General features: G+C 32.7%; 49 protein-coding genes, 2 tRNA genes and 1 other RNA gene (1 of these 52 running past the window's edge). 43 read left to right on the top strand and 9 right to left on the bottom strand.

The features are described 5' to 3' along the window. From N5B56_RS00475 to N5B56_RS00455, 5 genes are all read left to right on the top strand, one after another. Nucleotides 1–1,477: the 3' portion of a glycoside hydrolase family 16 protein gene (locus N5B56_RS00475; protein ID WP_260978056.1), read on the top strand. 1,187 nt of this gene lie to the left of the window's left edge; only the last 1,477 of its 2,664 coding nucleotides appear in the window; the start codon falls outside the window, past its left edge; its stop codon occupies nt 1,475–1,477. A gap of 388 nt (nt 1,478–1,865) precedes the next feature. Then, nucleotides 1,866–2,072 carry a tyrosine-type recombinase/integrase gene (locus N5B56_RS13430; RefSeq protein WP_346432177.1) on the top strand — a complete coding sequence of 69 codons (207 nt, stop codon included), beginning with the start codon at nt 1,866–1,868 and terminating at the stop codon, nt 2,070–2,072. A 263-nt stretch (nt 2,073–2,335) separates the two neighbouring features. Further along, nucleotides 2,336–2,791: a low molecular weight protein-tyrosine-phosphatase gene (locus N5B56_RS00465; RefSeq protein ID WP_260978055.1), complete on the top strand. Its 456-nt coding sequence runs from the start codon at nt 2,336–2,338 to the stop codon at nt 2,789–2,791. Between the two features lie 143 nt (nt 2,792–2,934). Beyond that, nucleotides 2,935–3,783, top strand: a complete 849-nt coding sequence (gene thyA, locus N5B56_RS00460; protein ID WP_260978054.1) for a thymidylate synthase — start codon at nt 2,935–2,937, stop codon at nt 3,781–3,783. A gap of 26 nt (nt 3,784–3,809) precedes the next feature. After that, a complete protein-coding gene (locus N5B56_RS00455) occupies nt 3,810–4,304 on the top strand; it encodes a dihydrofolate reductase (RefSeq protein WP_178516145.1) in 495 nt (164 codons plus the stop codon). A 132-nt stretch (nt 4,305–4,436) separates the two neighbouring features. Here N5B56_RS00455 and N5B56_RS00450 read toward each other — a convergent pair whose 3' ends face one another. Next, on the bottom strand, nt 4,437–5,069 hold the full coding sequence (locus N5B56_RS00450) for an endonuclease III domain-containing protein (protein ID WP_260978053.1): 633 nt from the start codon (nt 5,067–5,069) through the stop codon (nt 4,437–4,439). Nucleotides 5,070–5,347: 278 nt separating this feature from the next. Here N5B56_RS00450 and N5B56_RS00445 point away from each other — a divergent pair, with 278 nt between their 5' ends. The 6 genes from N5B56_RS00445 to argS all read left to right on the top strand — a co-directional run bounded on the left by N5B56_RS00445 (nt 5,348) and on the right by argS (nt 15,188). Beyond that, nucleotides 5,348–6,604: a peptidoglycan-binding protein gene (locus N5B56_RS00445; RefSeq protein ID WP_022087850.1), complete on the top strand. Its 1,257-nt coding sequence runs from the start codon at nt 5,348–5,350 to the stop codon at nt 6,602–6,604. Nucleotides 6,605–6,940: 336 nt separating this feature from the next. After that, nucleotides 6,941–8,020 carry a carbamoyl phosphate synthase small subunit gene (locus N5B56_RS00440; RefSeq protein WP_022087849.1) on the top strand — a complete coding sequence of 360 codons (1,080 nt, stop codon included), beginning with the start codon at nt 6,941–6,943 and terminating at the stop codon, nt 8,018–8,020. Beyond that, a complete protein-coding gene (gene carB / locus N5B56_RS00435) occupies nt 8,013–11,213 on the top strand; it encodes a carbamoyl-phosphate synthase large subunit (protein WP_260978052.1) in 3,201 nt (1,066 codons plus the stop codon). The genes N5B56_RS00440 and carB overlap by 8 nt, the downstream gene beginning before the upstream one ends. Before the next feature lie 47 nt (nt 11,214–11,260). Then, nucleotides 11,261–12,103: a serine/threonine protein kinase gene (locus N5B56_RS00430; protein ID WP_260978051.1), complete on the top strand. Its 843-nt coding sequence runs from the start codon at nt 11,261–11,263 to the stop codon at nt 12,101–12,103. A gap of 89 nt (nt 12,104–12,192) precedes the next feature. After that, nucleotides 12,193–13,422 carry a UTP--glucose-1-phosphate uridylyltransferase gene (locus tag N5B56_RS00425; RefSeq protein ID WP_022087846.1) on the top strand — a complete coding sequence of 410 codons (1,230 nt, stop codon included), beginning with the start codon at nt 12,193–12,195 and terminating at the stop codon, nt 13,420–13,422. Continuing rightward, nucleotides 13,422–15,188: an arginine--tRNA ligase gene (argS, locus tag N5B56_RS00420; protein WP_260978050.1), complete on the top strand. Its 1,767-nt coding sequence runs from the start codon at nt 13,422–13,424 to the stop codon at nt 15,186–15,188. The genes N5B56_RS00425 and argS overlap by 1 nt, the downstream gene beginning before the upstream one ends. A gap of 87 nt (nt 15,189–15,275) precedes the next feature. Here argS and N5B56_RS00415 read toward each other — a convergent pair whose 3' ends face one another. Then, on the bottom strand, nt 15,276–15,629 hold the full coding sequence (locus tag N5B56_RS00415) for a hypothetical protein (RefSeq protein WP_022087844.1): 354 nt from the start codon (nt 15,627–15,629) through the stop codon (nt 15,276–15,278). A gap of 258 nt (nt 15,630–15,887) precedes the next feature. On the opposite strand from N5B56_RS00415, the gene N5B56_RS00410 reads away from it, so the two are divergent. From N5B56_RS00410 to N5B56_RS00400, 3 genes are read left to right on the top strand one after another with little or no spacing between them, the layout of a single operon-like run. Continuing rightward, the gene (locus N5B56_RS00410; RefSeq protein WP_022087843.1) at nt 15,888–16,544 is read left to right on the top strand and encodes an HAD-IA family hydrolase; all 657 of its coding nucleotides are present in this window, start codon (nt 15,888–15,890) and stop codon (nt 16,542–16,544) included. Between the two features lie 15 nt (nt 16,545–16,559). After that, complete coding sequence (locus N5B56_RS00405) at nt 16,560–17,453, top strand: CPBP family intramembrane glutamic endopeptidase (protein WP_022087842.1); 894 nt, start codon at nt 16,560–16,562, stop codon at nt 17,451–17,453. Next, complete coding sequence (locus N5B56_RS00400; RefSeq protein ID WP_022087841.1) at nt 17,453–18,466, top strand: glycosyltransferase family 2 protein; 1,014 nt, start codon at nt 17,453–17,455, stop codon at nt 18,464–18,466. Before N5B56_RS00405 ends, N5B56_RS00400 begins: the two co-directional genes overlap by 1 nt. Nucleotides 18,467–18,576: 110 nt before the next feature. Here the strand turns inward: N5B56_RS00400 and N5B56_RS00395 are convergent, their stop codons facing one another. Further along, nucleotides 18,577–19,299 carry a phosphatase PAP2 family protein gene (locus tag N5B56_RS00395; RefSeq protein WP_260978049.1) on the bottom strand — a complete coding sequence of 241 codons (723 nt, stop codon included), beginning with the start codon at nt 19,297–19,299 and terminating at the stop codon, nt 18,577–18,579. Nucleotides 19,300–19,559: 260 nt separating this feature from the next. On the opposite strand from N5B56_RS00395, the gene N5B56_RS00390 reads away from it, so the two are divergent. The 8 genes from N5B56_RS00390 to rnpB all read left to right on the top strand — a co-directional run bounded on the left by N5B56_RS00390 (nt 19,560) and on the right by rnpB (nt 28,445). Continuing rightward, the gene (locus N5B56_RS00390) at nt 19,560–21,701 is read left to right on the top strand and encodes a Tex family protein (RefSeq protein ID WP_260978048.1); all 2,142 of its coding nucleotides are present in this window, start codon (nt 19,560–19,562) and stop codon (nt 21,699–21,701) included. Between the two features lie 398 nt (nt 21,702–22,099). Continuing rightward, nucleotides 22,100–22,184, top strand: a tRNA-Leu gene (locus N5B56_RS00385). A 256-nt stretch (nt 22,185–22,440) separates the two neighbouring features. Further along, entirely contained in the window at nt 22,441–23,454 is a 1,014-nt protein-coding gene (locus N5B56_RS00380; protein ID WP_260978047.1) for a glycoside hydrolase family protein, read from the top strand. Nucleotides 23,455–23,632: 178 nt separating this feature from the next. Next, nucleotides 23,633–23,716 (top strand) — tRNA-Leu (locus N5B56_RS00375). Between the two features lie 246 nt (nt 23,717–23,962). Further along, nucleotides 23,963–25,723, top strand: coding sequence for a DNA primase (dnaG, locus tag N5B56_RS00370; RefSeq protein WP_260978046.1), 1,761 nt, complete (start codon nt 23,963–23,965; stop codon nt 25,721–25,723). Nucleotides 25,724–25,739: 16 nt separating this feature from the next. Then, the gene (locus N5B56_RS00365; RefSeq protein ID WP_260978045.1) at nt 25,740–26,426 is read left to right on the top strand and encodes a tRNA (adenine(22)-N(1))-methyltransferase; all 687 of its coding nucleotides are present in this window, start codon (nt 25,740–25,742) and stop codon (nt 26,424–26,426) included. After that, nucleotides 26,419–28,074, top strand: coding sequence for a nucleoside kinase (locus N5B56_RS00360; RefSeq protein WP_022088123.1), 1,656 nt, complete (start codon nt 26,419–26,421; stop codon nt 28,072–28,074). Before N5B56_RS00365 ends, N5B56_RS00360 begins: the two co-directional genes overlap by 8 nt. Nucleotides 28,075–28,096: 22 nt before the next feature. After that, nucleotides 28,097–28,445: RNase P RNA component class A (gene rnpB / locus N5B56_RS00355), an RNA gene on the top strand. Between the two features lie 45 nt (nt 28,446–28,490). Here the strand turns inward: rnpB and N5B56_RS00350 are convergent. Continuing rightward, nucleotides 28,491–28,931, bottom strand: a complete 441-nt coding sequence (locus N5B56_RS00350) for an aspartate carbamoyltransferase regulatory subunit (protein WP_022088122.1) — start codon at nt 28,929–28,931, stop codon at nt 28,491–28,493. After that, on the bottom strand, nt 28,928–29,842 hold the full coding sequence (pyrB, locus tag N5B56_RS00345; protein ID WP_117909218.1) for an aspartate carbamoyltransferase: 915 nt from the start codon (nt 29,840–29,842) through the stop codon (nt 28,928–28,930). The genes N5B56_RS00350 and pyrB overlap by 4 nt, the downstream gene beginning before the upstream one ends. Before the next feature lie 279 nt (nt 29,843–30,121). On the opposite strand from pyrB, the gene N5B56_RS00340 reads away from it, so the two are divergent. Beyond that, a complete protein-coding gene (locus N5B56_RS00340) occupies nt 30,122–30,952 on the top strand; it encodes a purine-nucleoside phosphorylase (RefSeq protein ID WP_117909220.1) in 831 nt (276 codons plus the stop codon). A 37-nt stretch (nt 30,953–30,989) separates the two neighbouring features. On the opposite strand, the gene N5B56_RS00335 is transcribed toward N5B56_RS00340, so the two are convergent. Continuing rightward, nucleotides 30,990–32,276 (bottom strand): HlyC/CorC family transporter, encoded by a 1,287-nt coding sequence (locus tag N5B56_RS00335; RefSeq protein WP_243003014.1) that lies wholly within the window; start codon nt 32,274–32,276, stop codon nt 30,990–30,992. A gap of 189 nt (nt 32,277–32,465) precedes the next feature. Between N5B56_RS00335 and N5B56_RS00330 the strand changes: the two genes are divergently transcribed. From N5B56_RS00330 to aspS, 11 genes are all read left to right on the top strand, one after another. Beyond that, the gene (locus N5B56_RS00330) at nt 32,466–32,822 is read left to right on the top strand and encodes a TIGR04086 family membrane protein (protein WP_117909222.1); all 357 of its coding nucleotides are present in this window, start codon (nt 32,466–32,468) and stop codon (nt 32,820–32,822) included. A gap of 121 nt (nt 32,823–32,943) precedes the next feature. Then, on the top strand, nt 32,944–33,084 hold the full coding sequence (gene scfA, locus N5B56_RS00325; RefSeq protein ID WP_022088117.1) for a six-cysteine ranthipeptide SCIFF: 141 nt from the start codon (nt 32,944–32,946) through the stop codon (nt 33,082–33,084). A 115-nt stretch (nt 33,085–33,199) separates the two neighbouring features. Then, a complete protein-coding gene (gene scfB / locus N5B56_RS00320) occupies nt 33,200–34,558 on the top strand; it encodes a thioether cross-link-forming SCIFF peptide maturase (RefSeq protein ID WP_117909224.1) in 1,359 nt (452 codons plus the stop codon). A 17-nt stretch (nt 34,559–34,575) separates the two neighbouring features. Then, nucleotides 34,576–36,861: a protein translocase subunit SecD gene (gene secD, locus N5B56_RS00315; RefSeq protein ID WP_243003015.1), complete on the top strand. Its 2,286-nt coding sequence runs from the start codon at nt 34,576–34,578 to the stop codon at nt 36,859–36,861. 369 nt (nt 36,862–37,230) lie between these two features. Then, a complete protein-coding gene (gene recJ / locus N5B56_RS00310) occupies nt 37,231–38,985 on the top strand; it encodes a single-stranded-DNA-specific exonuclease RecJ (protein ID WP_260978044.1) in 1,755 nt (584 codons plus the stop codon). A gap of 126 nt (nt 38,986–39,111) precedes the next feature. Then, nucleotides 39,112–39,636 (top strand): adenine phosphoribosyltransferase, encoded by a 525-nt coding sequence (locus tag N5B56_RS00305; protein WP_022088158.1) that lies wholly within the window; start codon nt 39,112–39,114, stop codon nt 39,634–39,636. A gap of 93 nt (nt 39,637–39,729) precedes the next feature. Then, entirely contained in the window at nt 39,730–42,012 is a 2,283-nt protein-coding gene (locus N5B56_RS00300; protein ID WP_199522671.1) for a RelA/SpoT family protein, read from the top strand. A gap of 24 nt (nt 42,013–42,036) precedes the next feature. Next, nucleotides 42,037–42,660 (top strand): MBL fold metallo-hydrolase, encoded by a 624-nt coding sequence (locus N5B56_RS00295; protein ID WP_022088156.1) that lies wholly within the window; start codon nt 42,037–42,039, stop codon nt 42,658–42,660. Further along, nucleotides 42,657–44,096, top strand: coding sequence for a coproporphyrinogen dehydrogenase HemZ (hemZ, locus tag N5B56_RS00290; RefSeq protein WP_117909231.1), 1,440 nt, complete (start codon nt 42,657–42,659; stop codon nt 44,094–44,096). The genes N5B56_RS00295 and hemZ overlap by 4 nt, the downstream gene beginning before the upstream one ends. Nucleotides 44,097–44,171: 75 nt before the next feature. Next, complete coding sequence (hisS, locus tag N5B56_RS00285) at nt 44,172–45,431, top strand: histidine--tRNA ligase (RefSeq protein ID WP_022088154.1); 1,260 nt, start codon at nt 44,172–44,174, stop codon at nt 45,429–45,431. Nucleotides 45,432–45,451: 20 nt separating this feature from the next. Next, nucleotides 45,452–47,242, top strand: a complete 1,791-nt coding sequence (aspS, locus tag N5B56_RS00280) for an aspartate--tRNA ligase (protein WP_022088153.1) — start codon at nt 45,452–45,454, stop codon at nt 47,240–47,242. Between the two features lie 72 nt (nt 47,243–47,314). Here the strand turns inward: aspS and N5B56_RS00275 are convergent, their stop codons facing one another. Beyond that, entirely contained in the window at nt 47,315–47,593 is a 279-nt protein-coding gene (locus tag N5B56_RS00275) for a DUF1294 domain-containing protein (RefSeq protein ID WP_117909233.1), read from the bottom strand. 27 nt (nt 47,594–47,620) lie between these two features. Next, entirely contained in the window at nt 47,621–48,385 is a 765-nt protein-coding gene (locus N5B56_RS00270) for a hypothetical protein (RefSeq protein WP_260978043.1), read from the bottom strand. Between the two features lie 292 nt (nt 48,386–48,677). Between N5B56_RS00270 and N5B56_RS00265 the strand changes: the two genes are divergently transcribed. The 5 genes from N5B56_RS00265 (at nt 48,678) to N5B56_RS00245 (ending at nt 53,405) form a co-directional block, all read left to right on the top strand. Beyond that, the gene (locus tag N5B56_RS00265; protein WP_117909237.1) at nt 48,678–49,655 is read left to right on the top strand and encodes a hypothetical protein; all 978 of its coding nucleotides are present in this window, start codon (nt 48,678–48,680) and stop codon (nt 49,653–49,655) included. A gap of 251 nt (nt 49,656–49,906) precedes the next feature. Beyond that, on the top strand, nt 49,907–51,148 hold the full coding sequence (locus N5B56_RS00260; protein WP_022088148.1) for a serine hydroxymethyltransferase: 1,242 nt from the start codon (nt 49,907–49,909) through the stop codon (nt 51,146–51,148). Between the two features lie 113 nt (nt 51,149–51,261). Then, the gene (locus tag N5B56_RS00255) at nt 51,262–52,680 is read left to right on the top strand and encodes a VanZ family protein (RefSeq protein WP_022088147.1); all 1,419 of its coding nucleotides are present in this window, start codon (nt 51,262–51,264) and stop codon (nt 52,678–52,680) included. 37 nt (nt 52,681–52,717) lie between these two features. After that, nucleotides 52,718–52,987, top strand: coding sequence for a hypothetical protein (locus N5B56_RS00250; protein WP_260978042.1), 270 nt, complete (start codon nt 52,718–52,720; stop codon nt 52,985–52,987). 25 nt (nt 52,988–53,012) lie between these two features. Continuing rightward, entirely contained in the window at nt 53,013–53,405 is a 393-nt protein-coding gene (locus tag N5B56_RS00245) for a putative ABC transporter permease (RefSeq protein ID WP_260978041.1), read from the top strand. Between the two features lie 176 nt (nt 53,406–53,581). On the opposite strand, the gene aroC is transcribed toward N5B56_RS00245, so the two are convergent. Further along, nucleotides 53,582–54,682 (bottom strand): chorismate synthase, encoded by a 1,101-nt coding sequence (gene aroC / locus N5B56_RS00240; protein WP_260978040.1) that lies wholly within the window; start codon nt 54,680–54,682, stop codon nt 53,582–53,584. A gap of 261 nt (nt 54,683–54,943) precedes the next feature. Here aroC and N5B56_RS00235 point away from each other — a divergent pair, with 261 nt between their 5' ends. From N5B56_RS00235 to N5B56_RS00220, 4 genes are all read left to right on the top strand, one after another. Then, nucleotides 54,944–55,867, top strand: a complete 924-nt coding sequence (locus tag N5B56_RS00235; RefSeq protein WP_260978039.1) for an aldo/keto reductase — start codon at nt 54,944–54,946, stop codon at nt 55,865–55,867. Nucleotides 55,868–55,885: 18 nt separating this feature from the next. Continuing rightward, a complete protein-coding gene (gene tgt, locus N5B56_RS00230) occupies nt 55,886–57,022 on the top strand; it encodes a tRNA guanosine(34) transglycosylase Tgt (protein WP_022088602.1) in 1,137 nt (378 codons plus the stop codon). 52 nt (nt 57,023–57,074) lie between these two features. Then, nucleotides 57,075–57,350 (top strand): preprotein translocase subunit YajC, encoded by a 276-nt coding sequence (yajC, locus tag N5B56_RS00225; protein WP_370751627.1) that lies wholly within the window; start codon nt 57,075–57,077, stop codon nt 57,348–57,350. A 102-nt stretch (nt 57,351–57,452) separates the two neighbouring features. Next, nucleotides 57,453–57,671: hypothetical protein (locus N5B56_RS00220; protein WP_260978038.1), on the top strand; the 219-nt coding region annotated here is incomplete at its 3' end.

Below are 57,671 nucleotides of genomic sequence, written 5' to 3'. Positions count from 1 at the left end.
TGGAGATGCAAGTAATAACTATGTATTGTATACAATTAAAGGAAATACATCTTATAAGCCAACACTTCCATCAGATATGTCAGATATTAAAGTAAATGACAATTCAAATGCATATACACCGGCAGGTTGGAAGATGATTTTCAATGATGAATTTGATGGTGCATCTCTTGACACAAGCAAGTGGTCATATGATGAAGGATTCTTACTTAAAGAAGACGATATTAACACAGCCGGTTGGGGAAATCAGGAACTTGAATACTACACAAGAGACAATGTATCAGTAAAAGATGGTGCATTAAATATTCTTATGAAAAAGCAGTCAAAGGTATTTACAGAAAAAGGTGATCCATCTAAGAAAGCAACTGCTCAGTATTCATCAGGAAAGATTACAACAAAAGATAAATTCTCAGTGAAATACGGACGAGTTGATTTCAGAGCAAAAATGCCTACAGGTACAGGCATATGGCCTGCTATGTGGATGCTTCCAAATGACTCACGTTATGGTTCATGGCCATTATCAGGTGAAATAGATGTATTTGAAGGACGTGGAAGAACACCAAATATGGTATTTGGTACATTACATTATGGTGCACAGTGGCCAAATAATATTAATACATCAGATGCATTTAACATAACACGAGATGGTAATAAAAAGACAGGCATTGACGACTGGCATGTATACAGTGTTCAGTGGGATGCTGAAAATATTAAGATTTACTGTGATGGCAAATGCTATTTCAAATGTACATATGGTGAGTGGTATTCAGGCTCAGACAGAGGAAATGCATATGCACCGTTTGACCAGAGATTTTACCTTATTTTAAATCTTGCAGCAGGTGGAACATTTGACAGTGGTTATGTACCTGACAGCAGTTTTACATCAGGAACAATGTTAGTTGATTATGTTCGTGTTTACCAGCGTATGGTTAAGGCAGGAGAAGACGAGAAGGCAGACAATAATGCAGGAGTTTCTACAAATGGAGCAAAGGATGGTCTTTATGGAGATTATAAGATTGGGAAAGGTGTAACGCCGGTTACTCCAGAAACAACAAATCCAAGTGAAACAAAACCTGAGGGAACAACAAATCCAAGTGAAACAAAACCTGAGGGAACAACAGCTTCAGGTGAAACAAAACCTGAAGGAACAACAGCCTCTCCAACAACAAAGAAAACACAGAAAAAGACTCCAAACAAAGCATTAAAAACAACAGTTGTAAAGAAAGCAACAAAGAAGAAAAATGCAAAGAAAATCAGGCTTTCATTTAGAAAAGTTAAAGGTGCTAAAAGATATCAGGTACAGGTTTCTGAGAATAAAAAGTTTACATCAGTTATTGTAACAAAGACAGTAAAGAAATATAAAAAAGTAACAATTTCTAAAAAAGCATTTGAAAAGAGAAAGGAACTTTTTGTACGAGTTAGAGCCGTTGGCTGCAAGAAGTGGTCAAAACCTAAAAAAGTTAGAATTTTAAAGAAATAATAATTAAAAAATAAAGTAGACCGTTATATTATAAAAATTTCATTATAATGATGAAGTTTTATGTATAACGGTCTATTGCTATTTTGCCCGTAAACAATTAAAATAAAAGCAATATTTTGAGAAAACCAGGAGGGTATTATGAATCAGAAAAAGTTAGGTTTTGGCTTGATGAGATTACCACTTAAAAACTAAAATGAAGCAGACAATATTTTCAATAAGCAGTTACGTAAAACAGGTGTAGAATATTTCGACTATTATCTGTTACATGATGTAGGATATGATCATTATAAAAAATATTCAGAACTTGGTTGCTTTGAATGGCTGGTAGAAAAGAAAAAAGCAGAAAAGAGTGTAGATACATTAAAGGAAGAAGGTAAAGATTGAGCCAATGATTGATGGCTATACAGGATTCCTAATTCTGGATAAAAATGGTAAGCCCTTAGTAGCATTACATTGGGAAAAGTATTTTAATCGCATATGTGAAAAATATAATAAAGTCTATAGAGTTCAAATGCCTAATGTGACACCTCATGTATGTAGACATAGATTTTGTAGCAGGATGGCAGCAGCTAGAATGAATCCAAAAACATTGTAGTAGATAATGGGACACTCTGATATCTCAGTTACATTAGATACATACACACATTTGGGTTTTGATGAAGCTGCTGATGAAATGAAAAGAGTTGCTGGAAATAACCTTTGAGGTAAAAGAAAGAGGTTTACTTCAATTTTTACTTCATTTAAATATTATAAAATGCTGAGTTATACAAGTTTTTGCAAAGAAAAAATATATAATATATTTCTTATAAAGCCTGTATTAATCGGCATATGAGAACATTTGAAAGGAAATAAGAAATTATGACAAAAATCCTATTCATCTGCCACGGCAATATATGCCGCTCGACAATGGCGCAGTATGTCCTACAGGACATGGTAAATAAAAAAGGGATAGCCGATAAGTTTTACATAGACTCAGCGGCTACAAGTTATGAAGAAATAGGCCACGGAGTCCATCCGGGGACGAGAAATAAATTAAGCAGTGTAGGCATTCCGTGTGGAAATCACAAAGCAAGACGGATGACAAAGCAGGATTATAGCGAATTTGATTATATAATTGGAATGGATACTGCAAATATAAGGAATATTAATAGAATAATAGGTGATGATTTAGAAGGAAAAGTATATAAATTGTTATCATTTGCGGGACAAATGGGGGATATAGCCGACCCGTGGTATACAGGTAATTTTGATGCAACATATGATGATGTGCTAAAGGGGTGCAAAGGGTTTTTAAAAGAAATTGGAATACAGTAATGTAAATCAAAGAAAAAATTAGTTTATTATTTATAGGGTAGATGTTATAATTCCATAGAAGAAAAAAATGAAGCAATTAGTATTTGCCTATTATCAGAATAGGAGATGCTATAATTTCATAGAAAGAAAAATGGAGGCAATTTATGAGTTACGCAGATAAAGTATTTGTAGATATGTGTTCAGACATATTGAAAAATGGAATAGATACAAAAGGTGAAAAAGTAAGACCAAAATGGGACGACGGAAGTTATGCCTACACAATAAAGAAATTTGGTGTAGTAAACCGTTACGATTTGAAAAAAGAATTTCCTGCACTTACATTAAGAAAAACAAATTTAAAAAATTGTGTCGATGAAATTTTATGGATTTGGCAGAAAAAGTCTAATAATATAAATGATTTAAACAGTCATATCTGGGATAGCTGGGCTGATGAAAATGGCTCAATCGGAAAGGCGTATGGCTATCAGCTCGGAGTAAAGCATCAGTACAAAGAAGGTATGATGGATCAGGTAGACAGAGTTTTGTATGATTTGAAAAATAATCCATACAGCAGAAGAATAATGACAAATATTTATGTACATCAGGATTTGCATGAAATGAATTTGTATCCATGTGCTTATAGTATGACATTTAATGTTACAAAAAATAAAGAAACAGGTAAATTGGTGTTAAATGGTATCTTAAACCAGCGTTCTCAGGATATTTTGACAGCTAATAACTGGAATGTATGTCAATATGCGGTTCTTCTTCATATGTTTGCTCAGGTCTCAGATATGGAAGTTGGAGAATTAGTACATGTGATTGCGGATGCACATATTTATGATAAACATGTTCCACTTGTTGAAGAACTTATTGCAAGAGAACAACATCCGGCACCGAAGTTCTGGATTAATCCTGAAGTTAAGAATTTTTATGATTTTACAGTTGATGATTTCAGATTAGATGATTATATAACAGGTCCTCAGATAAAAAATATTCCTGTTGCAGTATAGAAATAAAGAAGTAAAGGAGTATTCATATGAATTTAATAGTTGCAGTTGATAATAAGTGGGCAATCGGATATAAAAATGATTTACTTATAAGCATACCTGATGATATGAAGTTTTTTAGAGAAACGACTACAGGTAATGTAATTATTATGGGAAGAAAGACATTAAATAGTTTTCCAAATGGAAGACCATTGAAGAATAGGGTAAATATTGTAATTACAAAGGATACTAATTTTAAGGCTGATGGTGCAATTGTTGTAAATAGTATTGAAGAAGCAGTAAAAGAGGCTGAAAAATATAATGATAAAGAAGCTTATGTAATAGGCGGCGGAAGTATTTATGAGCAAATGTTGCCGTATTGTGATACAGCGTATGTAACTTATATTGATAATTCATACAGTGCTGACACATTTATTCCGAATCTTGATAAGTTGACAGATGAATGGTATATAGCAGATGAAAGTGATGAATGCACTTATTTTGATATTGAGTATTATTTTAGAACTTATAAGAGAAAAAAATAAATTAGTACTACAGATTTGAACAGGATTATGTGGGCTTAGAATTTTTGACCCCGTCATCAAAATAATAAACTATAAGATATTAAAAATTCCCTTTAATATGGCTAAATTAAAAGCTAATTAAAGGGAATTTATTTATATTCTTTTTTTGCAAATGTCATTCAGACAACATCTATCGCAGTGAGGAGTAGTTCTTGCGGTACAAACTTCGCGACCGTGGTCTACAAGACGGTGGCAGAAATCACTCCCTTCTTCGGGAGGAATAATTTTCCATAAGGCCATTTCGACTTTTTTAGGGTCTTTTATATTATCTACAAGACCAATTCTGTTGCATAGACGGATGCAATGTGTATCTGTAACAATAGCAGGTTTTCCAAAAACATCTCCCATAATAAGATTTGCACTTTTTCGTCCGACGCCCGGTAATTTTAATAATTCATCAAAATCATCAGGAACTTTACAATCATATTTATCTCTAAGCATTTTCATGCATAAACTAATATCTCTGGCTTTGCTGTTTCCCAGACCACATGGTTTAACTATTTCTGTTATTTCGGCTACATCAGCATTAGCTAATGACTCAATGTCAGGAAATTTTTCATAAAGCTTCGGAACAATTTTGTTAACTCTTTCGTCAGTGCATTGGGCAGCAAGGCGAACGCTGATTAACAGCTTCCAAGCTTCATTGTAATCAAGAGTACAATCTGATTCGGGATAACATTTTTTTAATCTATCTATAACTTCTAAAGCTAAATCTTTTTTTCTCATTTGCAAAAAATCCTTTCAGTTTTGTATAAATAAATACTATTATGAGGGTTAAAATTTTAAGCCTCACAATACAATATAGTTTATCCCAGAGCTGCTATTATTTCAATTGTTATATTTCGAAAGTTGCTATAAATTCGAAAGTTGTTATAAATATGAAAACTATTACAAATTTGAAAGTTATTACAAGTATGGAATCGTTAACAGAATAAATTTAAAATTTATGGTAAATTAGTAAATTTAGCAGCATATAATAGAATAATTATAAATAAGGAAAAAATATGCTTATAAAAATGGAAGTAGAGTCTTCTTATACAGGAAAACTTCAGGTGAATGTTGTTACAAGAGAAAATGTACCGGTTAGGGATGCAACTGTAACTATAGCAGCTTCTGACAGCCCTAATAATATAATAGAAAGGCTTACTACAAATTCATCGGGACAGACGGAGACAATAGAATTACCTGCGCCACCTATTGAACTTAGTTTGAATGAGGCAAATACAACCAGACCATATACAACTTACAATATTCGTATAGAAGCGTTAGGATATGAAACAGAATTCATTGAAAATGCAGAAATTTTGCCGGATGTGTTGGCTATTCAAAATGTAAGATTAACAAGCAAAAATGCATCGCTGACTGAAGATATAATGATTCCCGACCATACTTTATATGGCGAGTATCCGCCAAAGGTTCCGGAAGAAGAAATTAAGCCTGTTAATGAACCGGGTGAAATTGTTCTGAGTAGAGTAGTTGTGCCTGAAATAATTGTTGTACATGATGGGATTCCATCTGATAGCAGCGCTCAAAACTACTATGTAAATTATCGTGATTATATTAAAAATGTTGCTTCAAGCGAAATATACGCAACCTGGCCTACTGCAACAATTGAGGCAAATGTCCTTGCAATTATGTCGTTTACTTTAAACAGGGTTTACACAGAATGGTATCGAAACAAAGGATACGATTTTACAATTACTTCATCTACAGCATATGATCAGAAATGGATTTATGGCAGAAACATTTTTGAATCAATTAGTCTTGTTGTAGATAATATATTTGATCAATATTTATCAAGGCCAGATGTAAGGCAGCCAATTCTTACACAGTATTGTGATGGAAAAAGAGTAACCTGTCCGAATTGGTTAAGCCAGTGGGGATCATGCAACTTAGGAGAGAGAGGGTATTCTACAATTGAAATAATCAGGTATTATTATGGCGATGATATGTATATAAATACGGCTGAGCAAATTGCCGGAATTCCAATTTCATGGCCGGGATATGATTTAGATATTGGTGCAAGCGGACAGAAGGTAGCACAAATTCAGGAACAGCTAGATACAATTGCACAGGTGTATACTGAAATCCCAAGATTAAATGCAGATGGAATATATGGTGAAAATACAAGAGATGCAGTAAAAGCTTTCCAAAAAATATTTGATTTACCACAGACTGGAATTGTGGACTTTGCAACATGGTATAAAATTTCACAGATTTATGTTGGAATAACAAGAATAGCAGAAGGAATTCCAAGATAAAAATAAGATGCCTGCGGATTGTTTCGTGCTGTGCACTTTCACAATCCTACCCAATATTCGCATATCGCGGGAATTATCCCGCTTTTATGCTCATATTGGGGCGGGTCCCAAGGTCTTTCGCCCACTTATGAGCAAGCTCATGTGGGCTTAGACCTTTTGACCCTGGCATTATAAAAACTTATAATCTAAAATATACTTACTCTTTCTTTTATGTTAAAATAGTAGTTATGCAAGAAGATACAAATAATAATAAAAATAGTTGTATATTATGTTGAATTATATCGAATTATTTGGTATAATCTTTACAATTTGAGCATATGAAAGGAATACACATTTATGAACGCATTTCTAATCTTAGAAGACGGTACCGTCTTTAAAGGTACATCTATTGGATCTACAAGAGAAGTAATTAGTGAAATCGTATTTAATACGTCAATGTGGGGCTATTTAGAAGTATTAACAGACCCATCTTATGCCGGACAGGCAGTAGTTATGACATACCCGTTAATTGGTAATTATGGTATTTGCCATGAAGATATGGAATCATTGAAGCCATGGCCGGATGCTTATATTGTTAACGAATTAAGCAGAATGCCTAGCAATTTCAGAAGTGATGATACAATTCAAAACTTCCTTGAAGAAAATGATATCCCTGGTATAGCAGGTATTGATACAAGAGCACTTACAAAGATTCTTCGTGAAAAGGGAACAATGAATGGAATGATTACAACTAATGAAAATTATAACTTAGATGAAATTCTTCCTAAAATAAAGGAATACACAGTTTCAGGCGTTGTTAAGAAAGTAAGTTGTAAAGAAAAGAGTAATCTTAAAGGAGAAGGATTTAAGGTAGCATTACTTGATATTGGCGCTAAGAACAATATTGGAAAGTCATTAAATGACAGAGGATGCGATGTTACAATTTATCCTTGTGATACACCGGCTGAAGAAATTATTGCATCTAATCCTGATGGAATAATGTTATCAAATGGTCCCGGTGATCCTAAAGAGTGTGTATATCAGATAGAACAGATTAAAAAATTGTACGATACAGATATCCCGATTTTTGCAATTTGTTTAGGACATCAGTTGATGGCACTTGCAACAGGTGCTGATACTAAGAAGATGAAATATGGTCACAGAGGTGGAAATCATCCGGTTAAAGATTTAGAAAGTGGTCATGTTTATATTTCATCACAGAACCATGGATACATGGTAGATGGCGATACAGTTAATAAAGATATTGCCAGAGTAGCGTTTGTAAATGTAAATGATAAAACAGTAGAAGGTTTAAGATATAATAATAAGAGCATTTTTACTGTTCAGTTCCATCCGGAAGCTTGCCCTGGACCACAGGACTCAAATCTTCTGTTTGATGAATTTATTAAAATGATGGAGGTGAAGAAGAATGCCTAAGAACCCGAATATTAAAAAAGTATTAGTTATTGGATCAGGTCCTATTGTTATTGGACAGGCTGCAGAATTTGACTATGCAGGAACACAGGCATGTCGTTCTTTAAAAGAAGAAGGACTTGAAGTAGTTTTGGTTAACTCTAACCCTGCTACAATTATGACAGATAAAGATATCGCTGATGAAGTTTATATTGAACCTTTAACAGTTCCGGTGTTAAAGAAAATTATCGAAAAAGAAAAACCGGATAGCATTTTACCAACACTTGGTGGTCAGGCAGGACTTAACCTTGCAATGGAAATTGCTGAAACAGGATTCTTAGAGGAACATGGATGCCGTTTAATAGGTACAACTTCTGAAACTATTAAAAAGGCAGAAGACCGTCTTGAATTTAAAGAAACAATGGAAAAAATCGGTGAACCATGTGCACCTTCATTAGTAGTTGAAAATGTAGAAGATGGTATTGCGTTTACTAAAAAGATTGGTTATCCTGTAGTACTTCGTCCTGCTTACACATTAGGTGGAAGCGGTGGTGGTATCGCACATAATCAGACTGAATTAGTAGAAATCCTTGAAAATGGATTAAGACTTAGCCGTGTAGGACAGGTTCTTGTTGAAAGATGTATTGCCGGATGGAAAGAAGTAGAATACGAAGTAATGCGTGATAGCGAAGGAAACTGTATTACAGTATGTAATATGGAAAATATTGACCCTGTAGGCGTTCATACAGGTGATAGTATTGTAGTTGCTCCATCACAGACATTAGGTGATAAAGAGCATCAGATGCTTCGTACATCAGCTTTAAATATTATTAACGAATTAAACATTACAGGTGGATGTAACGTTCAGTACGCTCTTCACCCTGAAAGTTTTGAATATTGTGTAATCGAAGTTAACCCTCGTGTAAGCCGTTCATCAGCTTTAGCTTCAAAGGCTACAGGTTATCCTATTGCAAAAGTTGCAGCAAAGATTGCGTTAGGTTATACACTTGATGAAATTAAGAATGCAATTACACAGAAAACATATGCAAGTTTTGAACCAACACTTGACTATTGTGTAGTTAAGATTCCAAGACTTCCATTTGATAAATTTATTACAGCCAGCAGAAAACTTACAACACAGATGAAGGCTACCGGTGAGGTAATGAGTATCTGTAATAACTTTGAAGGTGCTTTAATGAAGGCAATCCGTTCATTAGAGCAGCATGTTGAATGTCTTATGGATTACAACTTCTCAGAACTTACAGATGATCAGTTAGAAGATCAGCTTCATGTAGTAGATGACAGAAGAATTTGGGTTATTGCAGAAGCACTTAGAAGAGGCATAAGTTATGACCACATTCATGATATTACAAAGATTGATAAGTGGTTTATTGATAAAATCGCTATAATTGTTGAAATGGAAAATGCTCTTAAGAGTGAACCTTTAACACCTGAATTGTTAAAGGCAGCAAAGAGAATCGAATTCCCTGATACAGTTATCAGTAGATTGACAGGTAAGTCAGAAGAAGAAATTAAGCAGATGCGTTATGATAACGATATAGTAGCTGCTTACAAGATGGTTGATACTTGTGCTGCAGAATTTGAAGCAGCAACACCTTACTATTATTCAGTATATGGTGGAGAAAATGAATCAGTAGAAACAAACCCTCCAAAGAAGGTTCTTGTACTTGGTTCAGGTCCTATAAGAATTGGTCAGGGTATTGAATTCGACTTCTGTTCTGTACATTGTACATGGGCATTTAAAGAAGAAGGATACGAGACAATTATTGTAAATAATAACCCTGAAACAGTATCAACAGACTTTGATATAGCTGATAAGCTTTATTTTGAACCATTGACACCGGAAGATGTTGAAAACATTGTAAACATCGAAAAACCAGACGGAGCAGTTGTTCAGTTTGGTGGTCAGACAGCTATCAAACTTACAGAGTCTCTTATGAAGATGGGAGTTCCTATCCTTGGAACTAAAGCAGAAGATGTAGATGCTGCAGAAGACAGAGAATTATTTGATGAAATTCTTGAAAAGTGTGGTATTCCAAGACCAACAGGTGGAACAGTATTTACTGCTGAGGAAGCAAAAAAAGTAGCTAATAAATTAGGATATCCAGTACTTGTAAGACCATCATACGTACTTGGTGGTCAGGGAATGCAGATTGCAACATGTGATGAAGAAGTAGAAGAATTTATGGAAATCATCAACAGAATTGCACAGGATCATCCAATTTTAGTAGATAAATATTTACAGGGAACAGAAGTAGAAGTTGATGCCGTATGTGATGGTGAAGATATTTTAATCCCTGGTGTAATGGAACACATTGAAAGAGCCGGAGTTCATTCAGGAGATAGTATTTCAGTATATCCTGCATACTCACTTTCAAAAGATATAATTGATACAATTGAAGATTACACAGAAAAACTTGCACGTTCACTTCACGTAAAGGGTATGATTAATATCCAGTTTATCGTTTGTGATGGTAAAGTTTATGTAATTGAAGTTAACCCACGATCATCAAGAACAGTACCTTATATTAGTAAGGTTACAGGTATTCCAATTGTTAAGCTTGCAACAAAGTGTATTATTGGACATACTCTTAAAGAAATGGGTTATAAGCCGGGATTACAGCCTAATGCAGATTATATTGCAATTAAGATGCCTGTATTCTCATTTGAAAAGATTCGTGGTGCTGAAACAAGCCTTGGACCGGAAATGAAGTCAACAGGTGAATGTCTTGGTATTGCAAAGACATTTAATGAAGCACTTTATAAAGCTTTCCTTGGAGCAGGAGTTGTTCTTCCAAAGCATAAAAAGATTATTATTTCAGTTAAGGATGCTGACAAGCAGGAAGTTGTTCCACTTGCACAGAGATTTGAAAAACTTGGATATGAAGTTTATGCTACAAGAAGTACAGCAGATGTTTTAAGAGAAAATGGTGTTGATGCAATTAAAGTTAACAAGATTCATCAGGAAGCACCAACTGTAATGGATTTATTACTTGAACATAAGATTGATATTGTTATTGATACTCCAACACAGGGTAGAGATAAGAACAGAGATGGTTTCTTAATTAGAAGAACATCAATCGAAACAGGTGTAAACTGCTTTACAAGTTTGGATACAGTTGATGCATTACTTACAAGCTTAGAAAGTGATGCAAAGAATGATTTATCTTTAGTTGATATTGCAACAATAGAATAAGCTATTTAGCTTTTTGGAGAGATGCACACTCAAAAAGGAGCGTGCGTATGGATAAAGAAAATTTAATTATTAATGGAAGATATCTTGTTTTGGAAAATATCGGAAAAGGTGGAGCAGGGGAAGTTTTTCTTGCAAGGGATATAAAAAACGGACGAAAGTATGCCATTAAAAGGTATATTTCGTCTAATCCAAATGATAGAAATCAATTGATTGATAATATAGAGAGGGAATTAAATGTTCTCAAATATACCACCCACCCGGTACTTCCAAAAATCTATAATTTATTTATGGAGGATTCAAGATTCTTCCTTGTTATGGAATATGTGGAAGGCATAAATCTTAAAGAAGTAGTTGACACTAAAGGAGCGTTATCTGAGGAGCAACTATTGTCTGTTATGGAACAGGTGTGTAGCGGATTGTATTATTTACATTCTCTTGAACCACCTATTGTATATAGAGATTTGAAGCCTTCCAATATTATTTTATCTGATGATGGTAAAATTAAATTGATTGATTTTGGAATTGCAAAAAGATATAACAGAGAACTGATTGCGGACAAATATGCATATGGAACAAAAGAATTTGCATCACCGGAGCAGTTTGGAAATAGCAAAGGGATGGGAATTTATAATACTGATATTCGTTCAGATATTTATGCTGTTGGAACGACCATGTTTTATTTGCTGACAGGACGAAGTTATAATGGAAAAGTTGATAGTGCATTAATTTCACGTTCATTTGCAAAAATAATAAGTAAGTGTACAAAAGTAAGACCAAAAGAAAGATATCAAAGCACTATTGATGTGATTTGTGACTTGAAAAGATGCAGAAAATCAATGATTCGAAAATTAATTTATCCAATTATAAAAAAAATAACGAAAAAAATATAAAATTAAGTTATAATAAAAAAATGTGGTACTTATTAAAAGAATGAATACATAATCAGATTATATTTCAAAATACGTCGGAGGTAAAAGGTATGAGCTATGATGAAATTTATTCAAAGTTAAAAAATGTAGGGCAGGAACAGTTGCTTGATTTTTATGATGAATTAAATGATGAGGAAAAAGAAAATTTGTTAAAGCAGATAGAAAAAATTGACTTCTCGATACTTGATTTAATAAATCATCAGAATGAAGAAAAAAAGAAAGGTGTTATTACACCGTTAAAGGGTGGTTTGTCCGTTGCAGATATTGAAAGAAATAGAGAAGAATATACTAATGTTGGTATAGATGCTATCAGACAGGGAAAAGTTGCAGCACTTTTACTTGCAGGAGGTCAGGGTACAAGATTAGGTTCAGATAAACCTAAAGGAATGTATAATATCGGCATTACAAAAGATGTTTATATTTTCGAGATGATTGTACGAAATCTTATGGATGTAGTTAATCAGACAGGAACATGGATTCCTTTATATGTAATGACAAGTGAAAAAAATAATGATGATACTGTTAAATTTTTTAAGGACATGAATTATTTTGGATATGATAAAGATTACGTTGATTTCTTTGTTCAGGAAATGGCACCTGCATCTACATTTGACGGAAAGATTTATCTTGAAGAAAAAGGAAAGGTATCAACTTCTCCAAACGGAAATGGTGGATGGTTTATATCTATGGTTAAAGCAGGTCTTTGTGAAAAAGCAAAGAAACAGGGAGTTGAATACATAAATATTTTCGCTGTTGATAATGTATGTCAAAGAATGGCAGACCCATGCTTTGTAGGAGCGATGATAAAGAATCAGTATCCTTCAGCAGCAAAAGTAGTTAAGAAAGCAAACCCTGAAGAACGAGTAGGAGTGTTATGCTATGAGGATGGAAAACCTTCTATTGTTGAATATTATGAATTGTCAGATGAAATGAGATATCAGAAAGACGACCAGGGAGAACTTGCTTATAAAGATGGTGTGATTTTAAATTATTTATTCAGAATTGACAAATTAGAAGAGATTATGAATAATAAGTTAAATGTGCATATAGTTAAGAAAAAGATTCCGTATGTAAACGCTAAGGGCGAAATTGTAAAACCTGAAGTTGAAAATGGATACAAATTTGAAACATTAGTTCTAGACATGATTCATATGATGGATGATTGTTTGGCATATGAGGTTGTTAGAAATAAAGAATTTGCGCCAATTAAAAATAAAACAGGCGTTGATTCAGTAGACACAGCCAGAGAATTATTAAAAGAAAACGGAGTGACATTGTAATGAAAAAAATTCTTGATGTATTAACAAGTGAATTTGAAAATGCATTTGAAAAATGCGGATATGACAAAAAATTAGGAAAAGTTGGAATTTCTAACAGACCTGATTTATGCGAATATCAGTGTAATGGTGCTATGGCAGGTGCAAAACTTTACAAAAAAGCACCGATTATGATTGCAAATGATGTAGTTGAACAATTAAAAGACAACAAGTTATTTGATTCAATTGAGGCAGTAATGCCCGGATTTATCAACATTAAACTTAGTGCTGATTATATTGATGAATATGTATCAAACATGAATGATGATGAAAGATTAGGATATGAAAAGAAAGAACCTATTACAGTTATAGTAGATTACGGTGGAGCGAATGTTGCAAAGCCTCTTCATGTTGGACATTTGCGTCCGGCAATTATCGGTGAAAGTGTAAAGAGAATTTGCAGATATGCGGGAGATACTGTATATGGTGATGTTCATCTTGGAGATTGGGGACTCCCAATTGGTCAGGTTATAGAAGAGTTAAGAGACAGACAGCCTGAGTTGCCTTATTTTGATGAAAACTTTACAGGAGAATATCCAACTGAACCACCCTTTTCTATTAATGAATTAGAAGATATTTATCCAACAGGTAGTGGTAAATGTAAAGTTGATGAAGAATTTAAGAAGAGAGCTCAGGATACAACGGCTAAATTACAGCAGGGAAATAAAGCGTATATGGCACTTTGGAGACATATTATGAATGTGTCAAAGGCTGATTTAAAGAAAAATTATAAAAATTTAAATGTTGAATTTGATTTATGGAAGGGTGAAAGTGATGCTCAGCCATATATTCCTGATATGATTGATGATTTTGTAGCAAGAGGATTTGCACATGAAAGTCAGGGAGCTTTAGTTGTAGATGTTGCAAGACCTGATGACAAGAAGGAACTTCCTCCATGTATCGTAAGAAAGCATGATGGAGCAGCATTGTATGCAACATCTGATTTAGCAACTCTTATCGAAAGAGAAAAAGATTACCATCCGGGACATGTAATTTATGTTGTAGACAAACGTCAGGAATTACATTTCACTCAGGTATTCAGAGTAGCTAAAATGACAGGAATTGTTGGTGAAGATACACCTCTTACATTTATTGGATTTGGTACAATGAATGGAACTGACGGAAAGCCATTTAAGACAAGAGATGGCGGTGTTATGAGATTGGAAATGCTTATTTCTGACGTAAGTGAAAAGGTTTATGAAAAAATCCTTGAAAATAGAGACATATCTGAGGAAGAAGCAAGAGAAATATCAAAGATTATAGGACTTGCAGCAATTAAATACGGTGATTTATCAAATCAGGCAACAAAAGATTATGTATTTGATATTGACAGATTTACTTCATTTGAAGGAAATACAGGACCATATATTTTATATACAATTGTACGTATCAAGTCAATTTTAAAGAAATATGCTGAACAGGGAAATGAACTTTCTGCAAATGGAAAGATTGTTGACTTTGGAAGTGAAAGTGAAAGAAGCTTAAAATTAGTCCTTACACAGTTTAATGATGTAATGGAGGCAAGTTATAATGAATTAGCACCACACAGAGTATGTGCTTATATTTATGAAGTTGCAAATGCGTTCAACAGATTTTATCATGAAAATAATATTATGAATGAAGAAAATGCTGATAAACAGAAGAGTTATATCAATTTATTGACATTGACAAAGAAAGTATTAGAACAGTGTATTGATTTACTTGCAATAGATGCACCTGAACGTATGTAATCATAAAATTTAATTATTATTTATATTAAAAAAATCCGGTAGTTAAATTCTACCGGATTTTTTAGAGAATAATTTAATAAATTATAATTATTCAGCTGTAGTTTCTTCTACAGTAGTAGATTCATCTTCTGAAGCTGTTGTTGTAGCTTCCTGTGTAGATGTTTCTTCATCTGAAATGTCTTTTACATTGCTGTCGCCTGCTTCAATCAACTGCTTACGCAAATCAGAAGCTGAAACTTCACTGGCATATGTAGTAGTTGTTTCAGGTGGAGTGTACATACCTGTAGAAACAGCGATTGAATATCCTAAATATACTAAAATGGCAATTCCGATTAATGCGATTGCCACATACCCCAAGATTGTTTTTATCTGAGCTTTTTTAGGTGCTGCCTTACGGTTGTATTTCTCTTTCTTGCGATTGTCTACCTTCTGCTGACTCATTAATATGTACCTCACAAATTTAATTTTATCTTAATTATTATAAAACAAAAACATATGTAAAACAAGAGCGATTTATGGTATAATCCACAAAGAGGAATGGCAAATATTCTTTTTATTGCTGATAGAATGTGTTTATAGAAGTAATTAATGAATATAAATATAGAAGTGTAGAAAGAATATATTTGAATTAAGAAATATATAGTAAGTTGTATGTGTGCAATAAATAATAGATAAAAAACACAGAAAGGTCATACACATATGAGTAAATATAATATAATGATATTCGACTTAGATGGTACATTAAGTAATTCAAAAGAAGGAATTACTAAATCAGTGCAGTATGCTTTAAAGAGTGTAGGAATAGAAGAGGAAAATTTAGATTCGCTAGAACATTTCATTGGGCCTCCGCTTATTGATGAGTTTGTGAGAAGTTACGGAATGACGGTTGAAGAGGCAGCTCATTTAAAAGAGGTATATAGAGAAAGATATCTTCCGATAGGAATATATGAAACAACTATTTATCCTGGTACAAAAGAAATGTTAAGTTCTTTAAAAAAAGCAGGAAAGAAGTTGGCTATTGCAACTTCTAAACCTCTCGAAATGGCAATAGAAGTACTTAAATATTTAGAAATATATGAGTATTTTGATTACGTGATGGGTGCAGAAACCAAGGGAAACAGACAAAGTAAAGAAGCGGTTCTTAATGTCTTAATTGAAGAATCCGGTTTACACATAAATAATGATAATGCTGTAATGATTGGTGATACATGCTTTGATGTTGATGGAGCAAAGAAAGTCGGCTTGGATACAATAGGTGTATCATATGGTTTTGGCAATAGTAAAGAAATGCTTGAACATGGAGCGATAGCGATTGTTGATTCTGCTAAAGAATTAGAGGAATATTTATTAAGTTGATGAATTGAGGATGGCATGAAAGAAAAAGTAACAGCAAGGAATTTATGGAGAGGAATTTATCCTATACTGTTTTTTCAGGGAACAGCAATAGTAATTCAGAATATTTTAATGATAACGCTAAGTGTAATGAGTGCAAATTCTAAATACACAGGAATATCGCAATATAGTGATAGAGTAAATAAGATTAATTTACATGCGATGGAAATTACACTTTTAACGGATATTATATGTATTATTATAATGGCTTATTTTATGTATAGCGATATAGTAAAAGATAAATTAAAAGGAATTTATGTAAAATATGACAAAGTTAAATGGACTAAGTATTTACTTGTAATTCCGTTTGCATATTTTTTTATGATGTTTGCAAATGCTTTAGTAAGTATCTTAACGCTATATATGCCTGAAAATATGGTTGGAACATATGATAATACTAAAGAAATATTAAATAACAGTAGTTATTTTATGCTTATTATTACAACAGCAATTATTGCTCCAATATCAGAAGAATTTATGCATAGAGGAGTTGTATATAACAGATTTAAAAGAATATGTCCGCCTGTTTTAGCAGCAATTATTTCATCAATAATTTTTGGAATAATTCATATGAATTTTGTGCAAGGTCCGTATGCGTTTTTAGTTGGCCTTGCGGCGGTTTATGTTTATGAAAGATATAAAAGTATTATAGCTCCAATAATTTTACATGTTACAGCTAATTCTGTAAGTACAATTGTATCAATAATTGCAAATGAAACAGGTTTGGATACGAGTGCCGCGTCACAATATAATACAGTACAGCTTACTGCATCATATTTGCAAATGGCAATAGTATTTGGAATTTTAGCTTTAATTATAGGAATAATTATATACAAAACAGTTATACCAAATGAGATAAAGGAGATTAAGTAATGAAATTATTATCAGTAGCTGTTCCATGTTATAATTCAGCAGAATACATGGAAAAAACAATCAGAAGCATTTTAACAGGGGGAGACAGAGTAGAGTTAATAATAGTTGACGATGGCTCAAAGGATAATACCTTAGAAATAGCAAACAAATATCAAAGAAAATTTCCTGATATTGTAAAAGTTGTTCATCAGGAAAATGGTGGACATGGAGAAGCTGTAAATACAGGAATTAAAAATGCAACAGGATTATATTTTAAAGTAGTTGACAGTGATGACTGTCTTGGAAAGAATGCTTTAAAGCAGGTTCTTGATCTACTCGAAAAAATGGTTGAAGAAGATGCAGGGTTAGATATGCTTATCACAGACTTTTTATATGATAAAGTAGGTCAGAAACATAAAAAGGTAATGAGATATAAGAGGTCTATGCCTGTAGGTAAAATGTTTACATGGGATGATGTTAAATTTGGTAAAAGCCAGTATTTGCTTATGCACTCAGTAATATATAGAACAAAAGTACTTAGAGAAAGTGGTATGGTACTTCCAAAGCACACATTTTATGTTGATAATATTTATGTGTTCCAGCCATTGCCATATGTAAAGAATATATATTATCTTGATGTAGTATTGTACAAATATTTTATAGGAAGAGATGATCAGTCAGTTCAGCAGGATATTATGATTAAGAGAATTGACCAGCAGTATAGAGTTACAAAGATAATGCTTGATGTATATAATGACTCATTAGTAAATAATAAGAACTTAGACAATGTAATGGTTCATTATTTTGATATGATGATGTGTATTTCTTCAATATTATCAATTCTTGAAGGAAGCGATGAAAGATTAAAGGATAAACAGAAATTATGGGATGATCTAAAAGAAAGCAATCCCGTATTATATAAAAAGGTAAGATATTCAGCACTTGGAAGAACAATGAATTTAAAAGGTAAAGCCGGAAGAAAAGTTTCAAAGGCAGGATATAAGATTGCTCAGAAACTTTATGGCTTTAATTAAATGTAATAGTGTTAGTGGTTTATACTAATAAACGCACAAGCTATTTGAAATTATTAGAATTTTAATGGCATAGAATAAAAAATGATACGAATTCCAATTAGGTTTTCGTATCATTTTTTATTGTATTTATTTAAGAAGTATAATACTTCGTGTTTGTGTGGGTCTTTTACGTAAGGAGCATTAAATTTAACATTTTTGAACCATACTTTAAATACAACAAGGTATAAAGTGAGTGAAAGTAATATACCACATACTAAATCGATAAATGAATGTTGTTTTAAAAATACAGTAGAAAGACATATAAGTACTGCCAAGACGGATGTAAACCATTTAATACGTTTTCTTGATTTTAATTCTTTCATGTGAGGACTTTTTATCAGACAAATCTGGGCTGATAAAGTTGCAAAAACATGAATGCTTGGACATACATTTGTAGGTGTATCGTTATTGTATATAAAGTTAACTAAATTAACAAATATGTTATCTCTGATTCCGGGGTCAATACGTAAATCGTGACCATTAGGAAAAATAGTGTATATAAGCAGACATATTGTCATGCCGGTAAATTCATAAGCACAAAGTCTATAAAATTCGTTTGTTGAGTGATAAAACAAAAAAACGAAAATTGCCGGTAAATATAGAAACCATAACAGATATGGAATAATAAATAATTCGTTAAATGGAATAATATCATCCATAAAACAATGCATTATATGATAATTATCAGTTACGTTATTTTCTAATATGATAAACCATGGCATATATATGAAAAAATATAATAGAGGCCATAAATGTTTGTACTTATGAAAAAAGCTTCTGATTCTCTTTTCCATAAGAACTCCTTATGTTGTGTTTTAGTGAAATGAATTCACATTAATGAGAAGTATAACATCAAAAAATGTAAAAGTATACCTAATTAATATAATTTTAAGAATAAGTTTTAAATTTAGAAATAATTATTAATAACTGAAGTATGATTTAATGGAAAACGAGAAATAGTTAAAGTAGATATATGAATAAAAAAGTTACAAATACATCTTAAATAGTGCTATTATAATAGGGTCCTTATTAAAATGAGATGAAAGGAAAAGATATGAATATTAATTTGACAATAGCACAGGAATTAAATGTTAAAGAATGGCAGGTAGAGGCTGCTGTAAAACTTATTGATGAAGGAAATACAATCCCTTTTATTGCGAGATACAGAAAACCTGTAACAGGAGAACTTAATGACGAACAGTTAAGAACTTTAGATGAAAGATTAAAATATTTAAGGAACTTAGAAGAAAAGAAAGAAACAGTATTAGCTTCAATTGAAGAACAAGGAAAATTAACAGATGAATTAAAGAAAAAAATCATGGATGCACAAACTATTGTTGCAGTAGATGATTTATATCGTCCATACAGACCAAAAAGAAGAACAAGAGCAACAGATGCTAAAGAAAAAGGCTTAGAACCTTTAGCAAATATAATTATGCTTCAAATTACTAAAAATCAGATAACAAAAGAAGCAGAAGTTTTTGTTAATCCTGAAAAAGGAGTTGAAAACGTTGAACAGGCTATTCAGGGTGCAAAAGATATAATTGCTGAAATGATTTCTGATAATGCTGAATATAGAAATGCAATACGAAAGTTAGTCCTAAAACAGGGAATGATTGCTTCAGAGGCAAAAAATAAAGAAGAAAAGACGGTTTATGATAATTACTATGAATATAGTGAATCAGTAGCAAAGATTCCCGGACATAGAATTTTGGCGATTAATCGTGGTGAAAAAGAAAAAATATTAAATGTTACAGTTGAAATGCCGGAAGAAGCAATAATAAATGCATTAGTAAAAACAACTATAATTAGAGATAACCAAAATACTTCTGATATAATTAAAGATGCTGTACAGGACAGTTTTAAACGACTTATTCAGCCTGCAATCGAAAGAGAAATCAGAAATTTACTTACTGAAAAAGCAGAGGATGGGGCAATTAAAGTATTTGGACAGAATTTAAAACAATTATTAATGCAGCCACCAATTATTGGAAAAACTGTTTTGGGCTGGGATCCGGCGTTTAGAACAGGCTGCAAAATAGCAATTGTTGACCCTACCGGAAAAGTATTATATACGACAGTAATTTTCCCAACAGCACCGCAAAATAAAATCGAAGAATCAAAGAAAATAATTCTTGGACTGATAGATAAATACAATGTAGATTTGATTTCGCTTGGTAACGGAACAGCGTCAAGAGAATCAGAAGCTGTGATTGTAGATATTATAAAAGAAGCTAAAAGAAAAGTTCAGTATATTATTGTTAATGAAGCAGGAGCTTCAGTATATTCAGCAAGCAAACTTGCAACTGAGGAATTCCCTAATTTTGATGTTGGACAAAGAAGTGCTACATCTATGGCGAGAAGATTACAGGATCCATTGGCTGAATTAGTTAAAATTGAACCTAAGGCTATTGGTGTAGGTCAATATCAGCATGATATGAATCAGAAAAAATTAGAAACAACACTTTCAGGTGTAGTTGAAGATTGTGTAAATAGTGTGGGAGTAGACTTAAATACTGCATCTGCTCCATTGCTACAGTATGTTTCAGGAATTAACAAAACACTTGCGAAAAATATTGTCGAGTATAGAGAAGAAAATGGCATTTTTAACAGTAGAAAAGATTTACTTAAGGTTGCCAAACTTGGACCAAAAGCATTTGAGCAATGTGCAGGATTTTTGCGTATAAGAGATGGAAAAGAGCCTTTAGATAATACAAGTGTTCATCCTGAAAGCTATAAAGCAGCAAAGGCTTTGCTTAAATTATTTGATTATTCTGAAAAAGATATAGCTTTAGGAATTAAAGATTTGCAGAAAAAGATTACAGATAATAAGAAAATTGCAGATGAAATAGGAACAGATGAAATTACATTGATGGATATAGTTAAGGAAATAGAAAAGCCGGGAAGAGATCCTAGAGATGAAATGCCAAAGCCTGTATTAAAGAGTGACGTTTTAGACTTTGATGACTTAAAAGAAGGAATGATTCTTAAGGGAACAGTTAGAAATGTAATTGACTTTGGTGCATTTGTAGATATAGGGGTTCATCAGGATGGACTTGTACATATATCTGAACTTAGTGATAAATATATAAAACACCCACTTGAAGTAGTGAGTGTTGGTGACATAGTTGATGTTAAGGTGTTAAGTGTTGACAAGAGCAAAAAGCGTATTCAACTTACAATGAAGAATATATAATAAAAAATGATTTTGGATGCAAAAGCCTAAGATTTACTTTGATGCTCATATTGGGGCGGACACCAAGAACTTTTGCCCGTTTATGAGCAAATTTATGTGGGCTTAGATCTTTTAAACCTGATATCATTAAACATCTTTAAACCAATCGACTGCGAAGTTTTTGAAATGATTTGCCTGCGGACTTAATTTTTTATTTTTGTCCCAGGCAATTTAAAAGTTGCCCGTACTTATGATACAGTTCTTGCTCCTGCAGGAGAAGCTTTTTATGAAATATATAATGCGGGATATGATTTATCTTTTAATGATTAGTAGCTTTTATTTAAATTATTAAAAAAATGTTGACAGACGTGACGTATTGTGATAATATTTTTCTTGCGTCAAGCGAAAGCAAGATGTAAGCGGAAGTGTCGGAACTGGCAGACGAGCAAGACTAAGGATCTTGTGGCTATTGCAGTCGTGTGGGTTCAAGTCCCATCTTCCGCATTTTTTATACCTTAAAATAAGGTATATATTTGGGGTGGTACATATTTATTAGATAAAATATTAAATAAAGTTTGAAAAACTATAAAACTAAATTTGTATATTTATTTTAAATGATAAACACCCTAAGAGGTGTTTTTTTGTTATGCACAATGAGCCAAATACTTTCAGTTTTTTGCTTGCAAAAAAAACTGAAAGTATTTGGCGAATGTATAATCACTGAGAAGGAGCGAAGCGGATTCGAGAATTGGAGGATTTTATGAAGATGAGTAAAAAGATAATTTATGTAACGTTAATTGTAATGATGAGCTTTTTTACAATATTTGCACAAAATAATGTAATGGCCGCAAAAAAAGAAAATAAAGTATATACAATATCAAAGAAAAGCAAATTGATTGACGTAGGTTCACACTTATATTCTACATATGGTTCTGATTATGTGAATAAATATACAAGAGATTGGTATTTGTTCCGCTCATATCTTGAAAAACTTGAGGTGTCAGGAGGAGGAAAATTAATTGTAAAAAAAGGAACATATAATATTACAAATACACTTTGTATTCCGTCAAATGTCAAAATTATATTTGAAGATGGTGTTGTAATTAATAAAACAACAGATACACATACTAAGAAATTCCATGCAGGAGTAACCTTATTTGAATTTGTGCCTGCCGCAAAATATGATAAGAAAAATTGGAGCAAAGAATATAATGGAGTACATGACTCAAGTATGATTGGAAAAGGTAAAGTTACTATTAATACTAATAGCGTATATCAGTCTGTTGCAGTAACAATGTGTCATAATCAGAATATTACTATAAAAGGAATTACATTTGAAAATCTGAACGAATGTCATTTTATTGAATTAGATGCAAGTAAGAATGTGAAAATACTTAATTGCACATTTAGAAATGCAGAAGGATATAATAAAAACAGAGAGGCAATTAATATAGACACACCTGACGATTCTACGGATGGCTTTTCGAAAATATGGGCTAAAAACGATCAAACCCCTAATGTTAAAGTTTTAATTAAAAAATGTAAATTTAATAATGTAATAGTAGCAATTGGAACTCATAGATATAGCGATAATGGTGGAATTGTTTATCATAAAAACATCACCATAGAAGACTGTAATATTAAAAAAGCAAAAAGTTATGGAATAAATTGTTTAGCATGGGCAAATTGTAATATAAGAAATAATAAAATAAACAGTTATGATGAGAGCATAAGGCAAAGAGAAACAAAGAATATAAAAATAAAGAATAATTAAAAGGTTATTGAGTAGATTCAGAGTATAAATATATGTATTTAGCATTAGGGAAAGTTCAAATGAATTATGATAAATAATCCATCTCTCTTATTTGCAAAAATGCTTGCTATTTCCGGCATAATATGATAGTAATATATAGGATGAAAATTAAGAAAGTTAAGCAAATAAGAGGCTTTTTGCAGTCGTGGCGGAATTGGTATACGCGCATGATTCAGGTTCATGTTTTCGCAAGAAAGTGTGGGTTCAAGTCCCATCGACTGCATTTGTTTTGATTAAAATTATAACGATTAAAAATACCATTTCAATTTTTGAAATGGTATTTTTAATCGTTATAATGAAAAAAGTTGTAAAAAAATATCTGATACATAGCTGATTTTGTTGTATAATATCAGTTAGTAATTATAGAAATTAACAAAATAAACGAAGTTCGTTTCTAATGAATGCTTTTAACTAATGACCGCCAACCAAATGGAGAGGCAATGCTTATTAATATGAGTGGAGGAACAATATGTTTTATCCTGATGAAATAATAGAAGAAGTAAGAAATCAAAATGACATAGTAGATGTAATAAGTGAATATGTTAAATTACAGAAGAAAGGTGCTAATTATTTTGGACTTTGTCCATTTCATAATGAAAAATCACCGTCTTTTTCTGTTTCTCCGGGAAAACAAATGTATTATTGTTTCGGATGTGGTGAAGGAGGAAATGTTATTTCATTTGTAATGAAATATGAAAACTACTCTTTCATAGAAGCAGTTCAGATGTTAGCTTCCAGAGCAGGAATAGAATTGCCACAGGTTACCAGGTCAAAGGAAGAAAAGGAGAATGCAGATAAAAGATCTCAAATATTAACAATAAACACTTTGGCAGCGAAATTTTATTATTATATGCTTAAATCCGAAAAAGGTGCTTTGGCATATCATTATTTGCGTGGAAGAGAATTGTCAGATAACACAATTACAGGTTTTGGACTTGGATATTCTGATAAATACAGTGATTCATTATATAAATATATGAAAAGCAAAGGATATAAGGATGACATTTTAAAGGAAACAGGATTATTTACATTTGAAGAAAAGGGCGTTCATGATAAATTCTGGAACAGGGTAATGTTTCCTATTATGGATGTAAATAATAAAGTTATTGCCTTTGGTGGAAGAGTTATGGGTGATGGTAAGCCTAAATACTTAAATTCTCCTGAAACAAAGGTTTTTGATAAAAGCCGTAATTTATATGGACTTAATATTGCAAGAACAAGCAGAAAGGATTATTTACTTATCTGTGAGGGATATATGGATGTTATATCTCTTCATCAGGCAGGATTTAATAATGCGGTAGCTGCACTTGGAACATCATTTACTTCAGGTCATGCGTCGCTTATTAAGAGATATGCAAAAGAGGTTGTCCTTACATTTGACAGCGATGGAGCGGGAATAAAAGCGGCTTTAAGAGCCATACCTATTTTAAGAGAAGCCGGACTTTCAATCAAAGTATTAAGCATGAAGCCTTATAAAGACCCTGATGAGTTTATTAAAGCATTAGGACCTGAAGCGTATGAAGAAAGAATAGAGAAGGCTACTAATTATTTTATATTCCAGGTTGGAACACTTATGAACGAATATAATTTATATGATCCATCTGAAAAGACAGAATTTCATAATAAAGTAGCAGATATGCTTTTGGAATTTGAAGATGAGATAGAAAGAAATAACTATCTTGAATCAGTATGCAGAACTTTTAATATTCCGTTAGATGGATTAAGACAGCTTGTCAAGAAGAAAGGTCTTAATTACATTGGAAAGAAACAAAGAGAAGAAAAAGAAACAATTAAGTCAGGAAATAAAGAAAAGGAAGAGGCAGTAGTGCTTGCACAGCAGATTTTGTTAACCTGGCTTATTGAAGAAAAAAATATTTTTGAATGTGTTGCAAAGTATGTTTCGCCTTCAGATTTTTCTGATGATTTTTATAAAAGAGTGGCAGGCATTTTTTGGGCACAGATGGAAGAAAATGAAGCAAATCCTGCAAAAATAATTGACAATTTCCAAGATGAGGATGAGCATAAGAAAGTGGCAGCATTGTTTAATTCGCCACTTATAAATCAAAATCTGACTATGCAGGAAAAGGAAAAAGCAGTTAATGATGCAGTGATTCTTATAAAAAAGAAAAGCCTTGATGACAGGGCAAAAAATGCAACAGATATTTCTGAGATGCAGAATATAATTCAGGCTAAAGCACAGCTTGGAAAAATACACATTACATTAAATTAAATCAGGAGTTGTACAAATGACATTATCAAAAAGACTACAGGCAGTTGCAGACATGGTTACACCGGGATATGTGGTGGCAGACATAGGAACAGATCATGGATATATTCCAATTTATTTAACTAAGAACAAAATCGCACCGAAAGCATATGCAATGGATATTAATAAGGGCCCAATTGATAGGGCGACAGAAAATATCCATATGGAAGAATTGCAGGATAAGATTAAAGCAATTCAGTCAAATGGAATGGAAAAACTTGAGCCGGGCATGGTTCAGTCAGTTGTTATCGCAGGAATGGGTGGAGAACTTATGATTGACATTATAAAAAATTCTCCGGTTATCGGAACGCTTAAAGAGATGATTTTATCACCTCATTCTGATAAGGATTTTGTTAGAAAGAACATGATGGAGAATAATTGGAAAATTATTGATGAAACAATGGTTAAAGATAATGGCAAATATTATACAATTATGAAGGTGGTTCCGGGAAGAGAACAGAACAAATATTCACCGGAAGAATTAATTTATGGAAGATGTTTGATTGAAAAACAAAGTGATGTATTTAAGGAGTTCCTTGATAAAGAATATGAAAAATACACACAGATTTTAGATGTTTTGGATTGTAATGACAGCGTAATAGGACGAAACATTGAAATTCGCCGGTTACGCAAGTTAAACAGAAAGGCAAGGGGTTTGAATGGTTAAAGTCAAAGTAGGTTCTATGGAAAAAGAATATACAAGTAAGACAACATTGTATGAAATTGCTAAAGATTTTAAAAATCAGTATTCAAATGATATTGTTTTAGCAGAATGCGATGGAGTTTTGTGTGAATTATCAAAGAAAGTTGATGAGGACTGTGAAGTTAAGTTTATTACAACGGATACTAAGATTGGTAATGACTGTTACAGACGTTCTATGACATTTTTAATGATGAAAGCATTTTACAAAGTGTGTGACGGTGAGAACATAGACAAAATATCAGTACAGTATTCTGTAAGTAAAGGATATTTTTGTCGAATTTATGGAAAAGTTACAGTTACGCAGAAATTGCTTGATAGTGTTGAAGCTGAAATGAGAGGCTTAGTTGAAAAAGATGTTCTTATAACAAAGGAATCCTTGTCGACAGATGAAGCAATTAAGCTTTTCGGAGAACTTGGAATGTATGACAAGGAAAATTTATTTAAGTACAGAAGATCATCCCGTGTAAATGTATATCATATGGGTGGATTCGATGATTACTATTATGGATATATGACATATTCAACAGGAGTACTTAAATATTTTAAATTAATACAATATGACAATGGTTTTGTGCTTCAGATGCCTACAAAAGAAGAGCCTGATAAGGTGCCTGAATTTAAACCACAGGAAAAGGTATTTGAAGTATTAAAGGAAGCTACACAGTGGGGAGAGATGATGGGGGTTCCTACAATTGGAGCCGTAAATGACAAAATAACAAATGGAACAATCGGAAATATTATGCTTGTTCAGGAAGCTTTGCAGGAAAAGAAAATTGCTGACATTGCGACAGAAATAGCGAATAGACAGGGTGTTAAATTTGTTATGATAGCAGGTCCTTCATCCTCAGGCAAGACTTCATTTTCACATAGATTATCAATTCAGCTTATGGCACAGGGATTAAAGCCGCATCCAATTCCGGTTGATAACTTCTTTAAAAATAGAGAAGATACTCCGGTAGATGAAGATGGAAAGTTGGATTATGAAGTGATTGAAGCTTTAGATGTAAAGTTGTTTAACGAGATTATGGAGCGACTATTAAAAGGTGAAAAGGTTGAAATGCCTGAATTTAATTTCGTTACAGGAAAAAGAGAGTATCACAAAGATTATTTGAAACTTAATGATGACGATATTCTTGTTATAGAAGGAATTCATTGCCTTAATGATAAGATGTCATATTCATTGCCAAATGAATCTAAATTTAAAATTTATGTAAGTGCACTTACACCACTTAATGTAGATGAACATAATAGAATTCCTACAACGGATTTACGTCTTATAAGAAGAATTGTAAGGGATGCAAGAACAAGAGGCACATCTGCTGCAGCAACTATAGAAATGTGGCACCGCGTAAGAAGAGGAGAGGAAAACAATATTTTCCCATATCAGGAATGTGCAGATGCGATATTTAATTCAGCGTTAGTTTATGAACTTGCGGTACTTAAGCAGTATGCTGAACCGGCATTGTTTAGTGTGCCAAAAGATGCAGAAGAATATTTAGAAGCAAAAAGACTTCTTAAGTTTTTAGATTATGTTGTTGGAACTTCAAATGAGAATGTTCCAAACAATTCTTTGCTTAGGGAATTTACAGGTGGAAGTTGCTTTAAAGTATGATTTATGATATTGTAGTTATTTGTGAGTAGGATAAATGGTCGCGGATGCTATTGCCGAAAGGACGCAGACGAGGAAAGTCCGGGCTTCATAGGGCAGGATGCCGGCTAACGGCCGGTGGAGGTGACTCCCAGGAAAGTGCAACAGAGAGCAGACCGCCGGATATTCTCCGGTAAGGGTGAAAGGGCAGTGTAAGAGACTACCGCCTTTTTGGTAACAGAAAGGGCATTGTAAACCCCATTCGAAGCAAGACTGAACAGAAAGCATAAAGTGGCCCGCTTGCTTTCGGGTAGGTCGCTTGAACATATTGGTAACAATATGTCTAGATAGATGACCATTCATGACATAACCCGGCTTACAGTCCTACTCATTAATATAAAAAAATCAGCCAACCCGGCTGATTTTTTAATTTGCATAGATTATAATTTTTCCCAAAGAATTCCCTGTTTTTCTTCACAGTATTTACAACTGTACAATCCTTTTTCTTTATCAGTTAATATAAATATGTGTTTTAATTCCTGCTCGATAGAAGTAATGCAACGAGGGTTTTTACAGTGAAGAACATTTGTGATTGAATCAGGTAAATGTAATTCTTTTTTATCTGTTAAAACACCGTCTTTTATAATATTTACTGTTATATTGTGGTCGATAAATCCTAAAACATCAAAATCAACAATGTCTAAAGGACCTTCGACTTTAATTATATCTTTTTTACCCATAACAGCACTACGTGCATTTTTTATAATGGCAACCTGATAATCTAATTTGTCTAATCCAAGGTATTTGTAGATTGCCATTGCACGACCTGCCTGAATGTGGTCTAATACAAATCCGTTGTTAATCTGGTCTACATTTATCATATTTTCACCTCCAAAAGTGTGAGAATAAGAGCCATACGAACGTAAACTCCGTATTGAACCTGCTTAAAATATACAGCACGTGGGTCGTCATCTACCTCAACAGATATTTCATTTACACGAGGAAGTGGATGAAGTACGAGCATATCATCTTTTGCAAGTTTCATTTTTCTTTTATCTAAAATATAACTGTCTTTCATTCTAATATAGTCTTCTTCGTTAAAGAAACGTTCCTTTTGTACACGTGTCATGTATAAAATATCTAAGTCACTCATAACATCTTCAAGTTTTGTCACTTCTTTAAAAGGTGCACCGGCTTTTGTTAAGTTTTCTCTTATATATTCTGGAACTCGTAATTCCGGTGGTGAGATAAGAACAAATGATATATTTTCATATCTTAAAAGTGCATTTATAAGTGAATGAACTGTTCGTCCGAATTTTAAGTCACCACAAAGACCGATTGTGAGATTGTTTAAACGTCCTTTTAAGGATCTTATTGTCATTAAATCTGTGAGAGTCTGAGTTGGATGCTGATGTCCGCCATCACCTGCGTTGATTACGGGAATAGATGATTTAGATGCTGCAACTAAAGGAGCACCTTCTTTAGGATGACGCATTGCACAAATATCAGCGTAACATGAAATAATTCGAATAGTATCAGAAACACTTTCTCCTTTGGAGGCTGAACTTGAATCAGCTGAAGAAAATCCTAAAACACTGCCACCTAAGTTAATCATGGCAGCCTCAAAACTAAGACGTGTTCTTGTACTTGGTTCATAGAATAAAGTTGCGATTTTTTTACCTTTGCAGGCTTCTTTATATTTGTCTGGGTTCTTTTCAATGTCAGATGCAAGATCAAGTAAATCGTCAAGCTCTTCTACAGAAAAATCCAGAGGACTAATTAAATGTCGCATAATTTCCTCCTTATCCAATTTTTTTCTACACAATATGATAAGGTAATAAGACAAAATATTCAAGTAAAAAAGTGCAAAAATATACAGAAAAATAGAAAAGATTTTAAAGTTAAAAAAAAACTAGTGGAAAAGTTCGTGAAAAAACGAAAATGTGATATAATTAAATCTGATTTCCTTTAAATATAAAAATGAATTTGAGTCTTTATAATAGATGTAATTGATAAAAATAGTGATTGAGATAATTTAGTAGTTATTTAATTTAGAAGGATGGTGTATATTATGGAATTATTTTATGAAACAATAGAAAAAATGTGTACACAGGTAAAAGAAAAACTATCATTAAAAGAATTTTGCAAAAATGAAGAAATAACAGCCATAATTTTAGGCTCAGGATTAGGTGGGTTCGCTAATAATATAGAAGATGTAAAGAGTATTAAGTATAGTGAGATAGAAGGTTTCCCTATAACGACAAATACAGGACATAAGGGAAGGATGCTTTTTGGCTATATAAATAATAAGGCGGTAATAGTAATGGAGGGAAGAATTCATTATTATGAAGGATATAGCATGAAAGAAGTAGTGACTCCAATATATTTTATGAAATTAATGGGAACTAAAAAAATAATACTTACAAATGCTGCAGGCGGTATAGGAGACAACTTTGAAGTAGGAAATCTTATGATGATTACAGATCACATTACTTCATTTGTTCCGTCACCTTTAATTGGAAAAAATGATGAAAGATTTGGCCTAAGATTTCCTGATATGTCATGCGTATATAATAAAAAATTGCAACAGGTAATTAGAAGCGTAGCGGATAGAGAGAATATTGAATTAAAAGAAGGTGTTTATTTGCAGACTACCGGACCTAATTATGAAACTCCTGCAGAAATACAAATGTATAAAAAGCTTGGAGCAGATGCAGTTGGAATGAGTACAGCAGTTGAAGCAATGGTTGCAAATTATCTTCAAATAAAAGTGTGTGGTATAAGTTGCATAACAAATAAAGCAGCAGGCTTGTCAGATAAGGAATTAAATGATGAAGAGGTTAAAGAAGTAGCTTCTAAAGTGGCTAAAGATTTTGAAACACTCTTAAAGGGAATTATATAGAATAGAAAATGCCGGGAGATTAAATCCCGGCACTTTTTTATTGCTCCTGTTCATCAGGGTTATCTTTCTTTATAGGATGTATTGTAATTCGAACAGAGTCGATACGTTTATCATCCATTTTTTCTACTTTTAATGTGCAGTTACCAATAGTAACACTGTCGCCAATATCAGGAAGACGCTCAAGGTTTTCGATTATGAGCCCGCCAATTGACTCGTAATGCTCAGAATCAATATCTAACCCTAACTGATCGTTTAAATCATCAAGGTTGATAGAACCTTCAACGATATATTGATTTTCATTTATTTTTCTAATGACACGTTTTTCGTCTTCATCAAATTCGTCTCGTATTTCACCAACAATCTCTTCGATAATATCTTCAAGTGTAATCAACCCTTCAGCTAAACCATATTCATCAAGGACAATACATAGACTTGTGTCATTATCACGCATTTCAATAAGAAGATTGTTAAGTTCTTTTTGTGCGTAAGTATAATAAGGCTCACGCATTAATTCTTCAAGTTTGAAATTATCTTTTGTGACATGATTAATAATCATATCTTTGATATTTATAACACCTATTATGTTGTCAGTGCTGTCTTTATAAACAGGAATTCGTGTAAATTTATCACGTTTAACTAAATCTAACAATTCATCGTAAGTTGTAGTAGTACTTATCATTGATATGTCAACCTTTGGAACCATGATGTCTTTAGCTCTTGCGTCACCAAAATCAAACACATTGTTAATCATGTCTAATTCTTCGGACTCGATGATTCCTTCTTCCTGACTTACATCCATAATTGTTCTTAATTCATCTTCTGTAAAATGAGAAGATTTTGATGACGTATCAACACGTAATATCATTAAAATTAATTTTGAAAAATTATCAATTATAAAAATGATAGGAGTTAAAACAAACATAAGAATTGAAATAACTCTTGCGTATGAAAGTGCTACATTTTCTGAATGAATACCGGCAACTGTCTTTGGAATTATTTCACCAAAAATCAATACAACAAAAGTAAGAACGAACGTGCCGATACTTACATATATATTTCCAAATACATTTTGTACAAATAAAGTGGAAATAGCAGAGGCACCTATATTTACTATGTTGTTTCCTATTAAAACGGTGCTAAGCATTTTTGACTGATGCTTTATTACTTTATCAAGGATAAGGGCACGTTTATTGCCATCATCAACTAACATACGAATACGCATCTTATTAACTGTTGTTAAAGCCGTTTCTGCAGATGAAAAAAATGCAGATAGTAAAATTAAAACTAATAATACACATAGCATAGCTATGTCACTGGGTCCCACAATATCACTCCTTAATTAAATAAATATTTATGTACATAATTCTATGCGTACATTTAAGATATTGTACAAAATACTAAACTTGATGTCAAGAATGGCACATATTTTCCTTTTTAAATAAAAATGTATTCCAAATAGTCATATTTTATAAATAATGAAATAGAATTGTAAAAAGCAAAATTGGAAAAAGGAATGAAAGAAACAGTTTTATCAATAATTAAGGTGATTTTTGCACAATTAGTACTTACGGCAGTTGTTATATTGCTGGCTTCGTTTATTACATATAAATTAAAAGTAAGTGATTTTGGGTACAAAGTAATAGTAATGGTAGTATATGGGATAGTTACATTTATTGGTGGGATGATTATAGGAAAAGTAAAAAACAAAAGGAAGTTTTTATGGGGAGCGCTGACAGGTGGAATTTATATAGGAATGATAATGATTGTGGCATTTGCAATAGCACATAATGGAGAGTCTAGTGTGGTGAAAATGGTACCAGCTTTAATAACTTCATTAGCAGGTGGAATGCTTGGAGGAATGGCAGGGTGATGTAGGAAAAACAATATGAAAAAACGTTTTAACTGTATAGTAAAAAATAGTTTGAAAAAATATATTCATGTGTTATAATATTTTTTGAATTGTACAAAAATAAATAAACTGGAGGAATATCATGAAACATATTAAGACATTAACATCAAAAACATTAAAGGAAACAATGAAAAAAGGTGGATGTGGCGAATGTCAGACATCATGTCAGTCAGCATGCAAGACTAGCTGTACAGTAGGAAATCAGACTTGCGAAAATAAATAATTTTATAATGAAGTATGTCTATAACAGAGCCGACGTTTGTCGACTCTGTTATAGTGCGTTATTGCATAAACTTTAAAAATTATGACATACCATTAAATGGAGAGGAGAAAATACAGTGATTCACCAGTATAAAAGTAATGGTTATAATATCGTATTAGATGTAGAAAGTGGAGCAGTTCATGTTGTGGACGACATTACATACGATGTTATTTCATTATATGAGGAGAATTCTGCTGATGAAATAATTTCTAAATTAAAATCATCATATAATGAGGATGAAATAAGAGAATGTATTTCAGAAGTAAAGGAACTCGTTGAAGATGGACAGCTGTTTACTGAAGATATTTACGAACCATTTGTGGAGAAATTTAAAGAAAAGAGACAGACAGTTGTAAAGGCATTATGCCTTCACATAGCCCATGATTGCAACCTTGCATGTAAGTATTGTTTTGCAGAAGAAGGTGAATATCATGGAAGAAGAGCATTAATGAGTTTTGAAGTCGGAAAGAAAGCTTTGGATTTCTTAGTTGCTAATTCAGGTAACAGAGTTAATCTTGAAGTTGACTTTTTTGGCGGAGAGCCATTGATGAACTGGGATGTAGTTAAGCAGTTAGTTGCGTATGGTCGCTCGTTAGAAGAACCAAATAACAAAAAATTTAGATTTACTCTTACAACAAACGGAGTTCTGTTAAACGATGAGGTAATGGAATTCGTAAATAAAGAAATGTCTAATGTTGTATTAAGTCTTGACGGAAGAAAAGAAGTAAACGATAGAATGCGTCCGTTTAGAACAGGAAAAGGCAGTTATGATTTGATAGTGCCTAAATTTCAGAAACTAGCAGAAAGCAGAAATCAGACAAATTACTATATCAGAGGAACATTTACAAGAAATAATTTAGATTTTTCAGAAGATGTTAAGCATTTTGCTGATTTAGGATTTAAGCAGATGTCAATAGAACCTGTAGTCGGACCGGAAGAAGACCCATACTCGATTAGAGAACAGGATCTTCCACAGATTATGGAGGAATATGACAAGTTAGCCCTTGAATATATTGATCGATACAAGAAAGGAAATGGATTTAATTTCTTCCACTTTATGATTGATTTGACACAGGGACCTTGTGTTTATAAGAGATTGTCAGGATGTGGTTCGGGAACAGAATATCTGGCAGTAACGCCATGGGGTGATTTCTATCCATGTCACCAATTTGTTGGAAATGAAGATTTCCTTATGGGAAATGTAGATGAAGGAATTACAAAACCTGAACTTGTAAAGGAATTTGGCAATTGCAATGTATATTCTAAAGAAAAATGCAAGAATTGTTTTGCTAAGTTTTATTGCAGTGGTGGTTGTGCAGCTAATTCTTACAATTTCCATGGCACAATTAATGATGCATATGACATTGGATGTGAAATGCAAAGAAAAAGAGTGGAATGCTCTATAATGATAAAAGCAGCGTTAGCTGATGAATAAGAAAGAGGTTTTATAAAATGAAGAAAATGAACAAGACAAGAGGAATCGTTTATGCCATCTTATCTCTTGTAATTATCGCGTGTCTTGGAGGCATTGTCTTATTTGGTCTTCCAAATTGGAAATGGCTCGGAGCTTACAAGGATAGTGGTAAAGCGGCAAACATCACACAGGGACTTGACCTCAAAGGTGGTGTAAGTGTTACATATCAGGTATCTGATGACAATCCAAAGTGGGATGCAACAGATTTATCTGATACAGTTTATAAGATGCAGCAGAGAGTTAACCAGTTTAGTACTGAAGCTACAGCATACAAAGAAGGGGATGACAGAATTACTGTTGATATCCCTGGTGCAAATGATGCTGATGAAGTAGTTGAACGTTTAGGTAAACCGGGTTCATTATATTTCTGTACAAAGAGTTCTACAGATTTAACAGAAGAACAGTTAGCAGAAACAGATGAAAACGGAAATAAGAAGTATGTTCAGCTTACTGATGGAAATTATGCAGGATACTATCAGATTTGGTTAACAGGTGATGACATTGCAGATGCTCAGGGACAGCAGTCATCTGACAGCAAAACTAAAAAATCTGAAGCAGTAGTTTCATTAACATTTACAGATGCCGGATCAACAAAGTTCTATAACATGACATCACAGTATGTTGGTCAGCCTACATACATTATTTATGATAATGAAGTAATCAGTAACCCAACTGTTCAGTCAGCAATCAGTGGTGGACAGGCACAGATTGATGGTATGGCAGATATGGATGAAGCTAATAATCTTGCTTCAAATATCAGAATTGGTACTTTGAATTTATCATTGGATGAAATCAGCCACAAAGTTGTGAGCGCTCAGCTTGGTTCTGATGCATTAAGCAAGTCAATTAAGGCTGGTATCATTGGATTTATAATAATTATTTTATTCTTATTATTAGTTTACAGAATTGCCGGTGTTGCAGCTAGTTTAGCATTGGTAGTTTTCGTTGAGTTAGAAATGCTTACATTAAATGCATTTGACTTGACATTATCATTACCTGGTATTGCAGGTATTATTCTTGGTATTGGTATGGCAGTAGATGCTAACGTTATTATTAATGCCAGAATCAGAGAAGAAATTGCAGCAGGAAAGACAGTTAAGAGTGCAATTACAATTGGTTTCGATAAAGCTAAATCAGCTATTGTAGATGGAAATATTACAACACTTATCGCAGCTTTAGTTCTTTTATGGAGAGGTTCAGGTACAGTACAGGGATTTGCTCAGACTTTAGCTATCAGTATTGTATTCCAGTTATTTACATCATTATTTGTATCTAAGTGGTTTGTATGGATTCTTTACTATTTAGGATTCCAAGGCGAAAAGTTCTACGGAAAAGAAAAGACAAGAAAGGCAATTCATTTCTTAAAGAAGAGAGTTGTATTCTTTGCACTTTCAATAATTGTAATCATTGGTGGATTCGCAACAATGATTGGATACTCAGCAGCCGGAAAAGACCCATTCTTCTTAAGCGTTGAATTTAAGGGTGGTAGCTCAGTAACAGTTGACTTTGATAAAGAATATACAATGGATCAGTTTAATGATGAAATTAAACCTGCACTTGTAGATACATTAGGAACATCTGATATTCAGGGACAGAAAGAAACTGGTTCAAATAAATTCGTTATTAAGACAAAGAAACTTGAAGGCGATGAATTTGATGCATTTGAAAAATTATTAATTGAAAAATTTGGTGCCGTAGACAGCAAGGATAATTTCCAGAACACTATGATTTCTGCAACAGTAAGTAAAGAAATGAGAAGTGATGCTGTATGGGCAACAATCATTGCTACAATTTGTATGTTAATTTACATTTGGATTAGATTTAAGGATATCAAGTTTGCTTCAGCAGCTGTAATTGCATTAATTCATGACGTACTTGTTGTTATTGGATTCTATGCAGTATCAAGAGTAGCAGTAGGAACAACATTTATTGCATGTCTTCTTACAATTGTAGGTTACTCTATTAATGCTACAATTGTTATTTTCGATAGAATTAGAGAAAATAAGGCATCAATGAAGCGTGGAGATGACTTAGAAGAATTAGTTGACTTAAGTATCACACAGACACTTACAAGAACAATTTACTCAAACGTAACAACATTTATCATGGTATTTATGATATTTATCATGGGTGTTACATCAATCAAAGAGTTTACATTACCATTAATGGTAGGTTTAGTATGTGGTGCTTACTCATCAGTATGTATAACAGGTGCTGTTTGGTTTGTTCTTACTAAGAAATTTGGAAAGAAAAAAGCTAACTAAAAAACACATAAAATATACTTTATAATAAAATGAACGGGGCTGTAAAAGGTGCCGTTCATTTTGTGTTATGCACAATGAGCCAAATACTTTCAGTTTTTGCTTGCAAAGAAAAATGAAAGTATTTGGCGAATGTATAATCACTGAGAAGAAGCGAAGCGGATTCGAAGTGTTATACACGGCGAAGCCATGTGCATAACACAAATAGAGAGGGTATAGAACTGGCGAATGTATAATCACTGAGAAGAAGCGAAGCGAATTCGAAGTGTTATACACGGCGAAGCCATGTGCATAACACAAATAGAGAGGGTATAGAACTGGCGAATGTATAATCACTGAGAAGAAGCGAAATTTTAAACCTGAGGTTCAAATATGGAAAAATGGATTGTATTTGCAAAAAAAGCAGATTTTAATCAAATTGCAAAAAAATATAATATTAGTCCAATGTTGGCAAGAATTATAAGAAATAAGGATATAATAGAAGACAAAGATATTAAAGAGTATTTATATGGCGATATAAATGAACTCAATTCTCCATGGCTGCTAAAAGATATGGAAAAGGCTGTTGAAATAATAAAAATTAAGATAAGCCAGCAAAATAAAATAAGAATAATATGCGATTATGACATTGATGGTATTTGCTCAGGATATATTTTACTTGATTCATTAGAAAAACTGGGGGCAAATGTCGATATTGTTGTACCACATAGAATTGAAGACGGATATGGAATTAACAAAGATTTAATAAAAAAAGCGTATGATGATGGAGTAGATACAATTTTAACTTGTGATAATGGAATTGCAGCATATGAGCAGGTTGAATATGCAAAATCACTTGGAATGACCATAGTTATAACAGACCATCATGAAGTACCGTTTGAAGAGAAAGACGGCACTAAGGAATATATTGTTCCAAATGCAGACGCAGTTGTTAATCCAAAACAGGCAGATTGTGAATATCCATTTAAAGAAATTTGTGGAGCGACAGTGGCTTATAAGCTGATTACAGCAATTATAAATTCAATGGGCAGGGAAATGAGTTCAACAAATTATTTGCTTGAATATGTTGCAATAGCAACTATTGGAGATGTGGTTGAATTGCAGAATGAAAATAGAATAATTGTAAAATATGGTCTGGATTTACTTAGAAAATCAAAAAATATAGGATTAAATGCACTTATAGATGCTTGTAAATTAAATAAAAATATAATTGATTCGTACCATATAGGATTTGTAATCGGACCGTGTTTAAATGCAAGTGGACGACTTGATACAGCACGAAAGGCAGTTGCTTTGTTAAGAGAAAAAAATCAGGATAAAGCAAAAGACATAGCCACAGAATTGGTTGAATTAAATGACGAAAGAAAAAAATTAACTGAAGTGGGAACAAAGAAAGCTATAGAACAGGCTGAAAATTATAAAGAAGATAAAGTACTTGTTATTTATTTGAAAGACTGTCATGAAAGTATAGCAGGAATAATAGCAGGAAGAATTAGGGAAAAATATAATAAGCCATGTTTCGTGCTTACTAAAACGGCGACTGAGGTTAAAGGCTCAGGTCGTTCGATAGAAGAATATGATATGTATAAGGAACTAAGTAGGATAAAGGAATTGTTTACGAAATTTGGTGGTCATAAATTGGCTGCCGGACTTTCTTTACCACTGGAAAATGTTGATATATTAAGAGAAAAGTTAAATCAACTTACAACTCTTACGGATGACGATTTGTGTTCAAAAGTATGGATTGATATGCAACTACCAATTCCTTATATAACTAAAGAATTTGTAAACGAATTAGAAAAGTTAAAGCCTTTTGGAAAAGGAAACGAAAAGCCGTGTTTTGCTGAAAAAAATCTTAAAGTGAAAAATTTGAAAATCTTAGGCAAAGAAGGGAATGTTATAAAACTAAGTTTAAGGGATGAAAATAATTATGAAATCCCGGGAATAATATTCTCAAGAACAAGTGAATTTATGGAATTTGTAACAAATAAATTTGGAAATGAAGAGGTTAAAAAGGCTTTGCGTGGAATGGATAATAATATAACAATAATGGCTGTATTTTATCCAAACATAAATGAATACAATGGAAATACACAATTACAACTTGTTATAAACAGATTTAGTTAAAAATATAAGTTTTTAATTGTTATAATTGAGAAAAATATCAAAATAAGGCATAATATAGGGAATGAGAGTATTGAAAAAAATGAAAAATAGAAATAAAATTAGTTATCATAATATTGGAGGATAAATATGCGTAAAGTAGAAGATTACATAAGAAGTATACCGGATTTTCCTGAACCGGGAATTATTTTTAGAGATATTACAACAGTAATGCAGGATTCTGATGGATTTAAGCTTGCAATAGATTCAATGGAAGATACAATTAAGGATTTAGATTTTGATGTGATTGCTGGATTAGAGTCAAGAGGATTTATGTTTGGAACACCTATAGCATATAATATGGGAAAACCATTTGTGCCAATTAGAAAAAAGGGAAAACTTCCATGTGAAACAATTAGTGAAGAGTATAGTCTTGAATATGGAACAGCTGAAATAGAAATTCATACTGACGCAATTAAAAAAGGACAGAAGGTCGTTATTGTTGATGATCTTATTGCAACAGGAGGAACTGTAGAAGCTGCAATAAAGTTAATTGAAAGATTAGGTGGAGAAGTTGTAGCGTGTGTATTCCTTACAGAATTAGTGGATCTTAAAGGTAGAGACGTGTTAGAAGGATATAGAGTAGAATCTATAGTTAAATTTGATGGAAAATAAATAGATATTTACGAAAGATGATCAAGTTGTCACACAATTATGATTATTACATCCTTTGCTATAGTAAAATTTGTATGAAGAGAGGGAAAATATATGAGCGACGACATAAAGATGAATGAATTAAAAATTGAAAATCATGGTGTGATTCCCAAAGAAGAAGAACATACAACGCCTGAGAAACTTTACGAAAGACTAGTTGAAAAAATAAAAAAATATCATCCTTCAGCAGGTGATTTGAAAATAATTGAAAAAGCATATAATATGGCTAGAGAAGCTCATAAAGAGCAGAAAAGAAAATCAGGTGAACCTTATATTATTCACCCTCTTTGTACTGCAATTATATTAGCAGATTTAGAGCTTGATAAAGAATCAATAGTTGCAGGTTTGTTACACGATGTTATGGAAGATACAAGTGTTACAAAAGAGCAGATTACTAAGGAATTTAGTGAAGAAGTAGCAGATCTTGTTGATGGTGTTACAAAGATTACAAAATTAGACTATGATGTTGATAAGGTTGAAGAACAGGCAGAAAATTTACGTAAGATGTTTCTTGCTATGGCAAAAGATATCAGGGTAATTTTGATAAAATTAGCAGACAGACTTCATAATATGAGAACATTACAGTATATGAAGCCTGAAAAACAAAAAGAAAAATCAAGAGAAACTATGGATATTTATTCTCCAATAGCGGATAGACTTGGTATTTCTAAAATTAAAATTGAACTTGATGACCTGGCTTTAAGATATTTGGAACCGGAAAAATATCGTGAGATAGTTGATGGCGTACATGAAAGACTTGAGCATAGAGAAGATTTTATGAATGATTTGATTGCCCAGGTTAAAACATATATTGAAAAAGCAGGAATTAAGGCAACAATCGGTGGAAGAGTAAAGCATTATTTTAGTATTTATAAAAAGATGGTAAACCAGCAAAAAACACTTGATCAGATTTACGATGTATTTGCGGTACGAATTATTGTTGACACAGTAATGGAATGTTATGGTGCATTAGGTGTAATTCATGAAAAGTATACTCCTGTACCGGGAAGATTTAAGGATTATATTGCCATGCCAAAGCCGAATATGTATCAGTCATTACATACAACGCTTATCGGACCAAATGGACAGCCTTTTGAAATACAGATTCGTACTTATGACATGCATAGAACTGCTGAATATGGTATCGCAGCACACTGGAAATATAAAGAAAATATTACAGGTGAATATAATGAAGAACAGAAAATCAGCTGGTTAAGACAGATCCTTGAATGGCAGAGAGATTTGTCTGATAACAGAGAATTCTTAAGCCTCTTAAAAGATGATTTAAATATGTTTTCTGACAGCGTTTACTGTTTTACACCTAACGGCGATGTTAAAAATCTTCCGGCAGGCTCAACACCTATAGACTTTGCTTACAGCATTCATAGTGCAGTAGGTAATAAGATGGTAGGGGCAAGAGCAAATGGAAAAATGGTAAACATTGATTATAAGATTCAAAATGGTGACCGTGTAGAAATTGTTACATCTAATAACTCAACAGGCCCAAGTATGGATTGGTTGAAAATTGTAAAAAGTACACAGGCTAAGAACAAAATTAATCAATGGTTTAAGCAACAGAATAAAGAAGAAAATATTATTAAAGGTAAAGATTTAATAGATAAATACTGTAAAGCAAAAGCAATTGTTTTATCAGATATTATGAAACCTGAATTTACTGATAAGGTTCGTTTGAAATACGGATTTAAGGACTGGGATTCAGTAGTTGCATCTGTAGGCCATGGTGGATTAAAAGAAGGACAGATTGTAAATAAACTTCTTGATGAATATAACAAAGTTCATAAGACGATTGTAAGCGATAAAGATGTATTAGATTCAGTTGATGACAATAAGAACAATGGAATCAGAAAAACTACTTCAAAGAGTGGAGTTATTGTTGAAGGAATGAATGATGTGGCTGCAAGATTTTCTAAATGTTGTAGTCCGGTTCCGGGTGACGAAATTGTTGGATTTGTTACGAGAGGTCGAGGATTATCGATTCATAGAACAGATTGTACGAACATCATTAATTTGCCTGATATAGAAAGAGGCAGATTGATTGAAGCGAGCTGGGCTGAAGATGAAACAAAACAGACAGGAAAATATAATTCTGAAATTACTATTTATGCTAATAACAGAATTGGTATTTTAGCAGATTTATCAAAAGTATTTACTGAAAGAAAAATTGATGTTTTAAGCATAAACAGTAGAACAAGCAAGTCAGGAGTTGCTACAATATCAATGACTTTCCAGATTCAGGGAACAGATGAATTAAGAGAACTTATTGCAAAAATAAGAACAATTGACAGCATCATTGATATTGAAAGAACTACAGGCTGATGTAATAAAAATGGGAGAAGTTAAATGGCAGAGTTAGAAATAAAATGTTTGACAGTTAGCAGTTGCTATACAAATTGTTATGTATGCTGCAACAAGGATACAAAAGAAGGATTCATTGTGGACCCGGGTGATGATTTTGTTAAAATAACAAATTATATTAATTCAATGGATATGAAAGTGGTTGCAATCATCCTTACACATGGTCATTTTGACCATATCGGAGCAGTAGACAAGCTTAAAGAAAGATATGATTTAACAGTATATGCTTCTGAGGCAGAAAAGGACACAATAACAGATACTACAAAAAATCTTACAAGTTATTTCGGAGAACCATTTACAGTTACTCCAGATGTTTATTTAAAAGATGGACAGGAAATTGAAATAGCAGGAATTTTGATGAATATGATATTAACACCCGGTCATACAGAGGGAAGCTGCTGTTATTATTTGCCAAATCATGGCTTGTTATTTAGCGGAGATACATTATTTCAGGCAAGCCGTGGAAGAACGGATTTTCCGGGTGGAAGTGATAGCCAGATTATTAATTCCATTAAAACAAAATTATTAGTACTTCCTGACGAAACTGTTGTTTTACCGGGACATATGGATAGTACAAAAATTGAATTTGAAAAAGGATTTTACAGATGATAGATATACAGATTATGCCTGAACAGTTTGCATATGATGTGCAGTCATTAGTTAAAGCCTTTTATTCAGAACATGATTTTAAAGTAAACCAGGTTGTAGATAATTCTTATAGGATTGTTAAGGTTTATTTTGAAAATGAAATAAGATTTGAACTATATGATAATGATAAAAAGCTTTTTGAAGGATATGAAAAATGCGACTTTTCAAATAGAAAAGAGACAAAGAATATTCTTAAAAAGCTTTTATATCGTGGAATGCAAATTGATACAGGAAAAGAATTGCCGTGGGGAGATTTGACGGGAATCAGACCTGCAAAAATACCGGCGCTTCTTTATGAAGAAGGAAAAAAAGAAGAAGAAATCAGAAGATATATGAAAGAAACGTATATGATTTCTGATGAAAAATTAGATTTGGCAATGTATATTGCAAAAAGAGAACATGAAATTTTAAAGGATATAAATTATAAACAGGGTTATAGCCTTTATATTGGTATTCCATTTTGCCCAACAACATGTCTTTATTGCTCGTTTACATCATATTCTGTTTCATTTTACAAAGATAAAACAGATACATATGTTGATGCATTGATAAAAGAAATAGAATATGTAGGAAGCAGATTAAAAGACAGGGAACTTAATAGTGTTTATATTGGTGGGGGAACACCCACAACACTAGAGCCTTATCAGCTTGATAAATTAATTACAGCATTAAAAGATAATTTTGATTTTTCAACTGTTAAGGAGTTTACGGTTGAAGCGGGACGACCTGATAGTATTACATCAGATAAACTAGATATGTTAAAAAAACATAATGTATCAAGAATATCAATTAACCCACAAACAATGAATCAGGAAACTTTAGATATAATTGGAAGAAGACATACTGTAGAGCAGGTTATTAAAGCCTTTAATCTTGCAAGAAAAAAAGGCTTTGACAATATAAATATGGACTTTATAATAGGACTTCCTAATGAGACGGTAGATATGGTTAGACATTCAATGGAGGAGACGAAAAAACTTAATCCGGAAAGTCTTACAGTACATTCATTAGCAGTAAAAAGAGCAGCCAGACTTAATACTGAAAAAGAAAAATATCAGGATTATACTTATGAAAATAATTCTAAATTAATGAATATTACAATGGATTACTCAAAAGAAATGAATATGAAACCGTATTATTTATATAGACAAAAGAATATGGCTGGAAATCAGGAAAATGTCGGATATTCAGTTTATGGCAAAGAATGCCTGTATAATATTTTGATGATGGGAGACAGACAGGATGTTTTTGCACTTGGAGCGGGCGGCACAACGAAAATTATGTCAGAAGACAGATTAAGTGCAAAAAGAATAGATAATGTAAAGAATGTAGACCAATATATTGATAGAATTGATGAAATGATTGCTAGAAAAAAAGAATACTTTGACAAATTATAAATAAAAGGTTGAGTATTTCACAAAAAGAGTGTAAAATTTTATAGTTAAATCAGTGTTAAATAGAGGAGAAATAAGATGGCCTTAAGTAAAAAACCGGTTACCGGAATGAAAGAAATTCTTCCGGAGGAAATGAAGATAAGAAACTACGTAATGGACGTAATTAAAGAAACATATAGTGCTTTTGGATTTACTCAGATAGAAACACCTTGTGTTGAAAATATTGCTAACTTAAGTAACAAGCAGGGTGGAGAAAATGAAAAGCTGATTTTTAAGATTTTAAAAAGAGGAGAAAAATTAAATCTTGAAACAGCACAGACAGAAATGGATGTTGTTGATAATGGTTTGAGATATGATTTGACAGTACCTCTTGTTAGATTTTATTCAAATAATGCAAATAATCTTCCTTCACCATTTAAGGCACTACAGATGGGCAATGTATGGAGAGCTGACAGACCACAGAGAGGAAGATATCGTCAGTTTATGCAGTGCGATATTGATATATTAGGTGAACCAAGTAATCTTGCAGAAATCGAACTTATTCTTGCAACAACAACAACGCTTGGCAAACTTGGATTCAAGAATTTCCAGATTCGTATTAACGAAAGAAGAATCTTAAAGGCAATGGCTGCATATAGTGGATTCCCGGAAGAAAGTTATGATAGTGTATTTATCATTCTTGATAAGATGGATAAGATTGGACTTGAAGGTGTAAAAGAAGAACTTATTAAGTATGATTTTGATGAAGAATCAGTAGAAAAATACACAAATTTATTCAAAGAAATTGAAAACAAAGAAAATCCGGTTACTTATTTAGCAGAAAAATTAGACGGATTTATGGACGATGACGTAAAGCAGTGGATGGAAGAAATTATTGATAGTGTAAGAGCTACTAAAGCTTCAGAATTTGAAATAGTATTTGATCCAACATTGGTTAGAGGAATGTCATATTATACAGGAACAATATTTGAAATTGCAATCCCTGAATTTGGCGGAAGCTGCGGTGGCGGTGGACGTTACGATAAGATGGTTGGTAATTTTACAGGAAGAGATGTTCCTGCGTGTGGATTTTCTATTGGATTTGAAAGAATCGTTTTATTGTTAATGGAACAGGGATTTAAAGTTCCAACAGAGAATAAGAAGGTAGCTTATTTAATAGAAAAAGGTGTTAATGGTGAAAGATTATGTGAAGTAATCGCTAAAGCACAGGAAGAAAGAAAAACAGGAAATCAGGTTCTTGTTGCAAGAATGAATAAGAACAAAAAATTCCAGAAGAGTCAGTTAGAAGAACAGGGATATAATGAATTTAAAGAATTTTATAAAAATCCTTTAGCATAAAGAAAAATAGGAGGAGAGTCATGGCAGAATCAATGCAGGGACTTCATAGAAGTCACAGATGTACAGAAGTATCAAACAAAAATATTGGTGAAACAGTTACAGTTATGGGCTGGGTTCAGAAGAAAAGAAATTTAGGAAGTCTTATTTTCGTAGATTTAAGAGACCGTTCAGGTCTTCTTCAGCTTGTATTTGATGATAATGACAAAGAAGTATTTGAAAAAGCAGGAAAATTAAGAAACGAATTCGTAATTGCTGCTGTAGGAACTGTAAATAAGAGAGCAGGTTCAGTTAATGAATCTATGGAAACAGGTGATATTGAAATAAATGTTACAAGTTTAAGAATTTTATCTGAATCAGAGACACCCCCAATTCCGGTAGATGATGATGCAAATACAAAAGATGAATTAAGACTTAAATATAGATATCTTGATTTAAGAAAACCTCATTTACAGAAAAATCTTAAGTTAAGATCAGATGTAACAACATTTGTTAGAAAGTTTATGGCAAATGAAGGATTTCTTGAAATTGAGACACCTATTCTTAACAGAAGTACACCAGAAGGTGCGAGAGATTACTTAGTGCCTAGCCGTGTTCATCCGGGAACATTTTATGCACTTCCTCAGTCACCACAGGTATTAAAACAGCTTCTTATGTGTTCAGGATGTGATAGATATTTTCAGGTAGCAAAATGCTTTAGAGATGAAGATTTAAGAGCAGACAGGCAGCCTGAATTTACACAGCTTGATATGGAATTATCATTTGTTGATGTAGATGATATTTTAGATGTTAATGAAAGAATGCTTCAGGCATTATGGAAAGAAGTATTAGGAGTAGATGTTACATTGCCACTTCCAAGAATGACATGGCAGGAAGCAATGGACAGATACGGTTCAGATAAGCCTGATACACGTTTTGGAATGGAACTTATCAATGTTACTGACGTTGTTAAGGATTGCGGATTTGGTGTATTTTCAGGAGCAGTAGCAAATGGTGGAACTGTTCGTGGTTTAAATGCTAAAGGACAGGGTGAAATGGCAAGAAAGAAAATTGATGCCCTTGTTGAATTTGTAAAGACTTATGGCGCAAAAGGTCTTGCCTATATTGCAATGCATGAAGATGGAACAATTAAATCTTCATTTGCTAAATTTATGACAGAAGAAGAAATGAATAATCTTATTGCCGCTATGGGTGGAGAACCTGGAGATTTATTGTTATTTGCTGCAGATAAGAATAAAGTTGTATGGGATTCTCTTGGAGCATTAAGACTTGAACTTGCAAAACAGATGGATATAATTCCTGAAGGAAAATGGAACTTCTTATGGATTACAGAATTTCCACAGTTTGAATGGTCAGATGAACAGGGAAGATTCCTTGCAATGCATCATCCATTTACAATGCCTATGGAAGAAGATATTCAGTATTTGATTTCTGATCCGGGACGTGTTCGTGCGAAAGCTTATGATATTGTATTAAATGGTACAGAATTAGGTGGCGGTAGTGTGAGAATTCATCAGGCAGATGTACAGGCTAAGATGTTTGAAGCACTTGGATTTACACCTGAACAGGCAAATGAAAAATTTGGTTTCTTATTAACTGCATTTAAATACGGTGTACCTCCACACGCAGGACTTGCTTATGGATTAGACAGACTTGTAATGCATATGGCAGGAGAAGATAATATTCGTGAAGTTATCGCTTTCCCTAAAGTAAAAGATGCATCATGTCTTATGACAGATGCACCAAATGTAGTTGATGATGTTCAGTTACAGGAACTTCAGATTAAATTAGATTTGAAAGAAAAAGAACAGTAAGAATTAATGTTATAGTGTTTAATTATACTGATGTCTTTTGAATATTAATTTGAATTTTTATAAGAAAGTATATTAGAATTCAATTATTCCTAAAATATACAGAATGATAATAACATTTATAATAAAACAAACAGGCACTCCAATAATGAATTTGGGGTGCTTTGTTTTATGCCTGAAAAACTGCATTCCAAGAAATGCACCCACCGAGCCACCAATAAATGCAGAAAAAATTAAAGTGTTTTCACTTATTCTAAATTTATGCTTTATAGCCTTCTGTTTATCAATTCCATAAAGAATAAATGCTGAAATATTTATTATCAATAAATACAAAATAAGTAATTCATATTTCATAGGTACCTCACTTTCTGTAAATAAAAATTAATAGTTGCAGCGAAGCTTTCTGACTTCGTCTTGGAGTTTTCCGGTATAATCAGCTAATTCATTGTATTGATTAGTGATGCTAGTCTGAATTTCTTTTAAATTTTCAATTTCTGAATTTTTATCATCTAATATTTGGTTGAAATAAGCCTGTAATTTTTCTAATTCCTTATCAGTGTGCTTTGTTAGATTAGATGATGAATCAGGATTAGAAGAATTATACTGTTTAGATAATAAATTTACAATAGAATAATCTGAATTTACACTGTATATATCAAAATCCTGTGAAGAATAGAATACAAATAAATATAATAAAGAATCGGATGAAAATACATTAAAACCGGAAATTATTTTGTCTGATTTTAACAACGTAAAATCTTTGGCAAATGTTGTGTATCTGCTAACCCTTATGGAAAAATGACTGTCTTTTAAATTATGACTGCAATAAAAAATGTTCAGGCAATTATAAAATTGAATAAATTTGAAATTTGTATTTTCAATATTAGAACTTGTAACATTTCCTTCAATGATATAATCTTCACGTATATTAAGGTTATCCATTGAAGAAATAACGGTCTGATGATTAAGGGATATGTAATGAATGAGTTTTAAATCAGAACAAATATCAAAATCAGACTCTACATCAGTAAAAATAATTCCGTGATTTCGGATTCTTCCTGAATTAATTGAGTACATAGTAACTTTTTCATTTTCTAAATAAAATATAACCGGTTGTCCGGATTCTAATTGTGTAATTTTATACATACAAATACTCCTTTTAATATCTTTTAAATCACTATTGTGGGAGATGAAATAACTATAAGAAAGAGCATTTGTCACCGCCGGTTCAAATTGACAGATATATTTTGCTTAGGACTAAAAGTCCTAATAGCAAAATATATTTGGAAATTTAGAACTGCTGCGAGTGACAAGCAGCGCGAGCGTTCTTTCGATAACTATTTCATCTCCCACAATTATGTAATAAAATATATTCTTGAAAATGAACATTATGAATATTTTGGCATAAAATAAAGTAAACAAAATATGGAGATACAATATGTCAGAGTACAAGGTGATGGATTGCGATGAGTGCTGTAACTGTTGTAAAAGAGAGTGTGATGTTTGCATCAGACCATCTTGCGGGGAGCCGGAAGAATTATCTGTGTTTGCTCCTGTAATATATGATGAAGTAGGAATTAACCTCTGTAGAACGATAACTATTCCGCAGAATATTTTGACTCAATATCCTACAACAAGTTATGTTCAATTATTAGTTGCAAATATAAAAATATACTCAGGAAAAGGATTTTTAACAGGAGAAGAAGAAAATGTTGAATATACAGAAGAAGAACAGCAGGAGATGGGAAATCCACCTGTATTTTCAACTGTAACTACAATACCGGGAAGAGCAAATTGCTTAAGGGTAAAATTAACGGATTTAAGAGTTGTGTTTAATGTAAGATTATTTGACAGTTGCAAAAAATATCTTGCTACAGTACCACTAGAGGCTGTATATCTTCCAGCTGTAGGAACTACGAATTACGATCCTGATACAAATCCAAGGAGTGTAACAGTAGATATGTATGCACCGTATGGAGCATCCTCTGTTTATAATAATTATAATGAATATTTTATTAATTATGTAGGATTTAATATGTATTATAATACAGTGGAAAATGGAATTAATATGAATGCAGTTGCTAAAGTTATGGAGTTTGATCCGGCAACAGGTACAATGTCAGCAGGCATAACATTATATTTGAGAACTGTATACTATGAAGCATATAAATTTAATACAATTGGAAAAACTATACCACCTAAAATGAATACACATGAAGCTGAAAGTAATCCATGTCTAAAATTTGTAGAGGGTGATTTGCTACTTCAGAATGTTAAACCATTAGAATTAGAGCCACCTAAATGTGAAGGAAAAAAGAAGGCAGAATGTAAAGAAAGAAATGAAATAAATCAATGCATAAAAAAAATCCTAAATAATTGCTACAGCGAAAGCGAGGATGAAGAAGCAGGTCAGTAGCGTTCAATGGATTGTTTATTAAAATACCCATAGTTGAAAACTAATGGAACTGCTAAGACAAACCAAAATTTGATGTTAGTAATGAAACTGTGGGTATTTTTGTAATTAAAAATAAATAAACAGGAAAGATAACTATTAACATTAAACTTTACATTTGTTAGTTAAAAAATAACAAATTTTTAAAAATAGTTTTAAATTTGGCTTTAATGTGATAAAGTGTTAGTAGTTTGACAAATTTAGGAGGTAAGATTATGTTTACATTTGAAGAAGTACAGAAAGTTGATCCGGAAGTTGCAGCAGCTATTGCTCAGGAAAATGACAGACAGCAGAGCCATTTGGAGCTTATTGCATCTGAAAATATTGTTAGTAAAGCAGTTATGGCAGCAATGGGTAGTCAGCTTACAAATAAATACGCAGAAGGATACCCGGGAAAAAGATATTATGGTGGATGCGAGTATGTTGATATCGTAGAAACACTTGCAATTGAAAGAGCAAAGAAGTTATTTGGATGTACATATGCTAATGTTCAGCCACATTCAGGAGCACAGGCTAACTTTGCAGTATTCTTTGCACTTGTAAAACCGGGCGATACAGTAATGGGAATGAGTCTTGATGCAGGCGGACATTTAACACATGGAAGTAAGGTTAATGTATCAGGAACATATTTTAATATTGTTCCTTACGGTGTAAATGACGAAGGCTACATAGATTATGATGAAGTATTAAAGATTGCTAAGGAAGCAAAGCCAAAGCTTATTGTTGCAGGTGCAAGTGCTTACCCAAGAGCAATTGATTTTAAGAAATTTAGAGAAATTGCAGATGAAGTAGGTGCATATTTAATGGTAGATATGGCACACATCGCAGGTCTAGTTGCAGGTGGACAACATATGAGCCCAATTCCATATGCTCATGTAACAACAACTACAACTCATAAGACACTTCGTGGACCAAGAGGTGGATTAATTTTATCAAGTGAAGAATTTGCTACAGAACATAAATTAAATAAGGCAATTTTCCCAGGAATTCAGGGTGGCCCTTTAATGCATGTAATAGCAGGTAAGGCAGTATGTTTCAAGGAAGCATTAGACCCATCATTTAAAGAATATGCTAAGAACATTGTTGATAATGCATCAGCTTTAGCTAATGGTTTAACAAGCAGAGGATTTGACCTTGTTTCAGGTGGTACAGATAATCATTTAATGCTTGTTGATTTAAGAAGCAAGAATATTACAGGTAAGGAATTTGAAATCGCATTAGATGCTGCAAATATTACATGTAACAAGAATGCAATACCAAATGACCCACAGAAACCTGGTATTACAAGTGGTGTACGTATTGGAACACCTGCAATTACAACAAGAGGCTTAGATACTTCAGATATGGATTTAGTTGCACAGGCAATGACATTAATTGCAGATGATGCTAATGCAAATCAGGAAAAAGCAAAAGAAATTGTTAAAGGACTTACAGATAAGTATCCTTTATATAAATAATTTTTGCTTATAAATATTTAAGATTTATTAATAAATGTATTTTTATAATAAGTCTATGGTAGAATGATGCCATAGACTTATTTTTTTAGGAAAATGTATGGAGGTAACAAAAAATGAGAGTGATTGATTTAATATCAAAGGCAAAAGAATATCTGGTTGCAGGGATTGTTATAGTTGCCATATTAGCAATTATTATAGCTGTTGGTTATTTTATAGTGTATAAGAAGATTTTAAATGGCAAAAAGCAAATAAATAAGAATAGTGTAATATGGTTAATTATATTTGGAGTTTATTTAGCTGTTGTGTTGATGGCAACTATGCTTGATAGAATTTCAACAATGGGATTCAGAAAAAATATAATTCCATTATTTTATTCTTATAAATCAGCATGGAATAATTTCTCGGCTATTGAATGGAGAAACATTATTCTAAACATTTGTATGTTTATTCCATTTGGTCTTTTGCTTCCGTTTGGAATTAAAAAGGCAAAATACTGGTGGGTTACATATGTCTGTGGGTTAATTTTTACAGTCTTAATTGAAAGTGTGCAGCTTATTACAGGAAGAGGCGTATTTGAATGTGACGATGTGTTCAACAATTTGTTAGGAGCAATGATTGGATATGGTTTTTATGTTTTAATAGCTTATATTTATGCATGCAATAAAGGAAATAAGAGTGGAATTAAAAAAGTAATATTTAGTTTTGTTCCTTTATTTGGCACGATTATAATGTTTGGTACAATATTTGGAATATATAATTCACAGGAATTTGGAAATTTGAACCTAAATTATATTACAAAAGCAAATGTAAAAAATGTATCGACAAATGAAAAGTTAAGCAATGAAAAAGCAACATATCCTGTTTATATGGTTGAAGGTACAAATAAAGAAAAATCGAAACAATTTGCCAAAGAATTTTTGGAAAATGTTGGAGACAAATTGGATGATTCTTTGACAGATTTGTATGACGAAACAGCTATTTATCATGGAGAAATAGGTAATGTATCTGTTGAATATATAGATGGTACATATACATATACGGATTTCAGTATATATTTTGATGATGAAGAAGAGGATGGAACGACAAAAACTGACTCGCAGGTAACGGAAGATAAACTTAGAGAAATGTTAAAAGATTATGGTGTTTATATTCCGGCAGGTTGTACATTTGAAAATAAAGGTGACGGAATATATTCTCTTAGTGCAGATAAAATTATTGAAGATGAAATTATGTATAATGGAACAATTGAAGCAACTTGCTATCAGGGAGATAAGATAGGAGATATAAATTATAATATAGTTAAATGTAAGAAGTTAAAAGATGTGAAATGTATTTCATTAAGGGATGCTTATGATATGATTAAAGAAGGAAAGTTTAATTATTATTCAAATGAAGAACTTGATGTTAAAGTAAAAAATGTGGGTGTAGATTATTTTACTGACACAAAAGGATATTATCAGCCGGTATATGTTTTTAATGTTGATATGAATGGTGAAGAAACCCAGATAGATATACCTGCACTTAAGAAGTAATGAATGTAATAAAACTTTATGAAGAGGTGACAAACATATGAAATCAAAATCAGAAAAGAGTATTGACCTATATTATATGTTGTTAAAGCGTGGATATCCGGAAGAATTTTGTGACCAAATCACAAAAAACTTAAACACTGATTGGACAGCACAGCGTATGATAGGTTATCTGTCGCATTATGATAAACTTCCACTTGAGGAGATAGTTGATGAAATGCTGGCAATTCTTAGTGATAGAAATAGAATTATGAAGAAGCATGATTTGGAAGAGTCTAATGCAAGATGGAATGATTATCTGAATAGATAGAGTATTATTTGCCAATACTACAAACATGATGATTAAAAATTTTTTTAAATGTGGAATAGCAGGTTGGTGTATGGAGGTTGTATGGACGTCCATAATGGGAATAAAGAATCATGACAGAAAAATGATGGGAAAGACCTCGATATGGATGTTTCCTATATATGGACTAGGGACGGTTATAAAACCATTAAGTAGTAAACTTAGAAAATTTAATATGATATTTAGGGGATTTATTTATATGGCTGGAATTTACTTCGTGGAATTTATTTCGGGAACGATATTACAACGAAAGAACTGCTGCCCATGGAATTATAGCAAATGTAAATATAACATAAAGGGAGTTGTGCGCCTAGATTATGCACCTTTGTGGTTTATGACAGGGCTTCTTTTAGAAAAAGTGGTAAATAAACAGGAAAAATAATAAAATCAAAAAATAAATGGGCAGATAGGATGAAACCTTGATGCCCATTTATTTACTAAAAAAAATTAATATAAACAATTATTTCGTTTAATTTTATAAGACTTATTAAATAAAATTTATCAAAATAAATTTGTATAAAAAACTAATTTTTATATTATAAAAGATATTAAAATAATTTATTTCTTAAAGAAATCTATAATGTCATCCATTTTAGAAGTAATTGACATAAATAACATATCTACTAATGTAAGAGCAACCATTGATTCTACAACAACTACGGCTCTAGGAACAATTATTGGGTCGTGTCTTCCGTGAATGCTGATTTCTATTTCTTCGTTTGATTTATTAACTGTACTCTGAGTTTTAGCAATAGAAGGAGTAGGCTTGACTGCAGCTCTTAAAACAATATCTGAGCCATCGCTTATTCCACCAAGTATTCCTCCGGCATGATTTGTGGATTTGACAATTCTATCATTTTCTATTTTGAAGTTATCATTGTTTTCTGAACCGCAAGCAGAGGCAACGGCAAATCCATCTCCGATTTCAACACCTTTAACAGCTCCGATAGACATGACAGCCTTTGCTAAATTTGCATCAAGTTTTTCAAATACAGGTTCACCAACTCCGGCAGGCATATTTTTAACAACGCATTCAATAATGCCACCAACGGAATCAGTATCAGCAATTTTTTCTTTTAATAGTTCCTGAGCTTTAGCAGAAGCTTCTTTGTCAGGCATATATAAAGTGTCTTTTAAAATATTATCTTTATCAAGTTTGTTATAATCTATTTCTACATTACCAATTGATTTAGAGTAGGTAGTAATAGATATGCCAAGCTGGTTTAAAATTTTTGAAGCAATGGCACCTGCTGCAACTCGTCCGATAGTTTCGCGTCCTGAAGAGCGTCCGCCACCACGATAATCCCTAAAACCAAATTTTTCGTCAAATGTATAATCGGCATGTCCCGGACGATAATAATTTGCAATTTCGCTGTAATCTTTTGAACGTTGTTCTTTGTTACGCACAATCATTGAAATAGGTGTTCCTGTAGTTTTCCCTTCAAATACACCTGAAAGAATCTCTACAAGGTCGCCTTCATTTCGCTGAGTAGTGAAAGCAGACTGACCTGGTTTTCTTCTGTCTAAAAATACCTGAATATCTTCTTCGCATAAAGAAAGACCGGCAGGACAACCGTCAACTACAACACCTAAAGCTTTTCCGTGGGATTCTCCCCATGTGCTTATTTTTAATGTATTACCATATGTTGAACCAAACATAATGAGCCTCCTAATTGTAATCAGAAGTGTTTAACAAATAAATTTGTGTAAACTTTTGAGTAAAATTCATAATATATCTTCTGTAAATTTGCTTGTATTAGTATAACAAGATATTACAGATGAATCAAATATAAAGTGAGATTTAGAAACGAATATAGTTTTAAAAAAATAGAACCTCCTTGAATTAACTACCAAAATCCATTATTATATAAAGGATTGGACTAATGAAATTTGGTAATAATTTAGAGAGGTATAAATCGAATGAAACAGATAAAATTAGGAAAGACAAATATATCAGTACCGGCAATCGTTTTAGGTTGTATGAGATTAGGAGCACTTGATTTAAAAACAGCAGAAAAATTTATCAATACAGCTTTGGAACTTGGTATTAATCATATTGACCATGCAGATATTTATGGTGGCGGTAGTTGTGAAGAGTTATTCGGAAAGGCAGCAAAACTTAACATTTCAACAAATAGAGAAAAATTCTTTATTCAGTCCAAATGTGGTATTGTTCCGGGTGTTATGTATGATTTTTCAAAGGAACACATCATTAATTCAGTAGACGGAATACTTAAGAGACTTGGAACAGATTATTTGGATGCATTATTACTTCACAGACCGGATGCATTAATGGAACCTGAGGTTGTAGCTGATGCATTTGATACATTAGAAAAGAGTGGAAAGGTAAGAAATTTTGGCGTTTCAAATATGAATCCTATGCAGATTCAGTTGCTTCAAAAATATGTTAAGCAACCGATTTGTGCAAATCAGCTTCAATTAAGTATTACAAATTCAAATATGATTAGTCAGGGTCTTGAAGTAAACATGTCATCTGATGGGGCTGTAAATAGAGATGGAGCAGTTCTTGATTTTTGCAGATTAAACGATATAACAATTCAGACTTGGTCTCCGTTCCAGTATGGATTTTTTGGAGGTGTGTTTATTGGAAATGATAAATTCCCTGAACTTAACAAAGTTATTGATGAATTGGCACAAAAATATAATGTGACTCCTACAACAATTGTGACAGCGTGGATATTAAGACATCCGGCTAATATGCAGATGATTGCAGGAACAACAAATCTCGAAAGATTAAAACAGATTGCACAAGCATCTGATATTGAAATTTCAAGAGAAGAATGGTATAAATTATATTTGTCTGCCGGACACATATTACCATAAAGAAGGAAAGAAAATTTTATGTATAAAATATTGAAAACTGATGGTTTGGCTAAGCGTGGAGAATTCGAAACAGTTCACGGTACAATCCAGACACCGGTATTTATGAATGTAGGAACTGCTGCAGCAATTAAGGGAGCAGTAGGAACAGAAGATTTACAACAGATAAAGACTCAGGTCGAATTGTCAAATACATATCATTTGCATGTACGACCGGGAGACCACATTGTAAAACAACTTGGAGGTCTTCATAAGTTTATGAATTGGGATAAGCCTATTCTTACGGATTCAGGTGGATTTCAGGTATTTTCGCTTGCAGGACTTAGAAAGATAAAAGAAGAGGGCGTATATTTTCAGTCTCATGTAGATGGAAGAAAGATTTTTATGGGACCTGAAGAAAGTATGCAGATTCAGTCAAATTTAGCTTCAACAATTGCTATGGCGTTTGATGAATGTCCTTCAAGTGTTGCATCAAGAGAATATATTCAGGCATCTGTAAATAGAACAACAAGATGGCTTGAGAGATGTAAGAATGAAATGAACAGATTAAATAGTCTTGAAGATACAATTAATAAAAATCAGATGCTGTTTGGTATTAATCAGGGTGGAATATATGATGATATTCGTATTGAACATGCAAAAGCGATAACTGAAATGGATTTAGACGGATATGCAGTAGGTGGACTTGCAGTAGGTGAAAGTCATGAAGAAATGTATAGAATCCTTGAATCAGTGGTACCTTATTTACCACAGAATAAACCAACTTATCTTATGGGAGTTGGAACACCTGCTAATATTTTAGAAGCAGTTGATAGAGGTGTTGATTTCTTCGACTGTGTATATCCTACAAGAAATGGACGCCATGGACATTTGTATACTAATAAGGGCAAGATTAACTTATTTAATGCAAAATATGAGACAGATGACAGACCAATTGAAGAAGGATGTCAGTGTCCTGCATGTAAACATCATAGCCGTGCATACATCAGACATTTGCTTAAAGCAAAAGAAATGCTAGGTATGAGATTATGTGTGTTGCATAATTTGTATTTTTATAATACAATGATGGAAGAAATTCGAGCTGCCATAGAAGCAGGAAATTATAGTGAATATAAAGCAAAGAAATTAGAAGGCTTTAAAGAAAACGACAAGCGTTAGGAGGATTAAAATGACAGATATGTTATTAGCTTCATCATCAACAGGTGGTGCAATGGGAACAGTTATGATGATTGTTTGGTGTGTGGTAATCTTTGGATTTATGTATTTCGCAATGATTCGTCCACAGAAAAAACAGGAAAAGAGACAGGATGAAATTAGAGAAAGTGTAGCTGTTGGAGACAGTATTCTTACAACAAGTGGATTTTACGGAATGGTTATTGATGTTCAGGACGATATGGTTATCGTAGAATTTGGTAATAACAAAAACTGCAGAATCCCAATGCAGAAAACTGCAATTGTTGATGTTGAAAAAGCAGACGCAGAATAATTAAGATTAAGATTTAGAGAGAAGTTCGAAAAGAATTTCTCTCTTTTGTTATACACAATGAGCCAAGCACTTTCTGCTTTTTGCTTGCAAAAAAAGCAGAAAGTGTTTGGCGAATGTATAATCACCGAAAAGAAGCAAAGCGGATTTGAGGTGGTTATAAATGGCGGAGCCATGTGTATAACAAAACTCAAGCATCAGAAAGTGTTTGGCGAATGTATAATCACCGAAAAGAAGCGAAGCGGATTTGAGGTGGTTATAAATGGCGGAGCCATGTGTATAACAAAACTCAAGCATCAGAAAGTGTTTGGCGAATGTATAATC

It is taken from the genome of Eubacterium album, from assembly GCF_025336545.1.
Lineage (GTDB): Bacteria > Bacillota > Clostridia > Lachnospirales > Lachnospiraceae > Eubacterium_U > Eubacterium_U album.
Note: the sequence above shows the minus strand (reverse complement) of the source record. Positions and strands in the feature narration are given on the sequence as shown.

Coding starts and splice junctions, on each gene's coding strand:
- N5B56_RS13430 (WP_346432177.1), top strand. CDS start 1,866: ATGATTGATGGCTATACAGGATTCCTAATTCTGGATAAAAATGGTAAG.
- N5B56_RS00465 (WP_260978055.1), top strand. CDS start 2,336: ATGACAAAAATCCTATTCATCTGCCACGGCAATATATGCCGCTCGACA.
- thyA (WP_260978054.1), top strand. CDS start 2,935: ATGAGTTACGCAGATAAAGTATTTGTAGATATGTGTTCAGACATATTG.
- N5B56_RS00455 (WP_178516145.1), top strand. CDS start 3,810: ATGAATTTAATAGTTGCAGTTGATAATAAGTGGGCAATCGGATATAAA.
- N5B56_RS00450 (WP_260978053.1), bottom strand. CDS start 5,069: ATGAGAAAAAAAGATTTAGCTTTAGAAGTTATAGATAGATTAAAAAAA.
- N5B56_RS00445 (WP_022087850.1), top strand. CDS start 5,348: ATGCTTATAAAAATGGAAGTAGAGTCTTCTTATACAGGAAAACTTCAG.
- N5B56_RS00440 (WP_022087849.1), top strand. CDS start 6,941: ATGAACGCATTTCTAATCTTAGAAGACGGTACCGTCTTTAAAGGTACA.
- carB (WP_260978052.1), top strand. CDS start 8,013: ATGCCTAAGAACCCGAATATTAAAAAAGTATTAGTTATTGGATCAGGT.
- N5B56_RS00430 (WP_260978051.1), top strand. CDS start 11,261: ATGGATAAAGAAAATTTAATTATTAATGGAAGATATCTTGTTTTGGAA.
- N5B56_RS00425 (WP_022087846.1), top strand. CDS start 12,193: ATGAGCTATGATGAAATTTATTCAAAGTTAAAAAATGTAGGGCAGGAA.
- argS (WP_260978050.1), top strand. CDS start 13,422: ATGAAAAAAATTCTTGATGTATTAACAAGTGAATTTGAAAATGCATTT.
- N5B56_RS00415 (WP_022087844.1), bottom strand. CDS start 15,629: ATGAGTCAGCAGAAGGTAGACAATCGCAAGAAAGAGAAATACAACCGT.
- N5B56_RS00410 (WP_022087843.1), top strand. CDS start 15,888: ATGAGTAAATATAATATAATGATATTCGACTTAGATGGTACATTAAGT.
- N5B56_RS00405 (WP_022087842.1), top strand. CDS start 16,560: ATGAAAGAAAAAGTAACAGCAAGGAATTTATGGAGAGGAATTTATCCT.
- N5B56_RS00400 (WP_022087841.1), top strand. CDS start 17,453: ATGAAATTATTATCAGTAGCTGTTCCATGTTATAATTCAGCAGAATAC.
- N5B56_RS00395 (WP_260978049.1), bottom strand. CDS start 19,299: ATGGAAAAGAGAATCAGAAGCTTTTTTCATAAGTACAAACATTTATGG.
- N5B56_RS00390 (WP_260978048.1), top strand. CDS start 19,560: ATGAATATTAATTTGACAATAGCACAGGAATTAAATGTTAAAGAATGG.
- N5B56_RS00380 (WP_260978047.1), top strand. CDS start 22,441: ATGAAGATGAGTAAAAAGATAATTTATGTAACGTTAATTGTAATGATG.
- dnaG (WP_260978046.1), top strand. CDS start 23,963: ATGTTTTATCCTGATGAAATAATAGAAGAAGTAAGAAATCAAAATGAC.
- N5B56_RS00365 (WP_260978045.1), top strand. CDS start 25,740: ATGACATTATCAAAAAGACTACAGGCAGTTGCAGACATGGTTACACCG.
- N5B56_RS00360 (WP_022088123.1), top strand. CDS start 26,419: ATGGTTAAAGTCAAAGTAGGTTCTATGGAAAAAGAATATACAAGTAAG.
- N5B56_RS00350 (WP_022088122.1), bottom strand. CDS start 28,931: ATGATAAATGTAGACCAGATTAACAACGGATTTGTATTAGACCACATT.
- pyrB (WP_117909218.1), bottom strand. CDS start 29,842: ATGCGACATTTAATTAGTCCTCTGGATTTTTCTGTAGAAGAGCTTGAC.
- N5B56_RS00340 (WP_117909220.1), top strand. CDS start 30,122: ATGGAATTATTTTATGAAACAATAGAAAAAATGTGTACACAGGTAAAA.
- N5B56_RS00330 (WP_117909222.1), top strand. CDS start 32,466: ATGAAAGAAACAGTTTTATCAATAATTAAGGTGATTTTTGCACAATTA.
- scfA (WP_022088117.1), top strand. CDS start 32,944: ATGAAACATATTAAGACATTAACATCAAAAACATTAAAGGAAACAATG.
- secD (WP_243003015.1), top strand. CDS start 34,576: ATGAAGAAAATGAACAAGACAAGAGGAATCGTTTATGCCATCTTATCT.
- recJ (WP_260978044.1), top strand. CDS start 37,231: ATGGAAAAATGGATTGTATTTGCAAAAAAAGCAGATTTTAATCAAATT.
- N5B56_RS00305 (WP_022088158.1), top strand. CDS start 39,112: ATGCGTAAAGTAGAAGATTACATAAGAAGTATACCGGATTTTCCTGAA.
- N5B56_RS00300 (WP_199522671.1), top strand. CDS start 39,730: ATGAGCGACGACATAAAGATGAATGAATTAAAAATTGAAAATCATGGT.
- N5B56_RS00295 (WP_022088156.1), top strand. CDS start 42,037: ATGGCAGAGTTAGAAATAAAATGTTTGACAGTTAGCAGTTGCTATACA.
- hemZ (WP_117909231.1), top strand. CDS start 42,657: ATGATAGATATACAGATTATGCCTGAACAGTTTGCATATGATGTGCAG.
- hisS (WP_022088154.1), top strand. CDS start 44,172: ATGGCCTTAAGTAAAAAACCGGTTACCGGAATGAAAGAAATTCTTCCG.
- aspS (WP_022088153.1), top strand. CDS start 45,452: ATGGCAGAATCAATGCAGGGACTTCATAGAAGTCACAGATGTACAGAA.
- N5B56_RS00275 (WP_117909233.1), bottom strand. CDS start 47,593: ATGAAATATGAATTACTTATTTTGTATTTATTGATAATAAATATTTCA.
- N5B56_RS00270 (WP_260978043.1), bottom strand. CDS start 48,385: ATGTATAAAATTACACAATTAGAATCCGGACAACCGGTTATATTTTAT.
- N5B56_RS00265 (WP_117909237.1), top strand. CDS start 48,678: ATGTCAGAGTACAAGGTGATGGATTGCGATGAGTGCTGTAACTGTTGT.
- N5B56_RS00260 (WP_022088148.1), top strand. CDS start 49,907: ATGTTTACATTTGAAGAAGTACAGAAAGTTGATCCGGAAGTTGCAGCA.
- N5B56_RS00255 (WP_022088147.1), top strand. CDS start 51,262: ATGAGAGTGATTGATTTAATATCAAAGGCAAAAGAATATCTGGTTGCA.
- N5B56_RS00250 (WP_260978042.1), top strand. CDS start 52,718: ATGAAATCAAAATCAGAAAAGAGTATTGACCTATATTATATGTTGTTA.
- N5B56_RS00245 (WP_260978041.1), top strand. CDS start 53,013: ATGATGATTAAAAATTTTTTTAAATGTGGAATAGCAGGTTGGTGTATG.
- aroC (WP_260978040.1), bottom strand. CDS start 54,682: ATGTTTGGTTCAACATATGGTAATACATTAAAAATAAGCACATGGGGA.
- N5B56_RS00235 (WP_260978039.1), top strand. CDS start 54,944: ATGAAACAGATAAAATTAGGAAAGACAAATATATCAGTACCGGCAATC.
- tgt (WP_022088602.1), top strand. CDS start 55,886: ATGTATAAAATATTGAAAACTGATGGTTTGGCTAAGCGTGGAGAATTC.
- yajC (WP_370751627.1), top strand. CDS start 57,075: ATGGGAACAGTTATGATGATTGTTTGGTGTGTGGTAATCTTTGGATTT.